The organism is Azospirillum agricola (assembly GCF_020005195.1).
GTDB classification, from domain to species: Bacteria; Pseudomonadota; Alphaproteobacteria; order Azospirillales; family Azospirillaceae; genus Azospirillum; species Azospirillum agricola.
This window is the reverse complement of record NZ_JAIFZR010000007.1, coordinates 57,672-113,932: the sequence shown is the minus strand read 5'-3', so window position 1 is coordinate 113,932 and position 56,261 is coordinate 57,672. Positions and strand designations below refer to the sequence as shown.

General features: G+C 70.1%; 50 protein-coding genes (2 of these 50 cut by a window edge). 27 read left to right on the top strand and 23 right to left on the bottom strand.

Annotation, left to right across the window (positions count from 1 at the left end; genetic code table 11):
- Positions 1-303: the beginning of a 2OG-Fe(II) oxygenase gene (locus tag JN22_RS30505; protein WP_223677989.1), read on the bottom strand. It extends 435 nt beyond the left edge of the window; 303 of the gene's 738 nt are visible here — the first part of the coding sequence; its start codon is at positions 301-303; its stop codon lies beyond the left edge, outside the window.
- Positions 300-1,454 (bottom strand): bifunctional DNA-binding transcriptional regulator/O6-methylguanine-DNA methyltransferase Ada, encoded by a 1,155-nt coding sequence (ada, locus tag JN22_RS30500; RefSeq protein ID WP_449658119.1) that lies wholly within the window; start codon positions 1,452-1,454, stop codon positions 300-302. Before ada ends, JN22_RS30505 begins: the two co-directional genes overlap by 4 nt.
- A gap of 440 nt (positions 1,455-1,894) precedes the next feature.
- Here ada and JN22_RS30495 point away from each other — a divergent pair, with 440 nt between their 5' ends.
- Positions 1,895-2,326 carry a hypothetical protein gene (locus tag JN22_RS30495; protein ID WP_143268899.1) on the top strand — a complete coding sequence of 144 codons (432 nt, stop codon included), beginning with the start codon at positions 1,895-1,897 and terminating at the stop codon, positions 2,324-2,326.
- Between the two features lie 225 nt (positions 2,327-2,551).
- On the opposite strand, the gene nirK is transcribed toward JN22_RS30495, so the two are convergent.
- The 7 genes from nirK to JN22_RS30460 all read right to left on the bottom strand — a co-directional run bounded on the left by nirK (position 2,552) and on the right by JN22_RS30460 (position 6,643).
- Complete coding sequence (gene nirK, locus JN22_RS30490) at positions 2,552-3,616, bottom strand: copper-containing nitrite reductase (RefSeq protein WP_085558003.1); 1,065 nt, start codon at positions 3,614-3,616, stop codon at positions 2,552-2,554.
- A gap of 161 nt (positions 3,617-3,777) precedes the next feature.
- Positions 3,778-4,239, bottom strand: a complete 462-nt coding sequence (locus JN22_RS30485) for a PAS domain-containing protein (protein WP_085557679.1) — start codon at positions 4,237-4,239, stop codon at positions 3,778-3,780.
- Between the two features lie 59 nt (positions 4,240-4,298).
- Complete coding sequence (locus JN22_RS30480; protein ID WP_143268897.1) at positions 4,299-4,520, bottom strand: hypothetical protein; 222 nt, start codon at positions 4,518-4,520, stop codon at positions 4,299-4,301.
- A gap of 113 nt (positions 4,521-4,633) precedes the next feature.
- On the bottom strand, positions 4,634-5,548 hold the full coding sequence (locus tag JN22_RS30475; protein WP_085557678.1) for a LysR family transcriptional regulator: 915 nt from the start codon (positions 5,546-5,548) through the stop codon (positions 4,634-4,636).
- Positions 5,549-5,602: 54 nt separating this feature from the next.
- A complete protein-coding gene (locus JN22_RS30470; RefSeq protein WP_179166311.1) occupies positions 5,603-5,758 on the bottom strand; it encodes a hypothetical protein in 156 nt (51 codons plus the stop codon).
- Positions 5,755-6,063, bottom strand: coding sequence for a cytochrome C oxidase subunit IV family protein (locus tag JN22_RS30465; RefSeq protein WP_223677988.1), 309 nt, complete (start codon positions 6,061-6,063; stop codon positions 5,755-5,757). Before JN22_RS30465 ends, JN22_RS30470 begins: the two co-directional genes overlap by 4 nt.
- Before the next feature lie 13 nt (positions 6,064-6,076).
- A complete protein-coding gene (locus tag JN22_RS30460) occupies positions 6,077-6,643 on the bottom strand; it encodes a cytochrome c oxidase subunit 3 (protein ID WP_085557677.1) in 567 nt (188 codons plus the stop codon).
- Between the two features lie 161 nt (positions 6,644-6,804).
- On the opposite strand from JN22_RS30460, the gene JN22_RS30455 reads away from it, so the two are divergent.
- The 4 genes from JN22_RS30455 (at position 6,805) to JN22_RS30440 (ending at position 11,507) form a co-directional block, all read left to right on the top strand.
- Complete coding sequence (locus JN22_RS30455; RefSeq protein WP_085557676.1) at positions 6,805-7,257, top strand: c-type cytochrome; 453 nt, start codon at positions 6,805-6,807, stop codon at positions 7,255-7,257.
- 14 nt (positions 7,258-7,271) lie between these two features.
- The gene (locus JN22_RS30450) at positions 7,272-8,621 is read left to right on the top strand and encodes a cbb3-type cytochrome c oxidase subunit I (protein WP_085557675.1); all 1,350 of its coding nucleotides are present in this window, start codon (positions 7,272-7,274) and stop codon (positions 8,619-8,621) included.
- A 123-nt stretch (positions 8,622-8,744) separates the two neighbouring features.
- Positions 8,745-9,554 (top strand): CbbQ/NirQ/NorQ/GpvN family protein, encoded by an 810-nt coding sequence (locus tag JN22_RS30445; protein ID WP_085557674.1) that lies wholly within the window; start codon positions 8,745-8,747, stop codon positions 9,552-9,554.
- A gap of 36 nt (positions 9,555-9,590) precedes the next feature.
- The gene (locus tag JN22_RS30440) at positions 9,591-11,507 is read left to right on the top strand and encodes a nitric oxide reductase activation protein NorD (protein ID WP_085557673.1); all 1,917 of its coding nucleotides are present in this window, start codon (positions 9,591-9,593) and stop codon (positions 11,505-11,507) included.
- A gap of 36 nt (positions 11,508-11,543) precedes the next feature.
- Here JN22_RS30440 and JN22_RS30435 read toward each other — a convergent pair whose 3' ends face one another.
- The 4 genes from JN22_RS30435 to JN22_RS30420 form a co-directional block, all read right to left on the bottom strand.
- Positions 11,544-12,005 carry a hypothetical protein gene (locus JN22_RS30435; RefSeq protein WP_085557672.1) on the bottom strand — a complete coding sequence of 154 codons (462 nt, stop codon included), beginning with the start codon at positions 12,003-12,005 and terminating at the stop codon, positions 11,544-11,546.
- A complete protein-coding gene (locus tag JN22_RS30430; protein WP_085557671.1) occupies positions 12,005-13,558 on the bottom strand; it encodes a GspE/PulE family protein in 1,554 nt (517 codons plus the stop codon). Before JN22_RS30430 ends, JN22_RS30435 begins: the two co-directional genes overlap by 1 nt.
- Complete coding sequence (locus tag JN22_RS30425; protein WP_085557670.1) at positions 13,546-15,213, bottom strand: hypothetical protein; 1,668 nt, start codon at positions 15,211-15,213, stop codon at positions 13,546-13,548. The genes JN22_RS30430 and JN22_RS30425 overlap by 13 nt, the downstream gene beginning before the upstream one ends.
- 156 nt (positions 15,214-15,369) lie before the next feature.
- On the bottom strand, positions 15,370-16,032 hold the full coding sequence (locus tag JN22_RS30420) for a hypothetical protein (RefSeq protein WP_085557669.1): 663 nt from the start codon (positions 16,030-16,032) through the stop codon (positions 15,370-15,372).
- Positions 16,033-16,396: 364 nt separating this feature from the next.
- Here JN22_RS30420 and JN22_RS30415 point away from each other — a divergent pair, with 364 nt between their 5' ends.
- From JN22_RS30415 to JN22_RS30385, 7 genes are all read left to right on the top strand, one after another.
- Positions 16,397-17,068, top strand: coding sequence for a GntR family transcriptional regulator (locus JN22_RS30415; protein ID WP_085557668.1), 672 nt, complete (start codon positions 16,397-16,399; stop codon positions 17,066-17,068).
- 282 nt (positions 17,069-17,350) lie between these two features.
- Positions 17,351-18,106 (top strand): enoyl-CoA hydratase/isomerase family protein, encoded by a 756-nt coding sequence (locus tag JN22_RS30410; protein ID WP_223677987.1) that lies wholly within the window; start codon positions 17,351-17,353, stop codon positions 18,104-18,106.
- 47 nt (positions 18,107-18,153) lie between these two features.
- Positions 18,154-19,653 (top strand): aldehyde dehydrogenase family protein, encoded by a 1,500-nt coding sequence (locus JN22_RS30405; RefSeq protein WP_085557666.1) that lies wholly within the window; start codon positions 18,154-18,156, stop codon positions 19,651-19,653.
- A 56-nt stretch (positions 19,654-19,709) separates the two neighbouring features.
- Positions 19,710-20,918, top strand: coding sequence for an ABC transporter substrate-binding protein (locus JN22_RS30400; protein ID WP_085557665.1), 1,209 nt, complete (start codon positions 19,710-19,712; stop codon positions 20,916-20,918).
- 213 nt (positions 20,919-21,131) lie between these two features.
- Positions 21,132-22,043 (top strand): 3-hydroxyisobutyrate dehydrogenase, encoded by a 912-nt coding sequence (gene mmsB, locus JN22_RS30395; RefSeq protein ID WP_085557664.1) that lies wholly within the window; start codon positions 21,132-21,134, stop codon positions 22,041-22,043.
- Positions 22,044-22,045: 2 nt separating this feature from the next.
- A complete protein-coding gene (locus tag JN22_RS30390) occupies positions 22,046-23,068 on the top strand; it encodes a quinone oxidoreductase family protein (RefSeq protein ID WP_085557663.1) in 1,023 nt (340 codons plus the stop codon).
- Between the two features lie 37 nt (positions 23,069-23,105).
- Positions 23,106-24,653 (top strand): AMP-binding protein, encoded by a 1,548-nt coding sequence (locus tag JN22_RS30385; protein WP_223677986.1) that lies wholly within the window; start codon positions 23,106-23,108, stop codon positions 24,651-24,653.
- A gap of 55 nt (positions 24,654-24,708) precedes the next feature.
- On the opposite strand, the gene pobA is transcribed toward JN22_RS30385, so the two are convergent.
- Positions 24,709-25,881 (bottom strand): 4-hydroxybenzoate 3-monooxygenase, encoded by a 1,173-nt coding sequence (pobA, locus tag JN22_RS30380; protein WP_085557662.1) that lies wholly within the window; start codon positions 25,879-25,881, stop codon positions 24,709-24,711.
- Positions 25,882-26,157: 276 nt separating this feature from the next.
- Here pobA and JN22_RS30375 point away from each other — a divergent pair, with 276 nt between their 5' ends.
- Positions 26,158-27,078 carry a helix-turn-helix domain-containing protein gene (locus tag JN22_RS30375; RefSeq protein ID WP_085557661.1) on the top strand — a complete coding sequence of 307 codons (921 nt, stop codon included), beginning with the start codon at positions 26,158-26,160 and terminating at the stop codon, positions 27,076-27,078.
- Between the two features lie 24 nt (positions 27,079-27,102).
- Here the strand turns inward: JN22_RS30375 and JN22_RS30370 are convergent, their stop codons facing one another.
- The 4 genes from JN22_RS30370 to JN22_RS30355 all read right to left on the bottom strand — a co-directional run bounded on the left by JN22_RS30370 (position 27,103) and on the right by JN22_RS30355 (position 32,058).
- On the bottom strand, positions 27,103-29,439 hold the full coding sequence (locus tag JN22_RS30370; protein ID WP_085557660.1) for an Orn/Lys/Arg family decarboxylase: 2,337 nt from the start codon (positions 29,437-29,439) through the stop codon (positions 27,103-27,105).
- 63 nt (positions 29,440-29,502) lie between these two features.
- Entirely contained in the window at positions 29,503-30,099 is a 597-nt protein-coding gene (locus JN22_RS30365) for a GNAT family N-acetyltransferase (protein ID WP_085557659.1), read from the bottom strand.
- A 123-nt stretch (positions 30,100-30,222) separates the two neighbouring features.
- Positions 30,223-31,299, bottom strand: coding sequence for a PA0069 family radical SAM protein (locus JN22_RS30360; RefSeq protein ID WP_085557658.1), 1,077 nt, complete (start codon positions 31,297-31,299; stop codon positions 30,223-30,225).
- A gap of 87 nt (positions 31,300-31,386) precedes the next feature.
- The gene (locus JN22_RS30355; protein ID WP_223677985.1) at positions 31,387-32,058 is read right to left on the bottom strand and encodes a TetR/AcrR family transcriptional regulator; all 672 of its coding nucleotides are present in this window, start codon (positions 32,056-32,058) and stop codon (positions 31,387-31,389) included.
- A 90-nt stretch (positions 32,059-32,148) separates the two neighbouring features.
- Here JN22_RS30355 and JN22_RS30350 point away from each other — a divergent pair, with 90 nt between their 5' ends.
- Together JN22_RS30350 and JN22_RS30345 are read left to right on the top strand one after the other, a co-directional pair.
- Entirely contained in the window at positions 32,149-33,297 is a 1,149-nt protein-coding gene (locus tag JN22_RS30350) for an efflux RND transporter periplasmic adaptor subunit (protein WP_085557656.1), read from the top strand.
- Complete coding sequence (locus tag JN22_RS30345) at positions 33,294-36,422, top strand: efflux RND transporter permease subunit (RefSeq protein WP_085557655.1); 3,129 nt, start codon at positions 33,294-33,296, stop codon at positions 36,420-36,422. Before JN22_RS30350 ends, JN22_RS30345 begins: the two co-directional genes overlap by 4 nt.
- Positions 36,423-36,488: 66 nt before the next feature.
- On the opposite strand, the gene JN22_RS30340 is transcribed toward JN22_RS30345, so the two are convergent.
- Entirely contained in the window at positions 36,489-37,859 is a 1,371-nt protein-coding gene (locus JN22_RS30340) for an esterase-like activity of phytase family protein (RefSeq protein ID WP_085557654.1), read from the bottom strand.
- 244 nt (positions 37,860-38,103) lie between these two features.
- On the opposite strand from JN22_RS30340, the gene purT reads away from it, so the two are divergent.
- Together purT and JN22_RS30330 are read left to right on the top strand one after the other, a co-directional pair.
- Positions 38,104-39,273, top strand: coding sequence for a formate-dependent phosphoribosylglycinamide formyltransferase (purT, locus tag JN22_RS30335; protein ID WP_085557653.1), 1,170 nt, complete (start codon positions 38,104-38,106; stop codon positions 39,271-39,273).
- A gap of 188 nt (positions 39,274-39,461) precedes the next feature.
- A complete protein-coding gene (locus JN22_RS30330) occupies positions 39,462-41,438 on the top strand; it encodes a sensor histidine kinase (protein ID WP_179166310.1) in 1,977 nt (658 codons plus the stop codon).
- A gap of 30 nt (positions 41,439-41,468) precedes the next feature.
- Here JN22_RS30330 and JN22_RS30325 read toward each other — a convergent pair whose 3' ends face one another.
- Positions 41,469-42,230 carry an IclR family transcriptional regulator gene (locus JN22_RS30325; protein WP_085557651.1) on the bottom strand — a complete coding sequence of 254 codons (762 nt, stop codon included), beginning with the start codon at positions 42,228-42,230 and terminating at the stop codon, positions 41,469-41,471.
- A 214-nt stretch (positions 42,231-42,444) separates the two neighbouring features.
- Here JN22_RS30325 and JN22_RS30320 point away from each other — a divergent pair, with 214 nt between their 5' ends.
- From JN22_RS30320 to JN22_RS30305, 4 genes are all read left to right on the top strand, one after another.
- On the top strand, positions 42,445-43,671 hold the full coding sequence (locus JN22_RS30320; protein ID WP_085557650.1) for an ABC transporter substrate-binding protein: 1,227 nt from the start codon (positions 42,445-42,447) through the stop codon (positions 43,669-43,671).
- 198 nt (positions 43,672-43,869) lie between these two features.
- On the top strand, positions 43,870-45,354 hold the full coding sequence (locus JN22_RS30315; protein WP_085557649.1) for an aldehyde dehydrogenase: 1,485 nt from the start codon (positions 43,870-43,872) through the stop codon (positions 45,352-45,354).
- Positions 45,355-45,385: 31 nt separating this feature from the next.
- The gene (locus tag JN22_RS30310) at positions 45,386-46,156 is read left to right on the top strand and encodes an SDR family NAD(P)-dependent oxidoreductase (protein WP_085557648.1); all 771 of its coding nucleotides are present in this window, start codon (positions 45,386-45,388) and stop codon (positions 46,154-46,156) included.
- A gap of 66 nt (positions 46,157-46,222) precedes the next feature.
- Positions 46,223-47,332 (top strand): CaiB/BaiF CoA transferase family protein, encoded by a 1,110-nt coding sequence (locus tag JN22_RS30305; protein WP_085557647.1) that lies wholly within the window; start codon positions 46,223-46,225, stop codon positions 47,330-47,332.
- A 2-nt stretch (positions 47,333-47,334) separates the two neighbouring features.
- Here the strand turns inward: JN22_RS30305 and ypfJ are convergent, their stop codons facing one another.
- Positions 47,335-48,210 (bottom strand): KPN_02809 family neutral zinc metallopeptidase, encoded by an 876-nt coding sequence (gene ypfJ, locus JN22_RS30300; protein WP_085557646.1) that lies wholly within the window; start codon positions 48,208-48,210, stop codon positions 47,335-47,337.
- Between the two features lie 211 nt (positions 48,211-48,421).
- Between ypfJ and JN22_RS30295 the strand changes: the two genes are divergently transcribed.
- Entirely contained in the window at positions 48,422-49,747 is a 1,326-nt protein-coding gene (locus JN22_RS30295; protein WP_085557645.1) for a solute carrier family 23 protein, read from the top strand.
- 40 nt (positions 49,748-49,787) lie between these two features.
- Here the strand turns inward: JN22_RS30295 and JN22_RS30290 are convergent, their stop codons facing one another.
- Positions 49,788-50,579, bottom strand: a complete 792-nt coding sequence (locus JN22_RS30290) for an HNH endonuclease family protein (protein ID WP_223677984.1) — start codon at positions 50,577-50,579, stop codon at positions 49,788-49,790.
- Between the two features lie 180 nt (positions 50,580-50,759).
- Positions 50,760-51,689 carry an NAD-dependent epimerase/dehydratase family protein gene (locus JN22_RS30285; RefSeq protein ID WP_085557643.1) on the bottom strand — a complete coding sequence of 310 codons (930 nt, stop codon included), beginning with the start codon at positions 51,687-51,689 and terminating at the stop codon, positions 50,760-50,762.
- A 333-nt stretch (positions 51,690-52,022) separates the two neighbouring features.
- On the opposite strand from JN22_RS30285, the gene JN22_RS30280 reads away from it, so the two are divergent.
- The 5 genes from JN22_RS30280 to dxs all read left to right on the top strand — a co-directional run.
- Positions 52,023-52,250 (top strand): sulfurtransferase TusA family protein, encoded by a 228-nt coding sequence (locus JN22_RS30280; RefSeq protein ID WP_085557642.1) that lies wholly within the window; start codon positions 52,023-52,025, stop codon positions 52,248-52,250.
- Positions 52,251-52,422: 172 nt separating this feature from the next.
- Positions 52,423-53,352: a histone deacetylase family protein gene (locus JN22_RS30275; protein ID WP_085557641.1), complete on the top strand. Its 930-nt coding sequence runs from the start codon at positions 52,423-52,425 to the stop codon at positions 53,350-53,352.
- 138 nt (positions 53,353-53,490) lie between these two features.
- Positions 53,491-53,763, top strand: coding sequence for an exodeoxyribonuclease VII small subunit (locus JN22_RS30270; protein WP_085557640.1), 273 nt, complete (start codon positions 53,491-53,493; stop codon positions 53,761-53,763).
- A gap of 37 nt (positions 53,764-53,800) precedes the next feature.
- Positions 53,801-54,667, top strand: coding sequence for a polyprenyl synthetase family protein (locus JN22_RS30265; protein ID WP_085558000.1), 867 nt, complete (start codon positions 53,801-53,803; stop codon positions 54,665-54,667).
- A 20-nt stretch (positions 54,668-54,687) separates the two neighbouring features.
- On the top strand, positions 54,688-56,261 hold the 5' portion of the coding sequence (gene dxs / locus JN22_RS30260) for a 1-deoxy-D-xylulose-5-phosphate synthase (RefSeq protein WP_085557639.1). It continues 340 nt past the right edge of the window; 1,574 of the gene's 1,914 nt are visible here — the first part of the coding sequence; its start codon is at positions 54,688-54,690; its stop codon lies beyond the right edge, outside the window.

Here is a 56,261-nt window from a genome sequence, read left to right as displayed (position 1 = left end):
GGCGAGCGGCGCCAGACGCGGGTAGAGCGCGTCGCGGAGATTGTCCACCAGATCGGGCAGCGGGTAGCGGAAGTAACGGTATTCGCCCCGGCCGAAACCGTGGCGGGCCATGACGACCCGGCTGCGGAACGGCTCCTCCTGCGGGTAGAGGGCGGCGATGCCCTGGCATTCCGCAACCGTCAGCACCCCCTTCAGCATGGCGCTGCCGCCGCCGTCCAGTTCGGAGGCCACGCTGTCCCAGTCGTGGGCCCCGACCCGTTCCGCCACCCGTTCCGCCGCCGGGCGCCCGGGCGGGGCGCTCACGGTTGCCCGTCCCGGACGCCGGCCAGCTCGACCCTGGCCTCCCGGTCGAGCAGGACGCGCTTGCGCTCGACGCCCCAGCGGTAGCCGGACAGAGTTCCGTCGGTCCGCACCACGCGGTGGCAGGGGATCGCCACCGCGAGCGGGTTGGCGCCGCAGGCCGAGGCGACCGCCCGCACCGACGTCGGCGCGCCGATGGCGCGGGCCAGTTCGGCGTAGCTGACGGTCTCGCCGGCGGGGATGGCGCGCAGCGCCTGCCAAACCCGCTGCTGGAAAGCCGTGCCGCGCACGTCGAGCGGCAGGTCGTGGCCGAGCGCCGGCGCCTCGACCAGACCGACCGCCGCCGCGACCAGCGCCTCGAAGCCGGCGTCGCCGCCGATCAGGTTGGCCTTGGGGAAGCGGTCCTGGAGGTCGCGGGCGAGCGCATCGGGATCCTCGCCGAGCAGAATGGCGCACACCCCCTTGCCGCTGCTGGCGACCAGGATGGCGCCGAGCGAGCAGTCGCCGATGGCGAAGCGGATGTCGGCATCGGCGCCACCGGCGCGGAAGGCGGTCGGGGTCATGCCGAGCACGGCGTTGGACGTCGCGTAGAAGCGGCTGCTGGCGTTGAAGCCGGCGTCGTAGATGGCCTCGGTCACGCTGCCCCGGCCGCTGGCGAGCTGGTCGCGGATCTTCCGGCTGCGGTGGGCGGCGCCGTAGGCGCGCGGCGTCAGGCCTGTGGTGGCCTTGAACAGGCGGTGGAAATGGTGCGGGCTCAAGCCCACCGTGGCCGCCAGCGTGTCGAGCGACGGCATTTCCTCGGCCGTCTCGATCGCCCGGCAGGCGTCGGCGACCAGGGCGGCCTGCCGGGCCGCCAGCGGCGCCTCGTTCGGGCGGCAGCGCTGGCAGGGCCGGAAGCCGGCGGCCTCCGCCTCCGCCGGGCCGGCGTGGAAGGCGACGTTCTCCGGCCGGGCCGGGCGCGAGGCGCAGGAGGGGCGGCAATAGACTCCGGTCGTCCGCACCGAATAGACAAACCGTCCGTCGAAGGCCGGGTCGCGTTCCCGCAGGGCGCGCCAGCGCGGGTCGGCCTCCATGCTTGGCGCCATCATGTCCGGCCCCATCTCCGTCCGGGTGGTCTTGCGGCGTTCCATCTGTCGTTCCATGGCGATGCTCATCGGTCGCTTCCTCGATGACGTGTCGTCCATCGGTGTAGCGGCCCGTCCGGGGCCTCGCACTCCGGCGCTTGCTTTCGAATTCCCGGCCCGATCATACGCGTGATGGGCGCGCGCCGGAAGCGGGGGCGGGCTTATCCATCGGATTGACCGATGGAAGGCATCGAACAAATTCCTTTTTCCTATTCCTGAAGCCGCCTTATCCTCGGATTCCAAACCGTTGCGCCGGCGACCGGCCAAGGTGGGTGGCGCGACAAAATGTCCCGCGCGGGGACTTGCGGTTTTTTGCGCGAGAGTTGTCGCCGTTCCGCCGGTTATCAGCGAAAGGCGTGCCGAGAAAATCATTCGCAATGGAAAGAAGGCCGGAAGCGGGTTTGTCGGATGTTCTTCTTTATTTTCCTTGGGAAACATCCTAATTCGATAGGCGAAGAGAGGGTGTGGAGATGATCGAGACTCGGGATTTGACGATCGTCACGGGATGGGGGATGGCCGGCGTCGTTGCCAGCACCCTGGCGGTGATCCTGCTGTCGCCGGGTGCCGCCTCGACCGCGGACACGGTGCTGATGGAGCGTGTCTCGCATAATCTCAGCGGCGACGCCTGCCGCCGCGTGCTGGAGGACGTCATTGCCCGGCCGGCCGACAAGCCGGTTCTCTGGCTGTGGGCCGAGGAATCGGAACCGGGCCGCACGCCGGTCGCCTCCTGGTCGCGGCGCGAGGCGCCGGTGGGGCCGCCGCGTCCCTATGCCTTCCGGCCGGGCACCGACAGCGTCCCGCAGCAGGCCTGCTCCTTCGACAGCAACTCCGTCCACATCGTGTCGTTCGAGCCGAGGAAGACCTTCTCCATCACCCCAGGCATGATCGATCCGGTCGATTGATCTTGTCGATTGTTCCGGCGGGACGGCGGAAAGAAAAAAAGACGCCCACCGTCGGGGGGACGATGGGCGCATGAAGGCAAAACGGGAGACATCATCACACCAGTGATGATGAAATCGCCGGAGCGATTGTGTGGCGATCATCGCCGCCGGGACCTGGCCCAGCCTTGACTGCGGTCAAGCTGGAGCGGAAAAAGCATTTTCCGTTCGGATGCCTCTTTTGCCCGGTCAATGGGCCATTTCTCCCATCTTCTTGCGGGAGTCGCCGGTCTTGTCGAGGATGATGCTGTCGTCCGCCTTGCCCTCGACCTCCAGGATGCCGATCAGGCCCTTGGTGGCGCGGCTCAGCGCATGGTCGACCAGGGCGTACTGGCCGGGATAATCGACCTTGAACTCGACCATGGTGGCGCCGCCCGGCGGGACGGTGACGGTCTGGATACCCTTCAGCGGCTCCGATTCAAGGCCGCCCAGGGTGTGGACGCGGTCGAAGATCTCGCCGATGACGTGGAAGGAGGAGGTCAGGTTGGGACCGCCGACGCCGAACCAGATGCGCACGGTCTCGCCGACCTTGGCCTTCAGCGGCTTGTCCTTCGACAGGGCGCCGACGGCGCCGTTGAACACCAGATAGTTGGGCCGCTCGTTCACGAGGCCGTCGTAATCGTCCTCGGCCGTCGGGATGTTCTTGGCCTTGGTGGCGTAGATCTCCTGCTGCATCACGTAGAACTCGCGATCGACCGTGGGCAGCCCGGCCTCGGGCTCGACGACGATCAGGCCGTACATGCCCTTGGAGATGTGGTGGGCGACCATCGGCGTGGCGCAGTGGTAGACGTAGACGCCCGGCGTCAGCGCCTTGAAGGAGAAGGCCTTGGTCTGGCCCGGCTCGACCTGGGTGATCTGGCCGCCGCCGAGGAAGCCGGTCGCCGCGTGGAAGTCGATGGAATGGTTCATCGTCGCTTCCTTGGCGTTGGTGATGCTGACGTCCACCGTGTCGCCGACGCGCACCCGCACCATCGGGCCGGGGATGGTGTTGTTGAAGGTCCAGTAGGTGTAGGTGGTGCCGTCGTCGAGCTTGGAATCGACCTCGGTCGTGGTCAGCGTGACCTGATGGGTCTTCGGCGCGCGCTTGCCGGGCTTCTCCGCGGCGGGAACGGCGGTCGGATCCAGGACGATGTCGACCGTGTTGCCCTTGACCTTCGGATCCGCGTAGAGCGTGGTGGCCGAGACCGCGCCGACCCCCGACAGGGTCAGGAGAGCGGCGACGCTGACGCTGGCGAGAAACATCCTGCTGTTCATGGCACGGTCCATTCGATGCGTTTCGTATGGACCGAGTGTCACCCAACAAGACGGGCGGCCAATTGACCGCCGTCAAGCCGTTCCTCTATTTGCTGTTCGGCGCCGTGACCTTGATGAGACCTGATGAATTGCTTTTGTGTCGATTGCGTTTTTCGTCGCCGTTACCGTCCGGCGATTTGTCGGCGCAGCGCCTTCAATTCCTCGAAGCGGGCGGTGACGTCGCGCAGGACCGCCGCCATGCCGAGCATCCCGCCATCCCCGTCGTGAAGCGGCACGATGGTGAACTCCACGGAGATGCGGCGCCCGTCCTTGTGCAGGGCCGGGACCGACAACAGGTCGCCCTTGCCGTAACGGCTCTCGCCCGTCGCCATCACGGCGTCGTACCCCTCCCAATGACGGGGACGCTGGCGTTCCGGGATGATCAGGTCGAGGGACTGGCCGAGCGCCTCAGCCGCGCTGAAACCGAAGAGGCGCTCCGCCCCCTCGTTCCAGAAGGCGATCCGGCCGTCCCGGCCGGAATAGACGATGGCGTCGGCGGCGCTGCGCAGCAACGCGTCGCCGAGCCGGGCCAGCGTGTCGGCGGAGAGGGTGGAGTCCGCCGGCTGCCGGGGTTGCGGGTCCATGGTCGAGGCCTTTCCTGGGTTCCTGGCCTGGGTTCCTGGCCGTTCCAGCCGTGGTCACGTCACAGGCGCGTCAGCCGGAAGATGATGATGAACATGGTGAGCGTGCCGAGTTCGGCCAGCGCCGCCAGCCAGCTCGGGTGGAAGATGATTCCGAGCGGCATGATCAGCAGAAAGATCAGGCCGGGGAAAACCACCCATGGTGATTCTGATTTGTGGGCGTGAGGGTCGTCCTGTTCGGTTCCATCAAGAACTTCGGAGCCGTCGAGCGCGTGATCCGTCATGACCTTTTCCCGTTTTCTGGCTGTCCGGCCGAGTTCCACGCGACGTCGTCTTGTGTTCTCAACCTGGATTGGTCACGCGACTTTACGGAGTTGACGATGGTTGAAAAGCGAAACTATTCGATGGATATCATCGGTGTTTCCGAAGGCTTCCCGCTGTCCGGGGCCATCTCCGGCGCCGGCTGCGGGTCGCGCGACAGGATCGCCCGCAGACCGGTGAAGGCGGCCTCCAGGACGCCGGAATCGGCTTCCACCGGGTGGACCGCGTAGATCGGCAGATTGAAGGGGTGGGTTTCCGGCAGGATCTCGGCGAGCCCCTCGTCGACCAGCGGCTGCACCAGCCCGCGCGGAAAATGGCCGGTGCCGCCGCACTGCTTCAGGTAATCGAGCCCCAGCGTGCCGACGCCGATCGACAGCGGCGTCGTCTGCGCCTCCGGGTGGCGCAGGCGGATCTTCCGCTGGAAGTCGTCGCTCCAGTCGATGTGGACGTATTCGCCGCCGCCTCCCTCCCCCTGCTCGCCGGGGATGCGCAGCAGAACCAGCTCCTCCTCCATCAGCAGGCTGATCCTCAGGCCCGGCGTGTTGCGCGGCGAGTACATGATGCCGAGGTCGAGCGTGCCCTCCCGCAGCGACTGGAGCAGACCGTCGGCCAGCCCGACCTCGCAGCGCAGCGCGATGTCGGCGGCGTTGCGGCGCATCCAGGGGATCCATCGGTGCAGCATGCGGTTCCACAGCCCGGCCTCGCTGCCGATGCGCAGCAGCGCGCGGTGGCCCGGCGGCAGCGCCGCCTCCTGCCGGGCCTGCTCCCACAGCCGCATCATGGCGACGGCGTGGCGCTGGAAGCGCACCCCGCCGGGGGTCAGCGCCGCCCCGCTCTTGGTGCGCAGGAAGAGGCGGCAGCCGAGCTGTTCCTCCAACTGGCGGATGCGCGTGCTGACCGTCGACTGGGTGACGTGCAGCCGCTCCGCCGCCGCGACGAAGCTGCCCGCCGCCGCGACCTCAAGGAAGGTGCGGGCCGTTTCCGTATCCATCTGTCCCGCCCCCGGCGGCCGTTTCTGCCCGCCCACAAGGCACACCGGAACCCGTCACTGCGTCAAGAACAGCGACGCGGTGATGGCCAGTGTCGAGGCGATCACCAGCGCCAGCCCGCCGCGCCCGAGCGCCCGCTGGCGGTGCAGGGCGAATCCCATGCCGATCACGGCGGCGGCGGTCAGCAGCAGGCCGAGCTTCATGTCGGTCATGGCGTGCCCCCCGGCGCGCCCGGCCCGATCCAGCCCCATGCCCCGGCGGCGTGGACCAGCAGGATCGCCCCGCACAGCAGGACCAGATAGCCCGACAGCAGCACCCGCCAGCCGGCTCCGGCGCGGTCCAGCTCCAGGTAATGCAGCAGGATTTCCCGCCCCTTGGCCACCGCGACCGCCAGAAGCAGCGCCGCCCCGGCGATGCCGACGCCGGACCCGGACTCCTCGTGTTGCGCGAACAGCAGCGTGACGGTCGACAGCCCGAGCAGGATCAGCCAGGACAGGGTGAGCCGGTCGATCCTCATGATCGATTTCCTTTCATCGCACGAGATAGACGAGCGGGTAGAGGATCACCCAGATCAGATCGACCATGTGCCAGAAGGCGGCACCGGTCTCCAGATTCTCCACGCTGGGCCAGCGGGCGACGATGGCCAGCACGGCGATCCCCATCACGACGTGCAGCGCGTGGAAGCCGGTGAGCAGGAAATAGAGCGCGAAGAAGGTGTCGCTGTCGATCGACAGCCCGGCCCCCAGCGTCGCCGCGTACTCCACCGCCTTGACCGCCAGGAAGACCGAGCCGACCGCCGCCGCCGCCAGCATCCGGCGGCGCGCCAGCGCCGGCCGGCCGCGCCGCCCCGCGACGACGCCGCGCGCGGCGATGAAGCCGCTGGTCACCAGCACCATGGTGTTGACGGCGCCGAGCACCCCGTCGAGATGCGCCTGCCCGGCCGCGAAGGGGACGGGATCGAGCGCGCGGGCGACGGCGAAGCCGACGAAGGCGGCGCCGAACACCGCCAGCTCGCCAAGGATCAGGATCCACATCATCAGGTTGCCGGGCAGGCCGGAAAACCCATCCGGCCGCTCGTCCAAGGCACGGCTGCCCATCGCTCTCTTCCCCTTGCTCGATGGCCGGCACCCTAGACCGTCCGCCGCCGGAGCGGCTTGACCACGGTCAAGGAATGTCCTGGCGCGGCGCTCAATTAATGGGCCGACCGGTGGTGGACCACCCGCTGACCTCACCCGCCTCTATCCTGGGATCCCGAGCGATGACCGAACGCTTCACCAAGGCGGCCGCGCGCAACATCTTCTACGGCGGATCGCTGTTCTTCTTCGCAGCCTTCGTCGGGCTGACCGCGCTCAGCCACAACTACATCGTCAACAAAGGCACCGACAGCGCCGGGCTGACCGACGCGGTCGCCCGCGGCAAGCATGTCTGGGAAAAGAACGCCTGCATCAACTGCCACACCTTGCTGGGCGAGGGCGCCTATTTCGCGCCGGAGCTGGGCAATGTCTGGAAGCGCTACGGCGGCGACAAGGACCATGAGGGCGCCGTCACCGCGCTGAAGGGCTGGATGGCCGCCCAGCCGTCCGGCATCGAGGGCCGGCGCCAGATGCCCCAGTTCAACCTGACCGACCGGGAGGTCGAGGATCTCGGCGCCTTCCTGGAATGGACCAGCCGGATCAACACCCAGAACTGGCCGCCCAAGCTGTCGGGCTGAGGAGACTAACCGTCATGAAATACGAATCGCAAAAGGTCGCCCTCTGGTACTTCGCGGCGGCGATGGGGCTGTTCGGGGTGCAGATCCTGGTCGGGCTGCTGGCCGGCGTCGTCTATGTGCTGCCCAACACGCTGTCGGAGCTGCTGCCCTTCAACCTCATCCGGATGATCCACACCAACGCGCTGATCGTCTGGCTGCTGATCGGCTTCTTCGGGGCCGCCTACTACCTGATCCCCGAGGAGTCGGAGGTCGAACTGCACAGCCCCAGGCTGGCGCTGATCCAGCTCGGCCTGTTCGTCTTCGGGGCGCTGGCCGCCGTCGTCGGCTACGTCTTCCGCATCCACGAGGGGCGCGAGTTCCTGGAACAGCCGACCTGGATCAAGGCCGCCATCGTCGTCGTCGCGCTGATGTTCCTCTACAACATCACCATGACGGTTCTGAAGGGCCGCCGCACGGTGATCACCAACATCCTGCTGGTGGGGATGTGGGGCATCGCGCTGTTCTTCCTGTTCTCCTTCTACAACCCGGCCAATCTGGCGCTGGACAAGATGTACTGGTGGTACGTCGTCCATCTCTGGGTCGAGGGCGTGTGGGAACTGGTGATGGCCTCGATCCTCGCCTTCCTGATGATCAAGATGACCGGCGTCGACCGCGAGATCGTCGAGAAGTGGCTCTACGCCATCGTCGGGCTGGCGCTGTTCAGCGGCATCCTCGGCACCGGCCACCATTACTACTGGATCGGCACGCCCGGCTATTGGCAGTGGATCGGTTCGATCTTCTCGACGCTGGAGGTGGCGCCCTTCTTCACCATGGTCGTCTTCTCCTTCATGATGGTGTGGAAGAGCGGGCGGCGTCACCCCAACAAGGCGGCGATGCTGTGGTCGCTCGGCTGCGCGGTCTTCGCCTTCTTCGGCGCCGGGCTGTGGGGCTTCCTGCACACGCTGGCCCCGATCAACTACTACACCCACGGCACCCAGGTGACGGCGGCGCACGGGCACCTCGCCTTCTACGGCGCCTACGCGATGATCAACCTCGCGATCATCACCTACGCGATGCCCTACCTGCGCGGCGTGCAGCCCTACAACCAGGTCCTCAACATGTGGAGCTTCTGGCTGATGAGCGGCGGCATGGCCTTCATGACCTTCGCGCTGACCGTGGCCGGCGTCGTGCAGACCCATCTCCAGCGCGTCATGGGCATGGACTACATGGAGGTCCAGGAGCAGCTGGCGCTGTTCTACTGGATGCGCCTCGGCGCCGGCGTCGCCGTGGGGGCGGGCGTGCTGCTCTACCTCTACGCCATCTTCGGACCGGCGCGCGAGGAACGGCCGGCCTCGATCCCGACCAGCTACCAGCCCGCGGAGTGACGGTTCTCCAGTGACGTTTCCCCCAGTGACGTTTCCCCAGTGACGTCCCCTCGGCTCCCGCGTCCCCCAATCGGACAAATTGGCGGCGCGGGGGCCGTCTTTTTCCTTCCGGAGTGTTCCGTGATGCCCGACAGTGCCGCCTTCCCCGTCCAGCCCGCCTCCCTGCCGTTCTACCAGCCGGTCGCCGACGAGTGCGCGCTGTTCGAGCACGCCTTCAACCACCGCCTGCCCCTGCTGCTGAAGGGGCCGACCGGCTGCGGCAAGACCCGCTTCGTCGCCCACATGGCGGCCCGGCTGGGGCGCCCGCTCTACACCGTCTCCTGCCACGACGACCTGACCGCCGCCGACCTGACCGGGCGCTACCTGCTGAAGGGCGGCGACACGGTGTGGACCGACGGACCGCTGACCCGCGCCGTGCGCGAGGGCGCCATCTGCTACCTCGACGAGGTGGTGGAGGCGCGCAAGGACGTCACCGTCGTGCTGCACCCGCTGACCGACGACCGCCGCATCCTGCCGCTGGAGCGCACCGGCGAGACGCTGGAGGCGCCGGACGGCTTCATGCTGGTGGCGAGCTACAACCCCGGCTACCAGAACGTCCTGAAGGCGCTGAAGCCGAGCACCCGCCAGCGCTTCCTCGCCGTCGAGTTCGACTTCCCCAAGGCCGATCAGGAAATCCCCATCGTCGCCGCCGAGAGCGGCCTGCCCGAATCCCGCGTCGCCCCGCTGGTCCGCCTCGCCAACGCGCTGCGCGCGCTCAAGGGCCAGGATCTGGAGGAGGGGGTGTCGACCCGCCTGCTGATCTACTGCGCGACGCTGATCCGCTCCGGCATGAAGCCCGAGCGCGCCATCCGCGCCGCCCTGATCGAGCCGCTGACCGACGACGCCGACGTGCGCGCGGCGCTGCTGCGCGTCGCCGACGTCACGCTCGGCTGACCCCAATCCTGTTGAAGCTGCCCTGATGGAGCGGTCATGATCGCGTTGTTCGAGCCGGAGGAAACCGTCGGCCGGCTGTGGCATCGTCTGGTCGGCAACCGGTCGAGCTACCCGCGCCACCCGGAGGCGGCGGTGACGCTGGAGTCGCTGCGCCCGCGCCTCGCTGTCTTCTTCCGCGCGCTGGGCGGCGACCGCGGCGTGCGGCTGTCCTCGGGCAGCGCCGCCGGGTCGGACCACCGGCTGTCCCTGATGGCCCGCATTGGGCTGGGGACCGAGCGGGTCGAGCGGCCGGTGCTTGACGGCGACGTGCTCCAGCTTCCGGCGGCGATCGACCTGTTTCCCGATCCCCGGATGAACGAGCGGCTCTATGAATGGCTCGCCGCCTACTTCGCCCACGCCGAGCCGGCGGTGCCGGCCGGCGACCCGTTGCAGGCCGACCTCCAGGCGCTGCGCGACGCCGCCCGCACCACGGCGCGGGTGCTGGCGCGCTGGCCGGGGCTCGCCGCCCATCACGCGGAACTGGCCGCCGCCGTCGCCGCGATCCGCCCGGTCCGCCGCCTGCCGCCGGTCGAGGCCGCCGTGGAGCGCGCGACGCTCGTTCTGCTCGGCGCGGCCGACGCCGACGCCCAGGTCGAGCGCATGCTCGATCCCGCCTTTCCCGTAAGCGCCTTCCCGGCCCCCTTCGAGTACCGCCGGTTGCTGCCGGTGCCGCTCTGGGGGCTGGCGACCGGGATGGCGGACAACGACGCGGCGACCGCCGACGACGGCCCCATCGAGAGCCCGGCGGCGCAGGAGGGCGACGGGCGCCGCCGCAAGGCGACCCGGCGGGCGACCGACCAGATCAAGCGCGACGATCCGCTGATCCTGAACCGCTTCGAGAAGATGCTGAGCCTCGCCGAGGCGCTGAACATCCCGCGCGCGGTCGACGACGACGACGCGGACAACGCCCGCAAGGCGGCCGACGATCTCGACGAGATCGCCGTCGGCACGCACCAGCGCAAGGCGTCGACCACGCTGAAGCTCGACCTCGATCTGGCGCCGCCGGCCGTCGACGTCACCCCGCTCGCCGCCACCCTGACCTATCCGGAATGGGACCATCGCCGTCACGCCCACCACCCCCACCATTGCCGGGTGATCGCCGAAACCGCCCCGGCCGAGGGCGAGGCGTGGCAGCCCGACGAGACGGCGCTGCGCCGCATCCGGCAGGTGCGCCGCCAGTTCGAGGCGCTGCGTCCGCGCCGCATCCTGTTCACCGGCCAGAGCGACGGCGAGGAGCTGGATCTGGCGGCGCTGGTGCGCAGCCGCGCCGACCTGCGCGCCGGCGGGGCCGGCAGCGACCGCGTGCATTGCCAGGCCCGCAGCGCGGCGCGCGATCTGGCGGTGGCGGTGCTGGTCGACGCCTCGCTGTCCACCGACGGCTGGATCGACGGGCGCCGCGTGCTCGACGTGGAGAAGGAGGCGCTGCTGGCGCTGACCCACGGGCTGACCGCCTGCGGCGACGACCACGCGCTCTACGCCTTCACCTCGAAACGGCGCGACTGGGTGCGGGTGCAGACGCTGAAGGGTTTCGGCGAGCCGCTGGGACCCACGGTGACCCGCCGCATCGGCGCGCTGAAGCCCGGCTGGTACACCCGCATGGGTGCCGCCATCCGCCACGCCGCCGCCCGGCTCGCCGAACGGCCGAACCGCCACCGGCTGCTGGTGGTCCTGTCGGACGGCAAGCCGAACGACATCGACCATTACGAGGGCCGCTACGGCATCGAGGACACCCGGCAGGCGATCCGCGAGGCCCGCAAGGACGGGCTGGCGGTGTTCGGCATCACCATCGACGCCGAGGCGCGCGACTATGTGCCCTATCTGTTCGGGCGCGGCGCCTACGCGATCTTCCCGCAGGCCGCCCACCTGACCAAGGCGTTGCCGGCGCTCTACCGGCAGGTCGCCGGCAACCCGTGACCCGGCGCGCACGGCCCCGGACGAAACCGGCGCGCTTCAGGGTCTCTGCATCCACAAGGTGGCGGCGATCGTGCCGTCCGGCGTGCCGCCGTCGCCGCCGCACTCCCGTGTGACGTCGTAGAGCCCCTGCGGGCGCCGCGTCGACAGGGCGTTCAGCGCGTTGCGGACCGGGGCCTTGGCCGGATCGCCGGACAGCGTCCCGGACAGGCAGAACCAGATCCCCTCCGCCTGGACGCCGTAGGACCAGGACAGCCCCGCCACGGCCGCCGGCAGGCTGCCGTGGGCGGGAAACAGCGCCGTCCGCCACGCGTCGGCGGCGGGGGCGGCCGCTCCCGTGGCCTGCCGGCTGCGGAAGGCGCTTTCGAGCGACGAGAAGCCGGCGTCGGCCTGGGAGGCGAGACGGTTGGCGGTCGCAGCACCAGGGTTGACGTACTGGATGCCGCCCGCCACCGCCATGGCCATCAGGGCGATGGCGAACACCGCCTGGACGATCGGCATCAGCGGGGCGTCCGTGGCCGGCGCTTGGCGGGGGGGGAGGGGATCGGCGCGCGCGGCTCCATCCCCGCCGCCTCGCTGCCGAAGACCCGGCGCAGTTCGGCGGCCGTGGTCAGGCCGGCGTGGAACTTGGCGACGGCGTCGTCGAACAGGGTCGGCCAGCTCCGCCCGCCCTTGGCGGCGGCGACCACGGCGGCGGGATCCTCGAAGACCGCGCATTCGCTGATGGCGGTGCGCCCGGCGTAGCCGCTCTCGCCGCAGGCGGCGCAGCCGGCGCCGTTGCAGTCCTGGCAGGTGGCGCGGATCAGCGACTGCACCATGACGCCGCGCAGCAAGCCCTTGATGTCGTGGGCCGGCACGCCGAGATGGCGCAGCCGGTCGATGGCGCCGTTGACCGAGCCGGTGTGCAGCGTGGTCAGCACCATGTGGCCGGTGTCGGCGGCGCGCACGGCCATCTGCGCCGTCTCCTCGTCGCGCACCTCGCCCAGCACGATGACGTCGGGGTCGGCGCGCATGAAGGTGCGGACGACGCGGGCGAAGTCGAGCTTCACCGCCGGGTTGACGTTGACCTGCCCGGTGTAGGCCATGCGGTACTCCACCGGATCCTCGATGCTGTAGATCGCCCGGCCCAGCCGGTCCATCTCGCGCACCGTGGCGGTCAGGGTGGTGGATTTGCCCGAGCCGGTCGGGCCGCAGACCAGGCACAGCCCATGGCGGCGGTCCACCGCGCGCCGCCAGTCGGCGACCCGGCTCAGCCCCAGCGTGTCGAGGTTGGGCTGCACCCGCTCGGCGTCGAGGATGCGCATCACGATGATCTCGCCGTCCACCGAGGGCACGGTGGTGACGCGCAGATCGACCGGCCGCCCCTGGTGCTCGACCTCGAAGCGGCCCTCCTGCGGCAGCCGCCGTTCGGCCAGATCCATGCCGGAGCGGTCCTTGATGCGGGCAGCGAGCGTGGCGGCGGGGGCGGCGGCCGTCTCGTCCATCAGCCGGCGGATGCCGTCGACGCGCAGGAAGACGCTGCATGTCTTGCGGCGCGGCACGATGTGGATGTCGGACGCCCCGGCCTCCACCGCGCGGGCGACGAGCTGGCCGACCGGGTCGCCGTCCTCTCCACCGTCCTGGCTGCGGCGGACTCGGTCGAGGAACTCGTCGTACTGGTCGGGGACGAAGGCGCTGAAGCGGATCGTCTTGCCGGGGTAGTAGGCGGCGACCACCCGCTCGGCCACCGATTCCTCGTGCAGGGTGGCGACCTGCACCGTCTCGGCGTTCAGGCCGGTGACGATGATCGCGTGGCGCTCCAGCAGCGGCAGCGGGATCGGCGTGCCGCCGAGCGCGGTCGGCGTCTCCAGCGCCGTCTCGTGGCTGACCTGCGCCTCGTTCAGGTCGGCGCGGGCGAGGAAGCCGTTGCGCACCAGGATGGCGCCCAGCGGCTCGCCGGTCACCCGCTGCTCGGCGAGTGCGGCGTCGAGGATGCCGCGCGTCACCAGCCCCTTGCGCAGCAGATAGCCGGCCAGCTCCTCGCGGAAGGCGGCGGATGGCTTCAGGACCGGCATGTCCAGCTCGCGCGGTTGGCAACGGCGGCGGCGGCCACGTTCGGCTGGGCCAGCGCGGCCATGGCACCGCCGGCGGCGAGGCGCCCGACGTCGCCTGCGGCCACCGCCGGCTGGGCGAACAGGGCGCCCTGGGCGCAGCGCCCGCCGGGCGCCGACCAGATCTGGGTGTTGGGGTCGGCGATGACGTGCGAGCCGCCGAGGTCGAGGACGGCGGCGCTGCCCGGCCGCGCCGACGGGCCGCCGACGACCGAGGCCTTCATTTCCAACTGGCCGTTCTCCACCACCACGCCGAAGGGCATCCCGTTGTCCATCGCCACGTCGGTGCGGTCGAGGATCGCCCGCCCGCCGCCGCTGCGCAAGGCCGCCATCGGCAGCCCGCGCCCGCGCACCTGGAGAAGCGGGCGACGGTTCTCCGCCGTGAAGGTGACGGCCGCACCCAGCGTGGAGACCAGCGCGCTGCGCCCGGCGCCGACCGTGGCGTCGACCACCGCGTCGCGGAACAGCGCGCTGCCGCCGTCGACCAGCACCCCGTCGCCGCCGGGGGCCGACAGCGCCAGCCGCCCGCCGGCGACGTCGAGCCGGGCATGCGCCACCCGCAGGGCGGCGACCCGGCCGGTGGCGATGGCGTTGCTGCCGGCGAAGGTGAGCTGGGTGCCGGGCAGCGCCTCGACCGGCATCTCGAAATTGATGTTCTCGACCCGCGCGTCGGTCGGCAGGCGCAGGGCCTGGTCGGGCGGGCTGGTCGCCAGCACCACGCCGGCGCCGTCCCCCTTCAGCACAAGCCGCAGCGCGCGGCCGCCGCCGCCCGGCGGATCGGTGGCCAGCGCCTGGACGAGCGCCGCCGGGATCTCGTGGCGGCCGGGCGCCAGCCGCAGCACCATGGTCGCCGGCCGGGTCGCCTGCCAGTGGCCGAGCGCGGCCGGCAGCGCCATCGCGTCGGCCGGCGTGGTGCCGCTGGCGTCGCCGAGCGCCGCCGGGGCCACGTAGCGGGTGACCGTCGCCGAGGCGGCGAGCGCCGCCAGATCGGCCGACGCGCCGCGGGTGACGGCGACGGCGCTGCCCTCGGCGGCGGCGATCTGGCCGTCCTTGAAGGTCAGGGCGGCGCAGTCGGGCAGGGCGGTCGAGCCGATCGGCGGCGCCACGATGGCGGCGACGACCCCGGCGCGCGCCAACTCCGCCGGGGCGGCGGGGGCGGCGGCAACGTAGCTCCGGCCGCCCGCCGCCGTTCCCGGCGGCCAAGCGGCGGTCTGCACCTGCGACGCCGCGCGGTCGGCGGCGGGGGCGAAGACGCAATAGCCGTAGACCGCGCCCCAGGGTGTCCGCGTGCCGGGCAGCAGCCAGCGCGGCAGGGTGCCCGCCGGCTGGACGGCGGCGGCCTTGGCGGCGGCTTTCCTATCGCTGGTGTTCTGCGCCTTCGCGGCCTGGGTTCCGGCCGGTTGCGGTGGCGGAGCCTCGGGGGCCGGCGGGCTGGCGACGCCGTCGTTGTCGAGCGTGCGCAGGTTGGCCTCGACCAGGGCGGCGAGGCGGTGCATCTCGGCGGCGCTGCGCTGGGCCTGGCTGATGCGGTTGGAGGCGTCCACCATGGTGTAGGCGGTGTAGCCGGTCGTCGCCACCAGCGAGATGGCCATGATCGTCATCAGGATCAGCGAGGTCACGGCACGAATCCCCGGGGCAACGGCCTGTCGGCGCGCACTCTACCCCGCCGCGCCGTGTGGAACCAATCCCGGCGGCGGTGGTGCGCCCGCATCAAAAAAACGATCGCCCCGGCCGAAAGGGACCGGGGCGACAGCGTCAGGCGTTACGGAGGGTGCTTAGAACTTGTAGTAGGCCACGAACTTGTTGTCGTCGGCCGGCGACGCGCCGGCGACGTTGTTCAGCGTCAGGGCGGAGGCGGTGGTGACCTGGACGCAACCGAACTTGTAGCCGGTGAAGGCGGCAACGAAGGCGGCCTGGGTTCCCACCGAGAGCACCAGACCGGTGCCGGGCGCCGCCAGCGTGCCGGTGGCGCTGATCTGGCCGCCGGCGCGGGCGATTTCCGTGCATTGCGACAGGGCGGTGCTGGTCAGCACCAGGAAGACGCCGCCGTTGGCGAAATTGGAGTTGATGGTCAGGCCGGACGCCGTTGCGGGGTTCGTCAGGTCGAGCGCGATGCGGGATGCGCCGCCGCCCCAACTGGCGGCGATGGTGGGCGCCGTCGGCACGGCGGCGAGATAGCCGGTGCCGATCAGGTCCGTCTGCGTCGCCGCTCCGGTCATGGTGGGGAAGGTCGCGCCGGCCGCGGCCAGGGTGGTGGTGTTGCCGTTGGAGGCGTAGAGCACCCAGGCGGCGTCGACCTGCGACAGCGACTGGATGATGCCGACGGCGGCGGCCTTCGGGCCTGCGCTCGTGAAGGCGGTGCCGACATAGAACACGCCCGCGGCGCCCATCACGGCGGTGAGGGCGACGGAAATGATGACCGTCAGAATATTGAACATGGGGGTCCCTTGAAAATGCCGGCACGTTGTTCTTCAGCGGGACGCGGAAAGTCGCGCTTCCGAATCGCTCCGGAAACTATTTCGAGTCCAACCATCCTGATTCCCACTGTTGAGGATTTCAGTGCAAAACTGTTTATGACTCGTTAATCTCGCGGCCTCGTTGATTTGAGTACGGATGATAAAACCGACGTGGGCACCGGGGGCGACCTTCGGCGATGCGTCACGCGGCACCCTCCGGTCTGGAGGCGAGGCATTCTGGATGGTGCACCAAATCACATTTTTGGTATCCCAATCCGCTTGACCGCCGTGTCGGCGACCGCCACATTGCGCCTGTGTGCGGCCCCACTTTTGCTCGGAATCGGTGATGCAGCCTGAGAAACCAAGCCGGGTCTCGGAAATGCGCCAGATCCTCGAACAGGAAATCCTGGACGGGGCGATCCGGCCCGGAGAGCGCCTCGACGAGCGGGCGCTGGCCGACCGCTTCGGCGTGTCGCGCACGCCGGTGCGCGAGGTTTTGTCGCAGCTCGGCTCGACCGGACTGGTGGCCATCCGGCCGGGAGCCGGGGCATCGGTGGTCCGCATGTCGGCCAAGCAACTCGTCAACATGATGGAGGTGCTGATCGAGCTGGAGGCCCTGGCCGCCGGCCTCGCGGCGCGGCGCATGGGAATGGCAGAGCGCGGCCGGCTCGCCGCCGTGCACGAGGAGAGCCGCGCCGCCGCACAGGCCGGCGACATCCAGGATTACGACCGGCTGAATCGCGAGCTTCACGAGCTGATCTACGCCGGCAGCCGCAACGAGCACCTGGAGCAGCAGGCGAAGTTCATCCGTGGCCGGATGCGCATCTACCGCCAGTATCCATTCCAGCACACCGCCCGCCCGCTGAAGTCCTACAACGAGCATGACCTCGTGGTGAAGGCGGTCCTCGAAGGCGACAGCGACGCCGCCCGGACGCACATGCACGGCCACATGACCGTCGGCGGCAGCATCTTCGTCGACATGGTCGTCGGCATGCCGGCAATCGGCGACACCGAATAGCGCTTGGCGTCTTCGTTCCGATCGCAGCGGCCCGCCGGCTCTCCGGGCGGGCCGCTTTGCATTTGCGGGCATCCCGGTCCACCATACGGCGGCCACGGATTGTTCGCGCCCCCATCTTTTTCAGATTGCATTCCATAAATCGCGTTTGGTATACCATTCGGCGTGAACGGAACGGTCCAGACCGAAATTGGTATCCTTTCACCACGAGCGGAAAACATGACACCGGGAGACAGGATGAGCGGTTCTCCAGAAACCGGAGCGGACGCGGCGGGGACGACGCCCGTGCTTACGACGGACGGCGCGGTCGCGACGATCCGCTTCAACCGCCCCCGGCAGCACAACCGGCTTGATTCGGCGGACATCGCCGCCCTGCATGAGCGGATCGAGTCGGCCGAGGCGGATCCCGCTCTGCGCGTCCTCGTGCTGACCGGCAGCGGGCCGAGCTTCTCGTCGGGCTACGACCTGGGCGCCGCGCAAAACTCGGAGCGCGCCGCTCCGGACGCGGAGTCCTGCGACGACGGCGAGGTCGCCTTCTCCCGCCTGTGCGACCGGGTCGAGGCGATCCGCATGCCGACGGTCTGCGCCCTGAACGGCGGCGTCTATGGCGGTTCCACCGACCTGGCGCTCGCCTGCGACTTCCGCATCGGCGTGACCGGCATGCGGATGCGCATGCCCGCCGCCCAGCTCGGCATCCATTTCTACCCGGGCGGCCTGCGCCGCTACGTGTCGCGGCTCGGCCTCGCCACCACCAAGCGGCTGTTCCTCACCGCCGAGACGATCGGGGCGGAGGAGATGCTGAGGGTTGGTTTTCTCGACCAACTGGTCGAGCCCGACGGGCTGGACGCCGCGGTGGCGGAGCTGGCCGGGCGCATCGCCGCCTGCGCGCCGCAGGCGACCGCCGGCATCAAGCGCTCGCTCAACGAGCTGGCGCGCGGCACGCTGGACGACCGGGCGGGTGAGGCGGCCTTCCGCGCCAGCCTGCATTCCGACGAGTTCGCCGACGCCCTGAAGGCCTGGTCGCAGCGCCGACCGTCCTGAACTGCTCCTCCAGGCCGGCAACCGACAACAGAGAACCGAGACGACCCATGGCCGATCAGACCCTCGTCCCCACCCTGGATCCCCACGCCCTCGCGCGGGATCTGTCCGGTCTTCTCCTGATCGACGGCGCGCTGCGCCCGGCGCTGTCGGGAGCGACCTTCGACGTCGTCAACCCGGCGACCGGCGACGTTGTCGCCACCGCCGCCGAGGGCGGCGAGCGCGACGTCGACGTGGCGGTGACGGCCGCCGCCAAGGCCCAGCGGGAGTGGGCAGGCCGTTCGGCCCGCGAGCGCGGCAAGCTGGTCGCCGAGGCCGGCCGCCGCCTGACCGCCCACGCCGAGGAGATCGGCCGGCTGCTCGCCCTGGAGACCGGCAAGGCGATCCGCACCGAAAGCCGGGTCGAGGCGACGCTGGTCTCCGACACGCTGGCCTTCTACGGCGGCCTCGCCTCGGAGCTGAAGGGCGAGACGGTGCCCTTCAGCCCCACCATGCTGACCTTCACCCAGCGCGAGCCGATCGGCGTCGTCGGCGCCATCATCCCGTGGAACGTGCCGCTCTATCTGATGGCGCTGAAGATCGCCCCGGCGCTGGTCGCCGGCAACGCGGTCGTCGTCAAGTCGGCCGAGGAAGCGCCGCTCGCCGCCCTGCGGGTCATCCAGGTGATGAACCAGGTGCTGCCGGCCGGCGTGCTGAACATCCTGTCGGGCGACGGCCCCGGCTGCGGCGCGCCGCTGGTCGCGCATCCGGGGGTGGGCAAGGTCACCTTCACCGGTTCGGTCGAGACCGGCAAGATCATCTCGCATCTGGCCGCCGACAAGCTGATCCCGGTCACGCTGGAGCTGGGCGGCAAGAGCCCGATGATCGTGATGGGCGACGCCGACCTCGACCGCGCCATCGACGGCGCCGTCGCCGGCATGCGCTTCACCCGCCAGGGCCAGAGCTGCACCGCCGCCTCGCGCATCCTCGTGCACGAGAGCCTGCACGATTCCTTCGTGAGCCGGCTGAAGGCGAAGGTCGACGCCATGACCATGGGCGACCCGCTGGACGAGGCGACCGACATCGGCACCATCATCTCGCCCCAGCAGTTCGAGCGGGTGCGGCGCTACATCGCGCTCGGCGAGGCGACGGCCGGCGCCACCGCGCACCGCTGCGCCGCCCTGCCGACCGACGAGCGGCTGACGCGTGGCCTGTTCGTGCAGCCGGTGATCTTCACCGGCATCCCCAACGACCACGCTCTGGCGCGCGAGGAGATCTTCGGGCCGGTGACCTGCGTGATCGCGTTCCGCGACTACGAGGAGGCGCTGGCGATGGCCAACGACAGCGACTTCGGCCTCGCCGCCACCATCTGGACGCGCGACCTGCGCACGGCGATGGACGCGACCCGGCGGCTCCAGGCCGGCTTCGTGCAGGTGAACCAGAATCTGGTCGTGCAGCCGGGCCTGTCCTACGGCGGCGTCAAGCAGTCGGGGCTGGGCAAGGAGGCGTCCTTCGAAGCGATGCTCGACCACTTCACCCACAAGAAGACGGTCATCATCAACATGACATGACCCTGACCTGAACCAGGAGCCGGCGCGGCAAGCCGGCCAAACGGGAGGAAAGCACCATGAAGACCCCCATTCTCGCCGCCGCCCTGGCGACGGCGTCGCTGGCGGCCGCCGGAACCGCGCAGGCCGGCCCGGACGCCATCCGCATCGGCGTGCTCAACGACCAGACCGGCCTCTACGCCGACTTCGGCGGCGTCGGCTCGGTCGAGGCCGCCAGGCTGGCGGTGGAGGAGTTCGGCGGCACCGTTCTCGGCAAGAAGATCGAGATCATCACCGCCGACCACCAGAACAAGCCCGACATCGGCCTGACCATCGCCCGCGAATGGTTCGACGTGCAGAAGGTCGACGCCATCGCCGAGATGACCAATTCGGCCATCGCCATCGGCGTGCAGAATCTGGCGAAGGAACGCGGCCGGATCACGCTCGCCACCGCCGCCGGCACCACCCGCCTGACCAACGAGGACTGCTCCCCCACCAGCTTCCACTGGATGTGGGACACCTACTCGCAGGCGACCGGCACGGCGCGCGCCGTGCTCCAGGGCGGCGACAAGAGCTGGTTCATGCTGTCGGCCGACTACGCCTTCGGCCACCAGATGGCGGCGGAGCTGTCGAAGACCGTGCTCGAGGGTGGCGGTACGGTGGCCGGGCAGGTGAAGCACCCGATCGGCAGCGCCGACTTCTCCTCCTTCCTGCTCCAGGCGCAGGCGTCGAAGGCCCAGGTCATCGGGCTGGCCAACGGTGGCACCGACACCTCGAACGCGATCAAGCAGGCGGCGGAGTTCGGCATCACCGACAGCGGACAGAAGCTGGTCGGGCTGGCCGTCATGATCAGCGACGTGCACGCGCTCGGCCTCGCCAGCGCCAAGGGGCTGATCGCCACCGACGGCTATTACTGGGACCGCGACGAGGGCAGCCGCGAACTGGCCCGCCGCTTCGAGGCGCGCATGAAGCGCAAGCCCAACATGGTGCAGGCCGGCGTCTATTCCGCCGTGCTCCATTACCTGAAGGCGATGCAGGCCGCCGGCACCGACGACGGCAAGGTGGTCGCCGAGAAGATGCGCGAGATGCCGGTCGACGACCTGATCACCAAGGGCGCCAAGGTCCGCGCCGACGGCCGCGTCGCCCGCGACATGTACCTGATCCAGGTGAAGACCCCGGCCGAATCCAAGGGCCCGTGGGACTATTACAAGATCCTCCGCACCATCCCGGCGGAACAGGCGACGATGCCGCTCAGCGAGAGCAAGTGCTATCTGGTCAAGAAGAGCTGAGGCCCGCGACCGTCTCCCAAGGCAGCTTTGCCCTCTCCCCCCGGGGAGGGTGAGGGGGCCGGCGTGCGGAACGCGCGCCGTGAAGGGGCATGCTGCCCCTTCGCCCATCCTCTTTCGCAAACCTCTCGCCACGCATCGCCCTCACCCAACCCTCTCCCCAGGGGGAGAGGGCTTTGCAGGCCGTACCGATCGACTCCCAGAAGGACTGAAACCATGGCACGGATTGCCTTCATCGGGCTCGGCAACATGGGTCGCCCCATGTGCGAGAATCTCGTCAAGGCCGGCAACGACGTCGTCGGCTACGACATCGCCCCGGCGATGCGCGACGCCTACGCCGCCGCCGGTGGCCGCGTGGCGGCGACGCTGGCCGAGGCGCTGGCCGAGGCCGACACCGTCATCAGCATGATCCCGACCGGCAAGCACGTCCGCGCCGCCTACGAGGGAGAGGGCGGCATCCTCGCGCTCGCCCGCTCCGGCACGCTGATGATCGACTGCTCGACCATCGACGTCGACAGCGCGCAGGCGGTCAGCAAGGCGGCGTCGGCCGCCGGCTTCGTGATGGTCGACGCCCCGGTGTCCGGCGCGGTGCCGGCGGCGCAGGCCGGCGCCCTGACCTTCATGGTCGGCGGCACCGCCGAGGGCTACGAGCGCGCCAAGCCGATCCTGACTGGCATGGGGAAGAACCTGTTCCATGTCGGCGCGTCGGGCAGCGGCAACGCCATGAAGATCTGCAACAACATGATGGCCGGCATGAGCATGGTCGCCATCAGCGAGGTCTTCACCCTGGCGGAGAAGCTCGGCCTCGACAACCAGGCGGTCTACGACGTCGTTACCCGCTCGTCGGGCAACTGCTGGGCGTTGCAGGCCTACTGCCCGGTGCCGGGGCCGGTGCCGACCTCGCCGGCCAACCGCGACTACCAGCCCGGCTTCACGGCGGCGATGATGCTGAAGGACATGCGGTTGTCCCAGCAGGCGGCCAGCGCCAGCGGCGCCGCGACCCCGCTCGCCGGCAGTTCCGCCGCCTTCTACCAGATGCTGGTCGAGAGCGGCCACGGCGCCAAGGATTTCAGCGCCGTCTTCGAGCTGATTTCCGGCCGCCTCGGCCGTTCGCCGGCGGAGGGCTGAGCATGACCGGCACCACGCCCCGGGGAGGCACGGTCCAGGCGATCCGCGTCCACCAGCCCGGCGGCCCCGAGGCGCTGGTGCTGGAGGATGTCGAACTGCCGCCTCCCGGTCCGGGGCAGGCGCTGGTCCGCCACACGGCGATCGGCGTCAACCTGATCGACACCTACCACCGCTCCGCCCTGACCGGGCAGTACGCGATCCCGCGCCCGGCCGTGCTGGGCGTGGAGGCGGCGGGGGTCGTCGAGGCGGTCGGCCCCGGCGTCGGGACGGTCCGGCCGGGCGACCGCGTCGCCTACTGGATGCTGCTCGGCGCCTACGCGCAGGCGCGCCTCGTCCCCGCCGAGCGTCTTGTCCGGCTGCCGGACGGTGTATCCGACGAGGTGGCGGCGGCAGCCATGGTCAAGGGCACGACGGCCCAGTATCTGCTGCACCGCGTGCACCCGGTGAAGGCCGGCGACGCGCTGCTCGTCCACGCCGCCGCCGGCGGGGTCGGGCAGTTCCTCTGCCAGTGGGCGTCCAGCCTGGGCGCAACGGTGATCGGCACCGTCGGCTCGCCCGAGAAGCTGGCGGTCGCCCGCGCCGCCGGCTGCGAGCATGTGATCCTGTCCCGTGGCGAGGATCGGGACGGGGAGGATTTCGTCGCCCGCGTCCGCGACGTCACCGGCGGACGCGGCGTCGACGTGGTCTATGATTCCGTGGGGCAGGATACCTTCCTGCGCTCGCTCGACTGCCTGCGGCCCTTCGGCCTGATGGTGAATTACGGGCAGGCCAGCGGTCCGGTGCCGCCCTTCGACATCGGCGTGCTGGCGCAGAAGGGCTCGCTCTTCCTCGCCAAGCCGACGCTGGCGACCGTCACCCGGACCCGTGCCGACATCGAGGCGCTGGCCGACGGCCTGTTCGCGGCGCTGGAGGAGGGACGCGTCCGCGTCGCGATCTCCCGCCGGGCGCCGCTGGTCGAGGCGGCGGCGGTGCACCGCGACCTGGAAGCCCGCCGCACCACCGGGTCGATCGTGCTGCTGCCCTGAAAGAACGATCAAGCGCCAGACGGCGACTGGAACCCCAATGATGACCGAGAACCTCTACAGCCTGCTCCTGCCGTCCGACCCGCGGGACGACGCGCGCCCCGCCCTCCAGACCGGGACGGGGGCGGCGTGGAGCTACGGCGACCTGCGGCGGACGGCGGGGCGGATCGCCCGGCTGCTCCATGAATCCGGCGTCGGCCGTGGCGACCGGGTGGCGGCGCAGGTGGAGAAATCGCCGGAGGCCCTGTGCCTCTATCTGGCGACCTTGCAGATCGGCGCCGTCTATCTGCCGCTGAACACCGCCTACACCCTGACCGAGCTGCGCTATTTCCTCGGCGACGCCGAGCCGGCGGTCTTCGTCGGCCCGCCGCAGTCGGCGGCCGAGGTCGCGGCGCTCGACCCGGCCCCGGCCGGATGCCTGTTCACGCTCGACGGGGACGGCGGCGGCAGCCTGACGGCAGCCTGCCGCGACCTCGACCCGTGGGACGGCGCCGCCGACATGGCGGCCGACGATGTGGCGGCGATCCTCTACACCTCGGGCACCACCGGGCGGCCCAAGGGCGCCATGATCACCCACGGCAACCTCGGCTACACCACGCGCACGCTGGCAGGGCTGTGGGGGATCGCCGACACCGACGTGCTGCTGCACGCGCTGCCCGTCTTCCACGCGCACGGCCTGTTCATCGCCGCCAACCCGGTGCTGTTCGCCCGCGGTTCCATGCTGTTCCTCTCCAGGTTCAGCGCCGACCGCGTGATCGAACTGCTGCCGCGCGCGACGCTGTTCATGGGGGTGCCGACGCTCTACACGCGGCTGCTCGCCGACCCACGCCTGACCCCGGATCTGTGCCGGGGGATGCGGCTGTTCACCTGCGGCTCGGCGCCGCTGTCGGCGGAGACCTTTGCGCGCTTCGAGGAATGCAGCGGCCATCGCATCCTCGAACGCTACGGCATGACGGAAACCGCGATCATCACCACCAACCCGCTGGACGGCGAACGGGTGCCCGGCACCGTCGGTTTCCCGCTGCCGGGGCTGGAGGTCCGCGTCGCCGACGAGGGCGGACGGCCGCTGCCGCCGGGCGGAGAGATCGGCGGGCTGGAGCTGCGCGGTCCCAACGTCTTCAAGGGCTATTGGCGGATGCCGGAGAAGACGGCGGCGGAGTTCCGCCCGGACGGATTCTTCATCACCGGCGATCTGGCGCGCCGCGCGGCGGACGGGCGCATCAGCATCGTCAGCCGCGCCAAGGACCTGATCATCTCGGGCGGCTACAACGTCTACCCGCGCGAGGTGGAAAGCGTGCTGGGCCGCATCGAAGGCGTACGCGACGCCGCCGTCATCGGCGTGCCGCACCCCGATTTCGGCGAGGGCGTGGTGGCGGTGATCGAACGCCAGCCGGACGCTCCCCCTCCCGATCCCGCCGTGGTCATCGCCCAGGCGGCGCGCGAGCTGGCCGGCTACAAGCTGCCGAAGATCGTGGTGGTCCAGGAGGCGCTCCCCCGCAACGCCATGGGCAAGGTGCAGAAGAACGAGCTGCGCGCGCAGCACAAGGACGTCTTCACGCTCCCCGCTCCGGCCGCGCCGCGGGGCTGACGCGGAATGGCGGCCGGACCGGCCGGCCGCCATCCTCCCATCCCGGCAAGCCGGATCAGAACGGCAGCCCCACGTAATTCTCCGCCAGGGAGCCGAGCGCCTTTTCCGACGAGAACAGATACTCCAGTTCCGTCTCTTGCAGCTTCGCCTCGTAGGAGCCGCTGTCCGGAAAACGGTGCAGCATCGTCGTCATCCACCAGGAGAAGCGCTGCGCCTTCCAGACCCGGGCCAGCGCCTTGCGGGAATAGTCGTCCAGCCCCGAATCGTCCCCCTTCTCGTAGTGATCGACCATGGCGTGATAGAGGTAGTAAATGTCCGACGCCGCGCTGTTCAGGCCGCGCGCGCCGGTCGGCGGCACGATGTGGGCGGCGTCGCCGGCCAGGAACAGGCGGCCGTAGCGCATCGGCTCGGCGACGAAGCTGCGCAGGGGGGCGATGCTCTTCTCGATCGACGGGCCGGTGATCAGGGAGGCGGCGACGTCGGCGGGCAGGCGGCGCTTCAGCTCGTCCCAGAACGCCTCGTCCGACCAGTCCTCCACCTTGTCGGTCAAGGGGACCTGGATGTAGTAGCGGCTGAGCACCTGGGAACGCAGGGAGCAGAGCGCGAAGCCGCGCTCGTGCCTGGAATAGATCAGTTCCGGCGAAACCGGCTTGGTGCGGGACAGCACGCCGAGCCAGCCGAACGGATAGACCCGTTCATGCTCGCGCAGGATCTCCTTGGGGATCGACTTGCGGCTCACCCCATGGAAGCCGTCGGCGCCGATGACGAAGTCGCAATCGACGCGGACGATCCGGTCGCCGTCGCGGTAGGTGACGTAGGGGGCGTCGCTCTTCAGGTCGTGCGGCGTGACGTCGGCGGCGTCGTGGACGACCTTGCCGTCCATCCGGTCGCGCGCCTCGTAGAGGTCGCGGGTCAGCTCGGTCTGGCCATAGACGACCACCGAACTGCCGCCGGAATGCTTGTGCAGGTCGACACGGTCCATCACCCCGTCATGGGCGATGAAGAAGCCCTCGTGGATTTCCCCCTCGCGGTCCATCCGCTCGCCGCACCGCGCCTCGCGCATCAGCGCGGCGAAGCCGTGCTCCAGCACGCCCGCCCGGATGCGGGCCAGGACATGCTCGCGGCTGTGCTTCTCCAGAACGATCGTGTCGATGCCCTTGAGGTGCAGGAGCTGGGACAGGAGCAGGCCGGAGGGCCCGCCGCCGATGATGCAGACTTGGACTTTCATAACGTCTCCGATGGGTTGCCCGAGGTTGGGCCGTGTGAAATCCCCGACCATCCGCGACCGCGCCGCCGGCTGGGCCGTCCTTTGAACGGTGCCGGGGAAGCGTCCCCGCGCCGGGTGGTTCGAAAGGCGCGGCCGGGAAAGCCGCCGTTGATTGCCTCAGCGGATTGTCTGCGCTCCAGACCGTTGAAGGATAGCCGCATGCCGCATGCGGTTGAATGGACGATGCGGCGGAAAAATTGTACTATTCGGACAAATTGACGGCCGGGGAGCGGGGACGTGGAGGCGAGGCGGGCGGGGAGGGCGGACACCGCCGGCCGGGTGGCGGCGTTCGGGCTGTATGGCGAGGACGCGTCGGCCCCCGACACCGAGTTCCTGCACATCGAGGACATCCACAGCCGCAGCTCGCTCCACGCGTGGGAGATCGGGGCGCACACCCACCGTGGCCTGTTCCAGGTCGTGGTGCTGCTGGAGGGCGGGGCGCGGGTCCGGCTCGACGACCGGACCCTGGAGCTGGCGCCGCAGGGCGCGGTGGTGGTGCCGCCGGCTGTGGTGCACGGTTTCCAGTTCCAGCCGGGCAGCCACGGCTATGTGCTGACCGTGGCCGAGGCGGTGCTGTTCGACGGCGCGCGGGCGCACAACCGCCCGCTGGTCGAGGGGCTGTTCCTGGCGGCGTGCGTCGTCGATCTCGCCGCGGACGCGCCGCTTCTCGGGCGGGTCGCGGCGCTGCTCGAACAGCTGATGGCGGAGTTCCGCCAGCCGCAGCTCGGCCAGACGATGATGTGCGTGTGGCTGTCGCGCAGCGTGCTGCTGCTGCTGGAGCGGCGGCGGGCGGCGGTGTCCGGGGCCACCGGGCCGGAGCGGGTGCGCACCGAACTCTTCGCCCGCTTCCGCACGCTGGTCGAGGAACACCACACGGAGCACTGGCCGGTGCCGCGCTACGCCGCCGCGCTGGGGATCACGGAATCACGGCTCAACCGTCTGTGCCGCCGTCTGGCCGACCGCTCCGCCTTCGAGGTGGTGCAGGACCGGCTGCTTCTGGAGGCGCGGCGGCGGCTGATCTACATCGCCGCCCCGGTGTCGGTGATCGCGTACGAGCTGGGGTTCCAGGATCCCGGCTATTTCAACCGTTTCTTCAAAAAGCTGACCGGCACCACCCCGGCGGCCTTCCGCCGCCAGGCGCGCGGCGCGGAGGAATAGAGGCTCCCCGCGCCCGTCCGCCTCCTACTCCCGCGCCACATAGGTGAAGTAGCGGATGACGCCGCTGGCGTCGGTTTCGCGGTAGAGCCCTTGGATCTCGTTGTCGAAGCCGGGGAAGCGGTTGGCGCTGTCCTGGAAGACCTTCAGATAGTCGATCATCGGCCGAGCCCGTTCGCACAGCCGCTCGCCGGGGACGATGGTGGCGATGCCCGGCGGGTAGACGACCCACAGGGTGGTGGCGACGCGGCCAGCGATCTCGTCGATCGGCAGGTAATCGACCGTGTTGCGCACCAGATGCCGCGTCGCCTCGCGCGGCGGCATCGCCATCTCCGGCAGATGCCGGGGCTGGAAGATGGCGCGTTGCAGGGCGCTGGTGTCGCGCTCGCGGTAGAAGGCGTGCATCTCCGCGCACAGGTCGCGCAGGCGCCGGCCGAGATAATGGGCGCGGCGCTTGGCGACGAATTCGGGGATGACCTCCTCCAGCGGCGCGTTGTCGTCGTGCAGCCGCTTGAAGGCGACCAGCCCGCTCAGCAGCGTCCCGGCCTTGCTCGATTCGACGCCCGGCGTCAGCAGGAACAGCAGGGAGTTGAGGTCGTTCTTTTCCGGGACGATGCGGTTCTCGCGCAGGAACTGCGCCACCACCGGTGCGGGGATGCCGTGGTCGCCGTAGGCGCCGCCGCGACGGTCGAAGCCGGGGGGCAGCAGCGTCAGCTTGTTCGGGTCGGTCATCGCGTAGCCCGGTTCGACATGCCGGAAGCCGTGCCAGTCGGCGCCGGGGGCGAACTCCCAATGGCGGACCTGGGTCGCCAGTTCGTCGGTCGGCACGTCCTCCCAGGCCGTGTCGATTCCGTCGCGGGTGACGCGGTCGGGCACGAAGGGGTCGAAGAACCAGCGGCGCGCCGGGTCGCTCTCGCGCTCCGCGAACTCGCGGCCGATGGCGCGGATCTTCTTGCGCAGCTCGATGCCCAGCCGGATGGTGTCGTCCCACAGCACCTCGCCCGACCGCCCCTTCATCATCTGCGCGCCGACGTCCAGCGAGGCGAACAGCGGGTAGAAGGGCGAGGTCGAGGCGTGCAGCAGGAAGGTCTCGTTGAAGCGGCGGTGCTCGACCCGGCGGCGCTGGCCCTTGATGTGGCTGTCGCGCACATGGATCTGCGAGGCCTGGGAGAAGCTGGCGAGCTGCTTGTGAGTCGACTGGGTGGCGATGATGCCGGGATGGCCCTCGTCCAGCCCCTCCAGCCCCATGGCGAAATGGCCCTTGAACAGCGGGTGGAACTTGAGGAAGCCGGCCCAAGCCTCGTCGAAGAGGATGTAGTCGCAGAGCTTGCCGATCCGCTCCAGCATCATCTGTGCGTTGTAGATGGTGCCGTCGTAGCTGCATTGCTGGATCACCGCGGCGCGGAACGGCCGTTCGCGCTTCCAGGCGTCGGGATCCTTGACCAGGGGGTTGCGGCGGATGCGTTCGCGGATCACCTCCTCATCCAGCGCGCGCGGGTCGATCGGGCCGATCAGCCCGTGGGCGTTGCGCTCGGTCTCCAGGAAGATCGGGATGCCGCCGCCCAGGAACAGGCCGCCATGGTGGGCCGCCTTGTGGTTGTTGCGGTCGAACAGCACGAGGTCATCCTCGGCCACCAGCGCCGACAGCACGATCTTGTTCGAGGCCGAGGTGCCGTTCAGCACGAAATAGGTGCGCTCCGCCCCGAAGATCCGCGCCGCCTCCTTCTGCGCCTGGAGCGCCGGCCCCTCGTGGATCAGCAGGTCGCCCATCTCCAGCACGGAGTTGTCGATGTCGTCGCGGAACACCGCCTCGCCGAGATGCTCGACGAAGATGCGGCCGATCGGGCTGCGGTTGTAGAAGATGCCGCCGTTGTGGCCGGGGCAGGTCCACAGCTGGTTGCCCTCCTCGGCGTAATCGACCAGCGCGCCGAAGAAGGGGGTCTTCAGCGTGTCGGCGTACTGCTTCAGCCGGCTGACCAGATTCTTGGCGATGAATTCCGGCGTCTCCTCCGCCAGGAAGATGTAGCCGTCGACCTGGTTCAGCACGTCGACCGGGATGTTCTCCAGCCGCTGGCGGCGCACCAGCAGGATGATCGGCATCTCCAGCCCGCGCTGGCGGGCGAAGGCGATCAGCGAGGCCTGCTTGCCGTCGGCCCCGCGCTTGCCCCAGTCGACGATCATGCAGCCGATGGCGGCGTCGGTGCGGATGGCAAGCTCGGCGTCCTCGACCCGGCGGGCGCGCACCACCTCGAAGCCCATCCGCTCCACTTCCGACAGGATCTGCTGAAGCCGCAGGCCCTCCAGCTCGTCCACCTCGAAGGCGGGGGCGCAGACCAGGAAGTTGAAGCGGCGGAAGAAATCCATGCGAGGGGTCTCCGGGGAACGGGATGACGGAAAGGGTCGAGGGGAAGCCAGGGCGGCGGATACTCAGCCAGCGCCTCGCAAGGTGGCGGGGCGGCGGTCCTGCGGCGGCTCGCGGTCGGCCGCCCCCAGCGGGCGCTGTAGGAACACGCTGTCGGTCCAGCGCCCGAACTTGAAGCCGACCGCCCGCAGGATTCCCGCCTGCTGGAAACCGAAGGAGTCATGCAGGCGCAGCGACGGCTGGTTGGCGCTGTCGACCACGGCGATCATCTGGCGGCAGCCGGCGCGGGTGCAGGCGTCGATCAGCGCCGGCAGCAGCAGCCGGCCGATGCCGCGGCCCAGATGGTCCTTGTGGACGTAGATCGAGTGCTCGACCGTGTAGCGGTAGGCCGGCCGCTTGCGGAAGGGCGCGGCGTAGGCGTAGCCGACCACCACCCCGCCCAGCTCGGCGACGAGATGCGGCAGCCGTCGCTTCAGCATCGCCTTGCGGCGGCGCTTCAGTTCCTCCGGATGCGGCGGTTCGACGTCGAAGGGGCCGAGCCCGTGCTGGATGTGGTGGGTGTAGATGTCCAGCATCGCCGGGACATCCTCCTCCACCGAGGCGCGGACACGCGCGGCCGGCGCGGAGAAGGCGGCGGACGGCAGATCCGGGGGGGTGGCCATCGGTGAGGACGGGTCGTACACGAGCGGGCATTCCCTGGACGGACGGCGTCGGCACGGCGCCGTGCCCGCGCGCACGCTACCGCAGCTCCATGACAGGCGTATGACACCGGGAGCGAGCAGGGTTCACAGCAGCGTCAGTTGATCGCCGGGCGCCGGAGGGGGCCGGAAGTCGGCGCAGTTCAGGCCGGCGTCGCGTCCGTTGAGGCCGAGGCGCCGGCACGCCATCCTGAAGCGTTGCGCCAGCAGTTCCGCGACCGGGCCGGTTCCCTTCATCCGGCTGCCGAACTGCGGCCGGTACAGCTCGCCCTCGCGGCATTGGCGGATCAGGCTGAGCACGCGGTCGGCGCGGTTCGGCGCATGCTCGCGCAGCCACTCCTCGAACAGGTCCTTGATCTCCAGCGGCAGGCGCAGCAGGATCGTGTTGGCCTGGACCGCCCCGGCCGCCGCCGCCGCCGCCAGGATCGCCTCCAGCTCATGGTCGTTCAGACCGGGGATCATCGGGCTGGCGAGCACCGCCACCGGGATACCGGCCGCCGTCAGCTCCCGCATCGCGGCGAGGCGCCGGGACGGCGCGCTGGCCCGCGGCTCCAGCCGGCGGGCGAGGTCGCGGTCGAGCGTTGTGAGGGAGAGGGCGACGTTGACCAGCCGCCTTTCCGCCATCGGCGCCAGGATGTCGAGGTCGCGTAGGACCAGGGCCGACTTGGTGATCACCATCACCGGCTGGTTGAAGTCGCGGCAGACCTCCAGGATGGCGCGGGTGATGCGCTGTTCCCGCTCGACCGGCTGGTAGGGGTCGGTGTTGGCGCCGAGCGCCAGCGGCTTGCAGACGTAGGATTTGGCCCGCAGCTCCGTGGCCAGCAGCTCGGCCGCCCTGGCCTTGCGGAAGATCCGCGTTTCGAAATCCAGCCCCGGCGACAGGCCGAGATAGGCGTGGGTCGGCCGGGCGAAGCAGTAGACGCAGGCGTGCTCGCAGCCCCGGTATGGATTGACGGATTGTTCGAAGACGATGTCCGGCGAGCGGTTCCGGCTGATGACGGTCCGGGCGGAATCGTCGAACAGCAGGGTCCGGGCCGCTTCCCCCAGGATTTCGTTGTCGCCCCAACCGTCGTCGCCGAGCACGCGCACCTCGCGCTCGTAGCGCGAGGTCGTGTTGCTGATCGCTCCGCGCCCCTTCTGGGCCTGTCGCCGGCTCTCGTCCATGAGCGCGAGCGTAGGCGAGAGGGATCGGAACGTAAAGGGAACATTTGCCCGGATCGGGCGTCGCTCCCCCTCGGATCGGGCGTCGCCCTAGGATGAGGGCGCGATCCCTCGCAGGAACAGGTCCACCACCCTGGCGACGAAGGCGCCCCGTTCCTCCTCGGGTGGCAGCGGGCACTGGCCCATGACCAGCGCGCAGTAGGGCCCCCCCTGCATCGCCGCCATGAATTGCAGCGCGACGAAGGACGGATCCTCGGTCCGGATCAGGCCGCGCTCGGCCAGACGCTGGAACAGGGCGACGAAGGCCGCCATGCCCTTTTCCGGCCCGGCCTGGAAGAACAGCCGGGCGATTTCCGGCTGTCGCGCCGCCTCGCCAAGCACCGACTGGTGGACACGGATCGCCGCGTCGGACCAGAGCAGGTCGACGAAGCGCCGGCCGATCACCAGCAGGATGTCGCGCAGTGGCAGCGCGTCGAACTCGTCGGGCTGGAAGCGCATCCCCCGCCGGTCGCATTCGTCGGTGATGGTCGCGGAGAACAGCTCCTCCTTCGAGGGGAAGCGCGTGTAGAGCGTCGTCTTCGACACCCGAGCCCGCTGCGCCACAAGGTCCATCGACAGGGCGGCGTAGCCCATCTCCAGGATGATCTCGCGCGAGGCGGCCAATATCTGCTCGGCCTTGGCGTCTGGCTTGGAATCAGCCGGCCTGGAATCGGGCGGCTCGAACTCGGAAGGCGGTGTCAGGGCGTTGGCGGTTGGCTGCACTGAACTGTACCGTTCACTCTTGACGAAGGGGCGACTGGAGAGTACCACGCTAGCAGTACGATACAGTCCAGTCCAGCGGGGAGACGTGGTATGACCGGGATGCGCTTGGCGCGCGGCGGCGTGGCGGCGATCGGGCTTCTGGCCCTGGCCGCCGGCCTGAGCGGCTGCAAGGAGACCCATTCCGCCGCCGCCCCGCCGGAAGCGGAGGCGCGGCCGGTCCGCGTCGCCACCGTGGCGCTGGAACCGGCGACCGACAGCGTCCGCTACCCGGCCGTCATCCGCCCGCGCGTCGAGGCCGACGTCGGCTTCCGCGTCGGCGGCAAGGTGATCGCCCGGCTGGTCGAGGTGGGAGCCCGCGTCGAGCCCGGCATGGCGCTGGCGAAGCTCGACCCCACCGACCTGCAATTGCAGATCAAGGCGTCGCAGGCGCAGCTCGCCTCCGCCCAGTCCGACGCCGCCAACGCCCGCAACGACTTCGCCCGCTACTCCAGCCTGCGCCAGGGCGAATGGACGACCCGCCAGGAGTACGACCGCCGCAAGACCGCGCTCGACAAGGCCGAGGCCCGCGTCCGCGAGGTCGAGGCGCAGCTCCGCGTGCTGACCAACTCGATGCAGTACGCCACGCTGGTCGCCGACGAGGCCGGGGTCGTCACCGCCGCGCTGGTCGAGCCGGGGCAGGTGGTGGCGCAGGGCCAGACCGCGCTGCGCGTCGCGCGGCTGGGCGCCGTCGAGGCCGTCGCCAACATCCCGGAGCAGCAGCTCGGCGACCTGCCCAAGCGCCGCCTGTCGGTGGAGCTGTGGTCGCAGCCCGGCAGCGCCGTCCCCGGAACCTTGCGCGAGCTGTCGCCCAGCGCCGACCCCGGCACCCGCACCTATCAGGCGAAGATCACGCTCGACAATCCGCCGCCCGGACTCCAGCTCGGCATGACCGCGACGGTCACGGCGGCGCTGGACCATGGCGGGCTGGTCGCGCGGCTGCCGATCAGCGCGCTGACCCAGCGCGAGCAGAAGCCGGCCGTCTGGGTGCTCTCGCAGGCGGCGGGCTCCCAGGCGGGCTCCCAGGGCGATGCGCATGCGGCCGGCACGCTGGAGCTGCGGCCGGTCGCCGTCGCCGCCTACGCCGGCGACCTCGCCATCGTCGCCGGCGGGCTGAAGGACGGCGAGCGCGTCGTCACCGCCGGAGTCCACAAGCTCGACGCCGGCCAGAAGGTCCGCGTCTGGACGGAGCCGGCGCGATGAACCACCAGCGGGGCAACCTGTCGGCCTGGGCGCTGTCGCACCGCACGCTCGTGCTGTTCATGATGCTGGCCAGCGTGCTGGCCGGCGCGCTCGCCTACAAGAACCTCGGCCGCGCCGAGGATCCCTCCTTCACCTTCAAGGTGATGATCGTCCAGACCCAGTGGCCGGGCGCCACCGCCCGCGAGGTCGAGCAGTTCGTCACCGACCGCATCGAGAAGAAGCTGGAGGAGGTGCCCTACTACGACGTCTCGCGCAGCTACTCCAAGCCCGGCGAGTCGGTGGTCTTCGTCCAGCTCAAGGACTACACCCCGCCGAAGATGGTGCCCGACCTGTGGTACCAGGTGCGCAAGAAGGTCGGCGACATCCGCGCCACCCTGCCCGACGGGGTGATCGGGCCCTTCTTCAACGACGAGTTCGGCGACGTCTATTCCGCCATCTACGCCTTCAGCGGCGCCGACTTCACGCCGGCCCAGCTCAAGAAGGTCGCCGAGCAGACCCGCGCCCGCCTGCTGAAGCTGCCCGGCGTCGAGAAGGTCGAGCTGATCGCCCCGCAGGAGGAACGCGTCTACGTCGAGATCTCCAGCCAGCGGCTCGCCAGCTTCGGCCTGCCGGTGGAATCGGTGATCCAGGCGCTCCAGCGCGAGAACGCCATCGCGGCGGCGGGCGACGTCGACACCGGGTCGCAGCGCGTCTATGTCCGCGTCGATCTCGGGCTCGACACCGCCGGCGCGGTGCGCGCCATCCCGGTCGAGGTCAACGGCCGCATGCTGACCATCGGCGACGTCGCCGAGGTCAAGCGCGGCTACGTCGAGCCGCGCCGCTACACCCTGCGCCACAACGGCCAGGACGCCATCGGGCTGGGCGTGGTGATGGCCAAGGGCGGCAACGTGCTGCAACTGGGCGAGAAGCTCCACGCCGCCATGGAGAAGGCGCGGGCCGAGATGCCGGTCGGGCTGGAGGTGGCGCAGATCGCCGACCAGTCGCAGGTCGTGGAGCATTCGGTCGGCGAGTTCATGGAATCGCTGGCCGAGGCGCTGGCCATCGTCATCCTGGTCAGCCTCGTCAGCCTGGGCTGGCGCACCGGCATCGTCGTGGCGCTGGCGGTGCCGCTGGTGCTGGCGATGACGCTGGTGGCGATGCAGATCCTGCACATCGATTTGCAGCGCATCTCGCTGGGCGCGCTGATCATCGCGCTCGGGCTGCTGGTGGACGACGCCATCATCGCGGTGGAGATGATGGTGGTGAAGATGGAGCAGGGCTGGGACCGGCTGCGCGCCGGCGCCTTCGCCTACACCTCCACCGCCTTCCCGATGCTGAGCGGCACGGTGGTGACGGCGGCCGGTTTCGTGCCGGTCGGTTTCGCCGCCTCGGCGGCCGGCGAATACACCAACTCGATCTTCTGGGTGGTGGCGCTGTCGCTGATGCTGTCCTGGGTCGTCGCGGTGATCTTCACCCCCTATCTCGGCTACCTGCTGCTGCCCAAGCCCAAGCATGTGGTGGCCGAGGGGCACGAGCTGGAAATCTACGACACGCGCGGTTACCGCGTCCTGCGCCGGCTGATCACGGCCTGCGTGCGGGCGCGCTGGCTGACCATCGGCGCCACCGTGGCCGCCTTCGCCGCCGCGCTGGTCGGTTTCGGCCATGTCCAGCAGCAATTCTTTCCCAGCGCCAGCCGCCCGGAGCTGCTGATCGACATCCGGCTCGCCGAGGGCTCCTCCTTCGAGGCGACCTCGGCCGAGGTCAAGAAGCTGGAATCGGTGCTCGCCAAGGATCCCGACGTCGATTACTGGGTGGCCTACACCGGCGGCGGCTCGCCGCGCTTCTACCTGCCGCTCGACCAGCAGTTGCAAACCGCCAACTTCGCCCAGTTCATGGTGATGACCAAGGGGCTGAAGGAGCGCGAGACCTTCATGCAGCGCCTGGAGCCGACGCTGGAGGCCGACTACCCGGCCGCCCGCATGCGCATCGGCCGGCTGGAGAACGGCCCGCCGGTCGGCTACCCGGTGCAGTTCCGCGTCACCGGCGACGACCCGGCGACGATCCGCCGGATCGCCTACCAGGTGCGCGACACCATGCGCGCCCACCCCAACACCGCCAACGTCCATCTGGATTGGGACGAGCTGTCCAAGCGCGTCCGGCTGGAGGTCGACACCGCCAAGGCCCGCGCGCTCGGCGTGAGCAAGCAGGATCTCTCCAACGCCCTGCAACTGCTGCTGAACGGCATGGCCGTCACCCAGTACCGCGAGGGCACGGAGCTGATCGGCGTCCTGCTGCGCACCACGCCCGACGAGCGGATGGACCTGTCGCGGCTGGGCGAGCTGAACGTCCGCACTGCCAAGGGCACCGCCGTGCCGCTGAGCCAGATCGCCAGCGTCCGCTACGAGCTGGAGGAGCCGGTGCTGTGGCGCCGGGCGCGCGAGACGACGATGACGATCAAGGCCGACGTCACCGGCGGGCTCCAGGCCCCCGTGGTCAGCACGCAGTTGAACGCGACGCTGGACACGCTGCGCGCCAGCCTGCCCGACGGCTACGCCATCGCCATGGGCGGCGCCATCGAGGAGAGCGCCAAGGGCCAGGATTCGATCAACGCCATGATGCCGGTGATGCTGCTGATCATGGTCACCACGCTGATGCTGCAATTGCAGAGCTTCTCGCGGGTGTTCCTGGTGCTGCTGACGGCACCGCTCGGGCTGATCGGGGTCACGGCGTCGCTGCTGCTGTTCAACCTGCCCTTCGGCTTCGTGGCGATGCTCGGCGTCATCGCGCTGGCCGGGATCATCATGCGCAACTCGGTCATCCTGGTCGACCAGATCGAGCAGGACATCCGCTCCGGCCGTTCGCGCTGGGACAGCATCGTCGAGGCGACGGTGCGCCGCGCGCGGCCCATCGCGCTGACGGCGGCGGCGGCGATCCTCGCGATGATCCCGCTGACCCAGAGCGTCTTCTGGGGCCCGATGGCGGTCGCCATCATGGGCGGTCTGGCCGGGGCCACGGTGCTGACGATCTTCTTCCTGCCGGCGCTCTACGCCGCCTGGTTCCGCGTGCCGCGCCCGCAGGCGGAAGAGGCGGAGGACGAACGGGATGGGATGGGCCACGCCCTGCCCAGCGGGGCGATGGGGGACTGAGAGGGGTATAGCTGCTGAAAGAGTCCTTCTCCCTGAGGGAGAAGGACTTTTTTACCTGGTCTCGTCTCACTTCGCCTTCAGGAAAGCCTCGACGTTCAGCAGGACCAGTTCGTTGTCGTCCGCCGCGTTGGGCTCGCGGCTGCTGGAGAAGGGCAGGTTGTTGTCGTTGCCGACGACGATGCGCTGGCCGTCCACCACATCGACGTTCTCGATGGTGAAGAAGGGGAAGGTCAGGACGCCGTCGTTCAGCGGCTTGCGCGCCTTCCTGTTGGGGTCGGCGATGCGCATCAGGTCGATGTAGCCGATCTTGCGCAGCGGGCCGCCGGCGTTGGCGTCGGTCAGTTCCACCTTGTAGACGCGCTTGAACTGGGCGACGCTGGAGAAGCAGTTCATCGTCGGCTGGCCCTGGGCGCAGGCCTTGTCGGCGGTGCCCTCGCCGTTGTCGCGCTCGATGATCAGGCCGGTGGTGGCGTCGATCATGTTGAAGTCGCCGATGGCGTTGCCGTTCTTCTCGAGCACATACTGCCAGGAACGGCCGGTCCAGGACTCCTTGGCGACATCGAACTCCAGGACGCGCAGATACTCCTTGCCGTCGGCGGTCTTCTCGAACGCCTTGCCGTCGGCGTTCCACACCGGGCCTTCCAGCAGCGGGTAGAGGAACTTGCCGTCCGGCGAGGAGGCCATGCCCTCGAAGCCCTTGGAGCGGCGGATCTGGAAGGCGACGCTGTCGGCCGGGCTGGCCGGGGTGGTCACCGCCGGGTGATCGGGCGAGCGCACCACCTTGCCGTCGACCTGGGTCTCGTACACCGCCTGGACGCGGCCCTTCAGGTCGGCCTTGACCAGGAAGGGGCCGAACTCGTCACCGATCCACAGGGAATCGCCGACGATCTGGACGCTCTCGGTGTCGAAGTCCGACCCGGTCAGATAGCGCGTCCCGGTCCCCTCCTGGACGATGCGGAAGGGCACCTTCCTGTCGGGGTCGTGCAGGAAGACCGTCTCCTTGCGGTCGAAGGCGCCGGTCGCGAAATCGACCGTGTAGCGGTTCAGATACAGCATGCTGTCGGGCGAGTTCGCCTTGGAGCCGAAGCCGTTGTCGGTCAGGATCCAGAAGCTGCCGTCGGCCATCCGCTTGATGCCCGAATGGCCCTGGAGCGGTTGGCCGGCGAAGGGAAGCGAGACGCCGGTCGGGCGGTCGGCCGACTTGCCCTCCACGGTGCCGAGCGCCTCGACGCGGCGGCCGTTGGTGAACTTGCCGGAGACCTTCAGGTCGGCCGGGGCGTCGGCCGGGGCCTCGACGAAGCTCTTGGCTGGCAGGAGTGCATGGCCTTCGAGCGTGGCCGGGAATTCGATGGGGGCGGAGGTTTGCGCGGCGGCGACGGCGGGGGCCAGGGACAGGGCGATCAGGGCCGCTCCCATGAGGGAGACGTTGCGGACCATGACGAAAGCTCCACGAAGGGTTGGGGGCAGGGGGACGGGGTGGGGAAAGGCCCCCTTATCCCCTCGGCGTGTGTCGGCGGCGTGGTGGTTTCGCTATGGATTTGTGAAGCTTGAGCGGCGGCGGAATCGGCGTGGGCAAGCGTCGCCATCGCGGCGGCGGCGGTGTATGTAAGGGCTCATCCCAACCGCGGGCGCCCCGGCGAGACACCCGCACCCCATCCGCACCCCTCAGGGAGCCCCTCGCATGTTCACCGCCAAGATCCTCCTCCTCGGTTCCGGCGAGCTCGGCAAGGAGTTCGTCATCGCCGCCAAGCGGCTCGGCTGCGAGGTCGTCGCCTGCGACAGCTACGCCAACGCCCCGGCCATGCAGGTGGCCGACGCGGCGGAGGTCTTCCCGATGCTCGACGCCGACGCGCTGCGCGCCGCCATCGCCAGGCACGCGCCCGACTTCATCGTCCCGGAGGTCGAGGCGATCCGCACCGAGGTGCTGCACGAGTTCGAGGAGGCCGGGACGACCGTCGTTCCCTCGGCCCGCGCCACCACCATGACGATGAACCGCGACCGCATCCGCGAGGTGGCGGCGACCGAACTCGGCCTGCGCACCTCCAGGTACCGCTACGCCGAGAGCCTGGAGGAGGTGCGGGCGGGTGCGGCCCACACCGGGCTGCCCTGCGTCATCAAGCCGGTGATGTCCTCGTCGGGCAAGGGCCAGAGCACCGTCCGCACGGAGGCGGAGCTGGAGGCGGCCTGGGACTACGCGGTCGCCAACATGCGCGGCGACCGCCGCAAGGTCATCGTCGAGGAGTTCGTCGCCTTCGAGTACGAAATCACCCTGCTGACCGTGCGCACCCGCGAGGGCGTGCTGTTCTGCGAGCCGATCGGCCACCGGCAGGAGCGCGGCGACTACCAGGAATCCTGGCAGCCGGTCGCCATGCCCCAGCGGCTGCTCGACGACGCCAAGGCAATGGCGACGCGGGTGGTCGACAATCTCGGCGGCTACGGCATCTTCGGCGTCGAGTTCTTCGTCACCGCCGACGAGGTGGTCTTCTCCGAACTGTCGCCGCGCCCGCACGACACCGGCATGGTGACGCTGATCTCGCAGAACCTGTCGGAGTTCGACCTGCACGCCCGCGCCATCCTCGGTCTGCCGATCCCGCGCGTCGCCGTGCATGCCCCGGCGGCCTCCGCCGTGATTCTCGCCGACCGCGAGGCCGAGCGCTTCGCCATCGGGGGGCTGGCCGAGGCGCTGCGGGTCGGGACGGACGGGCACGACGCCGACGTCCGCCTGTTCGGCAAGCCGACGACGCGCAGGAACCGCCGCATGGGCGTGGCGCTGGCGCTCGGCACCTCGACCGACGACGCCCGCGAGCGCGCGCGCCGCGCTGCCGACGCGGTCACCATCCGCTATTCCTGAAGTTGATTCTCCTGCCCGGCCGGTGCGGGCAGGAGATCATGCACGGAAGTGAAGAACAACCCTCGTCGATTTCGTCATATCGTTGTTTTCCTCTTTGATTTCGAAGGGTCTGGTTTACGCGGAATGCCGGCCGGTGTATGGGAAGGATGGCTGGCCGCCGGACGCAACTGGACGAAAGACAACGGGCCTTGTTCGCTTCCCGCATGGTTCGCCGTCCGGTCCGTCCGCTGGCTCTGGCCGCCGTCCTGGTCGGTCTGGCCTGGCCGGGCGTGGCCGCCGCGGCGACCAGCGGCGGCGTGCTGTTCGTCTCTTCCTTCAGCCCGACCGTCCGCTGGACGGAGGCGATGCTCGCCACCGTCAACGCCGAACTGGCGGGGCGCGACCGGCCAATCAACCTCTATGCCGAGTTCCTCGACCGCTCGCGGCTGCCCGACCAGCCCGATGCGGCGGAATGGGCGGCCTTCCTCGCCAGCAAGTACCGCGACGTCCGGCCCGGCGCCATCATCGCCGATGGGGCGCCCGCCATCACGCTGATGGCCGATCTCGGCCCGCGCCTGTTCGGCGGCGCGCCACTGATCGGCATCTTCCCCGATTTCAACGACCTGCCGGAGGCGGCCGCCCGGGCCACGACGATGCGGGTGACGACCGGGCCGCATGTCGACCGCACCGTCGATATGGCTCTCGATCAGTGGCCCGAGGCGAGCCGGCTGGTCATCGTGTCGGACGACAGCGGCCCTTCCCACCATCTGGCGGGGATCATCCGCGCCGCCGTGGCGCAGCGGGCCGCGCGCCAGCCTGACCGGGGGCCTGACCGGGGGCCCGGCCGGGCGATCGAGGTCCGGCATCTTCACGATCACCGGATCGAGGATCTGGAAAGCGCGCTGGCCGCACTGCCGTCCGACAGCGTCGTCCTCTACACACACCTGTCGGTGGACGCCCTCGACCGGCATTTCCAGCCCGAGCAGGCCGCCGCCCGCATGGCCAAGGCGTCGGCGGTGCCGGTCTATGCCCTGTTCGAGCCCGACATCGGCAGCGGGGTCGTCGGCGGGGCGGTCAACGACCCGCGCGCCGCCGGCCGGCTGGCCATCCAGGCCGCCCTGGAACTGCTCGATGGAACCTGGCGCCCGCCGGCGGCGGACGAAGCGCCCTATTCCTCCGGCCCGATGGTCGACTGGCGGGCGCTGGAGCGTTGGGGCATCCGTGAAACGGCGCTGCCGCCCGGCACGGAGATCCGCCACCGTCCGCCCTCGCTGTTCGAGGCGCATTTCGCCGAGGCGTTGGCCGGGCTGGTCTTCATCGGCATGCTCAGCGCGGCGCTGGCCCTGATCTCCGTGCTGTTCGTGCAGCGCGGGCGGCTCGCCAGAGCCTTGCGGGACGCCAACAGCCGGTTGGAGGAGCGGGTCGCCGCCCGCACCCGCGACATCGAACGCGCCCTGACCGGCGAGCGGGAGGCGCGCCAGCGCCTGCGCACCTTCCTCGACATGGCGACGCATGAGTTCAAGACCCCGCTGGCGGTCATCGACAGCGCGGCCCAGATGCTGGAGATGCTGGTCGACACGGCGAAGGAGGGGGTCGGTCGGCGCCTGACCCTGATCCGCAGTTCGGCAAGGCGCGTCAGCGATCTGGTCGAGACCTGCCTCGCCGGGGAGCGTATCGACGAGGAGCTTCCCGTCCGCTTCGCCCCCTTCGACCCGGCGGCGCTGATCGGGCGGGTGGCCGAGCGGCAGCGCGGCCACGGCGCCATCGTCCGGGTCGCCGACAGCGCCGGCTTGCCGGCGCTCTGGACGGCGGACGCGGATCTGCTCGGCATCGCGCTGGACGCGCTGCTCGACAACGCGCGCCGCTACGGCGGGGAAGGGGAGGCGATCGGGCTGGAGGCGGGACGCGACGGCGGGGCCCTGGTCTTCGCGGTCGCCGATCGCGGGCCGGGCATCCCCGAGGAGGAGCGCGAGCGCGTCTTCGAGAAATATTACCGCGGCTCCGCCACCCGCGACAAACCCGGCACCGGCATCGGGCTCAATCTGGTGAGGACCATCGCCGAACTGCACGGCGGCAGCGTGTTTCACCGTCCACGCGACGGTGGCGGCAGCCTGTTCATCCTCGTCCTGCCCCCGGCCGACGCCGTGCCCCCGGAGCGAAGGGCGGGCCGACCGTCGGGGGCGTGACACTGGACAACGGGCCGATCCGGCCCCGGCTCAGCGCGTGTCCGCGGGGATGCCGGCCTGGAGGTCCGCGTCATAGGCGGCGATGACGCGCCGGATCGTCTCCGCGGTCTCGGGCCGGCGGTCGAGGCAGCGGGAGACCGGACCGGCCACCACGACCGACAGCCGGCGGTCGCCGATCCGCAACGGCAGCGACACGCCGGCGAGGTCGGGGATGTATTCCGAACAGCTCTGGTGGTAGCCGCGCTCCTGCGCCTGGCGCAGTTCGCCCTCGATGGCCTGCGCGTCCACCGGGGTCGTGTCCGAATAGAGCTGGAACGAGAATTTGCGGTAGATGGCCCGCCGTTCCTCCGGAGAGAGCTGGGCGAGGATCGCCCGGCCCACCGAGCTGGCGTAGGCCGGCACCCGGTCCCCCACCTCGGCGTGGTAGCGGACCGAATGGTTCGACTTCACCACATGCATGAACATCGCGAATTCGCCGCTGAGCGCGGCGATCGCCGTCGTCTCCCCGGTTTCGCGGGCGATGTCGGCGACCAGCCGGTGCGCCGCCTCCGGAAGCGGTTCGGCGTCCGACACGCGCTGCACCAGATTGAGCCAGCGCGGGGTCGGGTAATAGCCCGCCCGCGGGCGCGGCTCGTACAGATACCCCTTCTCGACGATGGTGCCGACGAGGTTGAAGGTGCTCGACCGTGGCCACCCCAGATCGTCCGAGATTTCGGCGAGCGTGGCGGGGCGCAGGCGCTGTGAGAAATATTCCAGCAAATCCAGGACGTTGGCAGCCTGCTTCACACTCATGGGTCGCATTGTCCGGTCAGTGGCACGCCTTGTTTTTGTACCCGAGCGCGGGCCGTCGACGCAAGCCGAATGCGGCGATAAATTCCTTTACAGGATTTTTAAATTCACATACAAGAATTGCATGCTGACGAAGCAATCGGGATCGCCCCATATTCCAGCGTTTGCCGTCCGCGTGAAACCACCGGAACCAACATCATAAATAGGGAGGACAACCATGTCGTCACTTCGGCGTGGAACCGCGATGGCCCTGGCTCTCTCCGCCGTCCTGGGCGCCAGCCCCGCCGCCATGGCGCAGGTGCCGGTCAAGCTCGGCGTGCTGGCGGACATGTCCGGCATCTTCTCCGACATCGGCGGCAAGGGCGCCATGGAAGCGACCCTGATGGCGGTGGAGGATTTCCGCAAGCTGCCGGGCGCCGACGCCCTCAAGATCGACGTGGTGTCCGCCGACGCGCTGAACAAGCCGGACATCTCCAGCGGCATCGCCCGCCAATGGTTCGATTCCGAGGGGGTCGACGCGTTGGTCGACCTGCCGACCAGCGCCGTGTCGCTCGCCGTGGCGCCGCTGGTGAAGGAGAAGAACAAGGTCGCGCTGTTCACCGCGTCGGGCACCTCGGAACTCACCGGCAAGGCCTGCACGCCGAACTCCGTGCACTGGACCTACGACACCTGGGCGCTCGCCCACGGCACCGCCGACGCCATCGTCAAGGGCGGCGGGAAGTCCTGGTATTTCCTGACCGTCGATTTCGCGCTCGGCCATTCGCTGGAGCGCGACGCGACCTCGGTCATCAACGCCAGCGGCGGCAAGGTCGCCGGTTCCGTCCGCCACCCGACCCACACCAAGGACTTCTCCTCCTACCTGCTCCAGGCGCAGGCGTCGAAGGCGCAGGTCGTGGCGCTGGCCAACGCCGGCGGCGACACCATCACCGCCATCAAGCAGGCGTCGGAGTTCGGCATGGTCGAGAGCGGCCAGACGCTGGCCGGCATGCTGCTGTTCATCTCCGACATCCATTCGCTGGGGCTGGAGACGGCGCAGGGGCTGCAACTGACCACCGGCTTCTACTGGGACCAGAACGAGAAGACCCGCGCCTTCGGCAAGCGCTTCGCCGAGCGCATGAACGGCCGCTACCCGACGATGAACCAGGCCGGCGCCTATTCGGCCTCGCTCGCCTATCTGAAGGCGGTGGCGAAGGTCGGCTCGGCGAAGGACGGGGCCGCCGTGGTCAAGGCGATGCGCGAGGCCGGGCCCTTCGAGGATCCGCTGTTCGGCACGACCCAGCTCCGCGAGGACGGCCGGGTGACGCACCCGATGATGCTGGTCCAGGTGAAGAAGCCGGCGGAATCCAAGGGACCGTGGGATTACTACAAGGTGCTCGCCACCGTCCCCGCCGACCAGGCCTTCCGCCCGCTGAAGGACAGCGAGTGCCCGCTGGTCGGGAAGTAGGCCGGTCCGGCCTCCCCGAAAGCGTCATGCCCGTGCTTGGCACGGGCATCCACAGGCAAGCCCGAGGTTTCCGCGTGGATGACCGGGACAAGCCCGGTCATGACGGAAGGGCCTGCGCGCCAACCGTTTCCGCGCAGGTTCCGACAGGCCTCCGCACGCCCGCTCCCAACGACACACCATAAAAACCGAGAGGGACGCATGGACAGCATCGCCCGCTACGAGCATCTCTACATCGGCGGCGCCTGGGTCGCGCCGGAGGACGGGGGGCTCATGGAGAGCGTCGACCCGTCGGTCGGCCGTCCCTGGGCCGTCGTGGCCTATGGCGGCAAGCGCGACGTCGACAAGGCGGTCGCCGCCGCCCGCGCCGCGCTGGACGGCCCCTGGGGCCGCATGCCCGGCCACGAGCGCGCCGCCCTGATCCGCCGCTTCGCCGACCTCTACAAGGAGCACGCCCGCGCGCTGGCCGTGCTGGAAACCCGCGATTCCGGCCGGGCCCTGCGCGAATCCCTGGCCGACATCTCGGGCCATTCCAACGCCTACCATTGGTGGGCGTCGCTGGCCGACAAGAACGCCGGCCGCACCATTCCCTTCGACGACAGCGTCCACGCCTTCACGTCCCGCGTGCCGGTCGGCGTCGTCGGCGCCATCACGCCGTGGAACGTGCCGCTGATGGCCGCCCTGTGGAAGCTCGGCCCGGCGCTCGCCGCCGGCTGCACCGTGGTCCTCAAGCCGGCCGAGCACACCCCGGTCACCTCGCTGGAGCTGGCCAAGCTGTTCGACGAGGCCGGCTTCCCGCCCGGAGTCCTCAACGTCGTGCCGGGCTACGGCAAGGACGGAGCGGGCGAGCATCTCGTCGCCCATCCCGGAATCGACAAGATCGCCTTCACCGGCGAGGGCACCACCGCCAAGTCGATCCTGCGCGCCGGCGCCGAGACGATGAAGCGCTTCACCTTCGAGCTGGGCGGCAAGTCCCCCCACATCCTGTTCGCCGACGCCGACCTGGAGCAGGCGCTCAACGCCGCGACCAACTCCGCCTGGACGCTGTGCGGGCAGAGCTGCGCGCTGGGATCGCGCGTGCTGGTGCAGCGCCCCGTCTACGACCGCGTCGTCGAGGCGTTCGTCGAGCGCGCCGGCCGCGTGCGGGTCGGGCTGCCGCTCGACGAGGCGACCCACATGGGGCCGCAGGCGCACGAGGAGCAGCTCGCCAAGACGCTGTCCTACATCGACATCGGCCGGAACGAGGGCGCCGAGCTGGTGACCGGCGGCCGCCGTCTGACCGGGCCGGACCACGCCGCCGGCTATTTCGTCGAACCGACCGTCTTCGCCAACGTCTCCAACGACATGCGGATCGCGCGCGAGGAGATCTTCGGCCCGGTCGCCTCGCTGATCCCGTTCGACGACGAGGACGAGGCGGTGGCGCTCGCCAACGACACCGCCTACGGCCTGACCGCCGGGCTGTGGACCGGCGACGTCGGCCGCGCCCACCGGGTGTCGAGCCGCATCCGCGCCGGCATGGTCTGGGTCAACACCTACCGCTTCATCCGCTGGTCGACCCCCTACGGCGGCTTCAAGGCGAGCGGCTGGGGCCGCGAGAACGGGATCGAGGCGCTCGATTCCTACCTGGAGACGCGCACCACGGTGATCAGCACCACCGGCCGCTTCCCCGACGCCTACGCCCGCTGACCCTTCAAATTCAAAACAGAGAGTTCCGATCATGCGTCTTGCCAACAAGCTCGTCGTGGTGACGGCCGCCGCCTCCGGAATGGGCCGGGCGGGCGTCGAGCTGTTCCTGAAGGAAGGCGCCCGCGTGGCGGCCATCGACATCAACGCCGACGCGCTGGCCGGCCTGAAGGCCGACATGCAGGCCCTTGGCCACGAGGTCGCAACCATCCAGGCCGACCTGTCCCGCCCCGAGGCGATGCGCGGCTCGATCAACGAGGCGGCCGACCGGCTCGGCGGCGTCGACGTGCTGTGGGCGCACGCCGGCATCCCCGGCCCCGGCGGCGTCGAGAATCTCGACCTCGCCGCCTACGACCAGGCGATCGCGCTGAACATCACCTCGGCCACGCTGGCGGCCGGCGAGGTCATCGGCCACATGCGCAAGCGCGGCGGCGGTTCGCTGGTGTTCACGTCCTCGGTGTCGGGCCTTGTCGGCTCGATGTTCAGCCCGGTCTATTCGGCCGCGAAGTTCGCGGTGGTCGGGCTGACCAAGTCGCTGGCCCAGCGCTTCGCCGCCGACGGGGTGCGGGTGAACGTGGTGTGTCCGGGGCTGGCCGACACGCCGATGAAGCTCGGCTTCACCGGCCGTTCCGGCATCGCCGCCGAGGCCGCCGCCAACCAGGAGCGCATGCTCGCTGCCGTGCCGATGGGCCGCCTGTGCAAGGCCGAGGAGGTCGCCCACGCGGTGCTGTGGCTGGCGTCGGACGACGCGTCCTTCGTCACCGGCGTGGCGCTGCCGGTGGACGGCGGCTTCACGGCGCGCTGAAGGGAGGGGGGCGTGTCTTCGCCCCCTCGCCCCCGCCTTCCCGATACCCAGGACGGAGACCACGCCATGGCCGGGCCGCTCGACGGCATCACGGTGATCGACCTCAGCACCGTGATCGCCGGACCCTACGCCAGCCAGATGCTCGGCGATTTCGGCGCGCGGGTGATCAAGATCGAGCCGCCCGGCGGCGACATCATGCGCGCCCCCGGCCCCGCCCGCTCGCCCGGCATGGGCGCCGCCTTCCTCAACTGCAACCGCAACAAGGAGAGCCGCGTCCTCGACCTCAAGGACGCCGGCCAGCGGGCGGAGCTCCTCGACCTGCTCGACGGGGCGGACGTGCTGCTCCACAACATGCGGGCGTCGGCGATCGGGCGGCTCGGGCTCGGCTACGAGGCGCTGCGCGGGCGGTTCCCCCGGCTGGTCTATTGCGCGATCGTCGGCTACGGCCAGGACGGCCCCTACCGCGACCGGCCGGCCTACGACGACGTCATCCAGGCGGAGGCCGGCTGGGCGGAACTCTACGCCCGCACCGGCGGCGAGCCGCGCTACGCCCCGACCATCGTCGCCGACAAGACCACCGGCCTGCACGCGGTGGCGGCGATCAACGCGGCGCTGCTGGCCCGTTCGGTCTCCGGCGCCGGTCAGGCCGTCGAGGTGCCGATGTTCGAGGTGATGGCCTCCTTCCTCGCCGTCGAGCATCTCGCCGGACGCACCTTCCGGCCGCCGCTGGGGGACAGCGGCTACAGCCGCGTCCTGTCGGCGCACCGGCGGCCCTACCGGACGCGGGACGGCCATGTCTGCGTGATGCCCTACACGGCGACCCACTGGCGGGCCTTCTTCACGGCGGCGGGGCGGGAGGACTGGGCGGCGGACGCGGCGCTCGGATCGGACTCCGCGCGGGCGGCGATGATCGGCGCGCTGTACGAGCGGCTCGCCGGCTGCCTGCCGGCGGAAACCACCGGCCACTGGCTGGCGCTGCTGCGCCGTCTCGACATCCCCTGCGCGCCGGTCAACTCCATCGAGGATCTGATGGAGGACGAGCACCTGAGGGCCGTCGGCTTCTTCCAGGAGGTCGAGCACCCGAGCGAGGGCGCCGTGGTGAACGCCCGCGCGCCGGTCCGCTTCTCCGGGCCCCCCTGCGCTCCGGCCCGCCCGGCGCCGCCGCTCGAACGCTGAGCCTACAGGCGGTCGGCGGCGAAGGTGTCGCACTGCCGCAGTTCGCCGCCTTGCAGGCCGGTGCGGAACCAGCGGACCCGCTGCTCGGAGCTGCCGTGGGTGAAGCTGTCGGGCGAGACGGTGCCGCGCGCCTGCCGTTGCAGCCGGTCGTCGCCGATGGCGCTGGCGGCGGTCAGCGCCTCCTCGACGTCGCCGGGCTCCAGGATGCGGCGGTCGCGGTTGGCGTGGTTGGCCCACAGCCCGGCGAAGCAGTCGGCCTGCAACTCCAGCCGGACCGAGAGCGCGTTCGCCTCCCGGCGGTCGCCGGAGCGCCGCTGCGCCGCCTCCACCTTGTCGGAGATGCCGAGCAGGTTCTGCACATGGTGGCCGACCTCGTGGGCGATGACGTAGGCCTGGGCGAAGTCGCCGGGTGCCTGGAAACGGTCGCGCAGCTCCCGGTAGAAGCCGAGGTCGATGTAGACCTTGCGGTCGGCCGGGCAATAGAAGGGGCCCATCGCCGCCTGGGCGCTGCCGCAGCCGGAGGCGACGGCGCCGGTGAACAGCACCAGCGTCGGATCCTGGTACTGCCGGCCCATCTGCTGGAACAGCCCGCGCCAGGTGTCTTCCGTGTCGGCCAGCACGACGGAGACGAAGCGGCCCAATTCGTCGTCGGGCGCGCTGCCGGGCGGGGCGTTGCGGACGTCGGCCGTCCGCGTTTCCGGCTCGCCGCCGTTCAGCAGGACCGTCGGATCGACGCCGAGGAACAGCGACACGACGACGAGCACCAGCACCCCGCCGACCCCGAGTCCGCCCACCCCGATGGGGAGACCGCCGCCCCCGCCGAATCCGCCGCGCCGGTCCTCGACATTCCCGCTCTCCCGTCCGCCTTGCCAGCGCATGACCGTGCCTCCGCCGCGTGTTCGTGCAGACGAAACCCGGCCGGCGGGCCGGCGTTCCACGCCCCACCCGTTTGAACCCCCGCCTTCCTTGCGCCGCCGTTCGGCCGTCGCAGCCAGAACGTTGACGGTGCCTGGGCTTCCCGGCAATTTCCCCGGCCAGCGCGCCTCGATCCCCACGGCGCGGCATCCTACAGCCCCGAACAGGACCTCCATGGCAGATTTCTTCCCGCGCTGGCCGCTTGCGGCCGGCCCCGTCGTCCAGCCGGACGAACGCCTTCCCTGGGGCTCGACGGCCACGCTCGGCGTCCAGCATCTCGTCGCCATGTCCGGCTCGACCATCCTCGGGCCGCTGCTGATGGGGTTCGATCCGAATCTGGCGATCCTGTTCTCCGGCATCGGCACGCTGATCTTCCTCGTGCTGACCGCCGGGCGGGTGCCGAGCTATCTCGGCTCCTCCTTCTCCTTCATCGCCGTGGTCATCGCGGTGACGGGGTACGGCGGCCAGGGGCCCAACCCGAACATCGGGCCGGCGCTGGGCGGCATCATCGCGGCCGGCGTGCTCTATGTCCTGATCGGCCTGCTGGTGACCTGGACCAGCACCGGCTGGATCGAGCGTCTGATGCCGCCCGCCGTGACCGGGGCGGTGGGGGCCGCGATCGGCCTCAACCTCTCGCCGGTCGCCGTCAAGGGCATCGAGGGGACCGGCCCCCACACCCTCGTGGCCCTGTTCACGCTGGCCGCCACCGCCCTTGTCGCGGTCTACGCGCCGCTCGCCATCCGGCGGCTGTCGATCCTGACCGGCATCGCGTCCGGCTACGTCTTCTACCTTGTCCTGGCGAACGGATTCGGCCTGCTGCCGCCGGTGAGCTTCGCGGAGCTTGCCGCCGCCCCATGGTTCGGCATGCCGGCCTTCCGCACGCCGACCTTCGACGCCGGGGCGATGGCGCTCGTCGCTCCCATCGCCTTCATCCTGGTCGCCGAGAATCTCGGCCACATCAAGGCAATCGGCGCGATGACCGGGCGCAACCTGGACCGCTTCATCGGCCGCGGCTTCATCGGCGACGGCATCGCCACCATCGTCTCGGGCAGCGGCGGCGGCACCGGCGTCACGACCTATGTCGAGAACATGGGCGTGATGGCGGTGACGCGCGTCTTCTCGACGCTGATCTTCGTCGTCGCCGCCGTCGCGGCGATCCTGCTCGGCTTCTCGCCGAAGTTCGGCGCCCTGCTGCGGACCATCCCGGCGCCGGTGCTGGGCGGGCTGGCGACCGTCGTCTTCGGCCTGATCGCCGCGGCGATGGTGCGGCTGTGGGTCGACAACCGGGTCGACTTCTCCGACCCGCGCAACCTGATCACGGTCGGCGTGACACTGGTGCTCGGCGCCGGCGACTTCACCATCTCCGCCAGCGGCTTCTCCATCGGCGGGATCGGCACCGCGACCATCGCGGCGCTCGGCCTCTACCAGCTTCTCGGGATCGGGCGCCCGCGCGAGGTGCCGCATGTGGACGCCCAGGCGGCGTCCACCACGCTCCACTGACGCGCACGCCCCGCTGGCCGGCCCGGTCCGGGCCGGCGTCTCAGCGCGCGGAGCGGCGGCAGTCGGCCAGGATGTTGCCGACCGTCACCCGCTCCCGCTCGTCCATCGCCAGCTCCCAGCGCGCCTTCACGGCGATCCAGTCGGCGACGTACAGGCAGATGCCGTCGCGCTTGGGCGGCAGCCAGTCCTCCGGCCCCTTGGAGCCCTTGGCCCGGTTGGCCTCGCGGCTGGAGGCCAGCAGGGTCAGCGGGTCGGTCAGGTCGTTGGCGTAGGCCGTCCGCCGCTCGCGGGGCCAGCCATAGCCGCCGCTGGCGTAGGCCTCCTCCAGCGGCACCCGGTGGTCGATGTCGACCTGTCCCGGATCGGTGAAGCGCTCGCCGGTGTAGGGGTCGAGCCAATCGCCCGACAGCACCGAGCAGCCGTTCCGCGACAGGGTGGCCGGGCGGCGGGAATCGCGGATCAGCACCTGCTCGCGGGCGTTCAGGCAACCACGGTCGGGGGCGATCCAGTGCGGCCATTCCTCCCGGACATAGCCGCGCCGCCGCTCCTCCTCGACCCGGATGCCGTCGAGCAGCGCCTGCGTCCGGTCGAAGTCGATGCGGTCGGACGAGCGCGCCACGACCGGCGGCGGAGCCGGCGTGTGCCCCCGGCCGCCGCGCGGCTTCTTCTCCTCCTGACCGAGCAGGCTTTCCAGCGTCCCGGCGGGCAGCAGGTGCAGCCGCTCCGCCAGGGCCAGCGTGGCCAGGATCGCCAGCACGGTGAACAGACCGCGCAGCGTCAGCGACCGCCCCCGGCGCGGCATCCCACCCGACTTGTTCCATCGCACCGCCATGCGCCGTCCCGTCCTTTTGCATATCGGGCGATGTTATGACGCCCGGACGGCCGAAGCACAAACTCTCTGGGACAGGATCCCTAAGGTTTCGTGCGTTTAATAAGAAACGCACGAAACCTCAGCCTTTTGATGACGAGCGGATTCACGCTCCAATCCGATTCCGGTTTTCCGCGATCCGCTCTAGGGCATCCGGCCGGTCAGGGTGGCGCTCAGCCCCTGGAGCAGACCGACCTGGCAGACCGTGTCGAAGGTCGCCCGCATCAGAGACGGGTCGCCGATCGACACCCGGATGTCGCCGGCCCGTGCCGGGCTGTGTCGGCGCGGCACGCGGGCACCGCACAACTCCTGCAACACCTCCAGCAGCATGACCAGCGAGGTCGCCCGCCCGGTGCACAAATTGTAGACCGGAGCGCCCAGGCCGCGCCGCTCCATCGCCAGCGCCAGGATGCGCACCACGTCGCCGACGAAGACGAAGTCGCGCACCTGCTGGCCGTCGCCGTGGATCTCGATCTCCTCGCCGCGCGCCACCCGGCGGGCGAAGATCGAGATCACCCCGGAATAGGGCGACAGCGGATCCTGGCGCGGGCCGTAGACGTTGAAGAAGCGGAAGCCCACCGTCGGCACGCCCTGGATGGTCCAGGCGATCTTCGCGTGCATCTCGCAGCCCAGCTTGTCCACCCCGTAGGCCGACAGCGGGCGGGGCAGCTCGTCCTCGTTCAGCGGGGTGGCCGGGTTGTTGCCGTAGACGGCGGCCGACGATGCGTAGACCACCGGCACCGGCCCGCCGTTCCGGGCGTCGCGTGCCGCCTCGAACACGGTGACGGTGCCGAGCAGGTTGGTGCGGTGGGTTTCCGCCCACAGCTCGCGCGAGCGTTGCACCGAGGCGACGGCGGCGAGGTGGAAGATGCCGTCAACCCCCTCGGCGGCGTGGCGCACCGCGTCGGGGTCGGCCACGTCGCCGACGACCAGCCGGGCGGCGGCGGGCTTGTTCTCCAGCCGGCCGCTGGACAGGTTGTCGAGGATCGTCACCCGGTGCCCGTCGGCGAGCAGCCGGTCGGCCAGATGCGACCCGATGAAGCCGCAGCCGCCGGTGATGAGGTGATGCGCCATGGTTTCCGCCTTCCGTGGATGCCTGACTCATGGTCGGCATGCGGACCGCTCAGGACCAGAGCATCTTCGGGGTGAGCCGGCGGCCCAGCCGGGACAGCGGGCGCGCCGTTCGGGCACCCCTTTCGACGAATCGGCCGGGCCGCCCCGTGTGACGGATTTCGGACAGGCGTTGCCGCTGGTTCAACAGGCTTATCCACGGTTTTGTCCACCGTTCTGTGGATAAAATCGGTCAAGCGCGGCGCTGTCGCGGGCGCGGCTGACCATGCGCCGTTGCCCGCGCGCCGCCGCCCTTGCGCGTGGACAGCGGGCGGCCTGCCGGTTAGCATCCCCTGCATGACCGATCATCCATTGAACACCAAGGGCTTGCAGTGCCCCCTGCCGGTCTTGCGCGCGCGCAAGATGATGAAGGCCATCGCCGTCGGCGACACGCTGACCGTCGAGGCCACGGACCCCGGAGCGCTGAAGGATTTTCCCGCCTTCTGCGAGGCCACCGGCCATCGCCTGCGGTCGAGCGGCGAGGAGGGCGGGGTCTACCGTTTCGTCATCGAACGGATGGCCTGAAGGACGGTCCGCGGGACGGTTCGGAGGGACCCTGCATACGTGAAGATGCGGATGGTTGGCTGTGACGAATCGTCCTGGAATCGGCCTGTACTTTGGGGGGCGATCCGGGAAGAATGGTCGGTGGAAACGTCCCGACCGTCCCGAACGCCAACAAAAAACGACCGAAACCGCCATGTTCACCACGCTGTTCACCCACGCGGCCTGCCTGGACCACGACACGGGCCTGGGGCATCCGGAATGCGCCGACCGCCTGCGCGCCGTGCTCGCCGCGCTGGAGACCGAAGAGTTCCACATGCTCGAACGGCAGGAGGCGCCGCGCGCCACGGTCGAACAGCTTCTGCGCGCCCACCCGCAGGCCCACATCGACCGGGTGATGGCGTCGATCCCCGCCGCCGAGCACGCCGGCATCGACGGCGACACCGTGGTTTCGCCCGGCTCGGGGGAGGCGGCCCTGCGCGCCGCGGGCGCGGTGGTGGCGGCGGTGGATTCGGTGGCGACCGGCCAGTCGCGCAACGCCTTCTGCGCCGTGCGCCCGCCGGGGCACCACGCCGAGCGGGAGAAGGCGATGGGCTTCTGCCTGTTCAACAACGCCGCGGTCGGCGCCTACCACGCGCGCGCCGCCCACGGGCTGCAACGGGTCGCGGTGATGGATTTCGACGTCCACCACGGCAACGGCACCCAGGACATCTTCCAGTTCGACGCGGACATGCTCTACTGCTCGACCCACCAGTCGCCGCTCTACCCCGGCACCGGCGACGCGGGCGAGAAGGGCGAGTACGGCAACTGCGTGAACGCGCCGCTGCCGGCCATGGCGGGATCGCCGGAGTTCCGCCACGCGATGACCCACACGGTCCTGCCGGCGATCGACCATTTCAAACCGGACCTGCTGATCATCTCCGCCGGCTTCGACGCCCATTCGCGCGATCCGATGGCGGCGCTGCACCTGATCGACGACGATTTCGTCTGGGCCACCCGCAAGCTGGGCGAGTTGGCCCGCACCCATTGCGGCGCCCGCATCGTCTCGGTGCTGGAGGGCGGCTACAACCTGCGCGCCCTCGCCTCGGCCAGCGCCGCCCATGTGCGCGAGCTGATGTATTGCTGAGGGGAAGGGGGGAGGGGTCCCGCCGGCCCTTCCTGACCGCATAGACCGCAAGGGCAAGGCGTCCACCCGCCACGGCCCTTGCACACGGCGAGGGGCGGGCCTAACTTCGCGAACGAAGGTCCACCACGGTTTCGCCCCATGCCCCCCTCCGCCGTCCCGTCCGCCACCGCTCCCATTCCGCCCGACATCGCCGCCCTCAGCTTCGAGGATGCCCTGGCCGAGCTGGAGCGGATCGTCCGCCAGCTCGAAGAGGGGCGCGGCAAGCTGGACGACGCGATCTCCTCCTACGAGCGCGGCACCGCCCTGAAGCGCCATTGCGAGGCCAAGCTGCGCGAGGCGCAGGCCAAGATCGACCGCATCACCGTAAGCGCCGACGGTTCCATCGGCAGCGAACCCGCCCGGATCGACTGACGTGCAGACAACATCGAAGGCCGCCCTGAAGGCGGCGATGAGCGAGATCGCCCGCGCCGTGGAGGACACCATCGGCCGGCTGCTGCCCTCCACCGATCTGGCCGAGGCCCGGCTGTTCGACGCCATGCGCTACGGCAGCCTGAACGGCGGCAAGCGGCTGCGCCCCTTCCTGGTCATGCAGTCGTCGGCGCTGTTCGGGGTCAACCCCGACTGCGCCATCCGCGCCGCCGCGGCGGTCGAGATGGTCCACAGCTATTCGCTGGTCCACGACGACCTGCCGGCGATGGACGACGGCGAGCTGCGGCGCGGCCGCCCGACCTGCCACCGCCAGTTCGACGAGGCGACCGCCATCCTGGCCGGCGACGGGCTGCTCACCTTCGCCTTCGAGGTGCTGGCCGATCCCGCCACCCACGAGGATCCGAACATCCGCTGCCAGCTCGTCACCGCGCTGGCCAAGGCTGCGGGCGGCCACGGCATGGTCGGCGGCCAGATGCTCGACCTGATCGCCGAGCACGAGAGCTTCGACCTCGGCACCACCACCCGGCTCCAGCGCATGAAGACCGGCGAGATGATCGCCTTCTCCTGCGAGGCCGGCGGCATCCTCGGCAAGGCCAACCCGCCGCAGCGCACGGCGCTGCGCGCCTACGCCCACGACCTCGGCCTCGCCTTCCAGATCGTCGACGACCTGCTCGACGTCGAGGGCACGGCGGAGGAGACCGGCAAGACGGTCGGGCGCGACGCCCAGGCCGGCAAGGCCACCTTCGTGTCCATCCTCGGCCGCGAGCGCGCCCGCGCCCAGGCCGAGATGCTGGCCGCCCAGGCCGCCGCGCACTTGGACATCTTCGAGGGGCGTGCCGACATGCTGAAGGCCGTCGCCGATTTCGTCGTCGACCGGCGCGCCTGAGCCGAAAGGACCGTGAACTCGTGACCGCCACCAAGACCCCGCTGCTCGACCTCTGCCCGACGCCCGCCAAGCTGAGGGGCCTCAAGCCCGAACAGCTCCGCCAGTTCGCCGACGAGCTGCGCACCGAGACCGTGGACGCCGTGTCGGTGACCGGCGGCCATCTCGGCGCCGGGCTGGGGGTGGTCGAGCTGACGGTGGCGCTGCATTACGTGTTCAACACGCCCTACGACCGGCTGATCTGGGACGTCGGGCACCAGTGCTACCCGCACAAGATCCTGACCGGCCGGCGCGACCGCATCCGCACGCTCCGCATGGGCGGCGGCCTCAGCGGCTTCACCAAGCGGTCGGAGAGCGAGTACGACCCGTTCGGCGCCGGCCACAGCTCGACCTCCATCTCCGCCGGGCTCGGCATGGCGGTGGCGAGCCGGCTGAAGGGCGAGCGCCGCAACGTCGTCGCGGTGATCGGCGACGGCGCGATGAGCGCCGGCATGGCCTACGAGGCGATGAACAACGCCGCCCCGACCAAGTCGCGGCTGGTGGTGGTGCTGAACGACAACGACATGTCGATCGCCCCGCCGGTCGGCGCCATGAGCGCCTACCTGTCGCGTCTGATCTCCTCCAAGCCCTATCTCAGCCTGCGCCACCTCGCCAAGGAGATCGCCGACCAACTGCCGCGCCCGCTGCGCACCGCCGCCCGCCGGGCGGAGGAGTACGCGCGCGGCATGGTCACCGGCGGCACCCTGTTCGAGGAGCTGGGCTTCTACTACATCGGGCCGATCGACGGGCACAACCTCGACCATCTGCTGCCGGTGTTGCAGAACGTGCGCGACGCCGACGACGACAAGCCGGTGCTGATCCACGTCGTCACCAAGAAGGGCAAGGGCTACGCCCCGGCGGAGGCCTCGGCCGACAAGCTGCACGCGGTCGCCAAGTTCGACGTGGTGACCGGCGCCCAGGCCAAGCCGAAATCCAACGCGCCGACCTACACCCGCGTCTTCGCCCAGTCCCTCATCACCGAGGCGGCGGCCGACCCGGCCATCGTCGCCATCAACGCGGCGATGCCGTCGGGCACCGGGCTGGATCTGTTCGCCGAGCGCTTTCCCGACCGCTGCTTCGACGTCGGCATCGCCGAACAGCACGCGGTGACCTTCGCCGCCGGCATGGCGACCGAGGGCTTCAAGCCCTTCTGCGCCATCTACTCGACCTTCCTCCAGCGCGCCTACGATCAGGTGATCCACGACGTGGTGCTGCAACACCTGCCGGTGCGCTTCGCGCTCGACCGCGCCGGGCTGGTCGGGGCCGACGGGGCGACCCACGCCGGCTCCTTCGACGTTGCCTTCCTCGGCTGCCTGCCCGACATCGTGCTGATGGCCGCGGCGGACGAGGTGGAACTGATGCACATGGTCGCCACCCAGGCCGCCATCGACGACCGCGCCTCGGCGCTGCGCTACCCGCGCGGCGAGGGGGTGGGGCTGGAGATGCCGGATCGCGGGTCCGTCCTGCCGCTCGGCAAGGGGCGCATCTTGCAGGAGGGCAGCAAGGTCGCCATCCTCAGCTACGGCGGCCGTCTCGCCGAGGCCCGCAAGGCGGCGGC

What these genes read in the sequence shown, in the direction of transcription:
- ada (WP_449658119.1), bottom strand. Translation starts at nt 1,454, where the DNA reads ATGAGCATCGCCATGGAACGACAGATGGAACGCCGCAAGACCACCCGG.
- JN22_RS30455 (WP_085557676.1), top strand. Translation starts at nt 6,805, where the DNA reads ATGACCGAACGCTTCACCAAGGCGGCCGCGCGCAACATCTTCTACGGC.
- JN22_RS30385 (WP_223677986.1), top strand. Translation starts at nt 23,106, where the DNA reads ATGATGACCGAGAACCTCTACAGCCTGCTCCTGCCGTCCGACCCGCGG.
- JN22_RS30485 (WP_085557679.1), bottom strand. Translation starts at nt 4,239, where the DNA reads ATGGACCCGCAACCCCGGCAGCCGGCGGACTCCACCCTCTCCGCCGAC.
- JN22_RS30305 (WP_085557647.1), top strand. Translation starts at nt 46,223, where the DNA reads ATGGCCGGGCCGCTCGACGGCATCACGGTGATCGACCTCAGCACCGTG.
- JN22_RS30310 (WP_085557648.1), top strand. Translation starts at nt 45,386, where the DNA reads ATGCGTCTTGCCAACAAGCTCGTCGTGGTGACGGCCGCCGCCTCCGGA.
- JN22_RS30360 (WP_085557658.1), bottom strand. Translation starts at nt 31,299, where the DNA reads ATGGACGAGAGCCGGCGACAGGCCCAGAAGGGGCGCGGAGCGATCAGC.
- JN22_RS30460 (WP_085557677.1), bottom strand. Translation starts at nt 6,643, where the DNA reads ATGGGCAGCCGTGCCTTGGACGAGCGGCCGGATGGGTTTTCCGGCCTG.
- JN22_RS30390 (WP_085557663.1), top strand. Translation starts at nt 22,046, where the DNA reads ATGACCGGCACCACGCCCCGGGGAGGCACGGTCCAGGCGATCCGCGTC.
- purT (WP_085557653.1), top strand. Translation starts at nt 38,104, where the DNA reads ATGTTCACCGCCAAGATCCTCCTCCTCGGTTCCGGCGAGCTCGGCAAG.
- JN22_RS30275 (WP_085557641.1), top strand. Translation starts at nt 52,423, where the DNA reads ATGTTCACCACGCTGTTCACCCACGCGGCCTGCCTGGACCACGACACG.
- JN22_RS30405 (WP_085557666.1), top strand. Translation starts at nt 18,154, where the DNA reads ATGGCCGATCAGACCCTCGTCCCCACCCTGGATCCCCACGCCCTCGCG.
- JN22_RS30270 (WP_085557640.1), top strand. Translation starts at nt 53,491, where the DNA reads ATGCCCCCCTCCGCCGTCCCGTCCGCCACCGCTCCCATTCCGCCCGAC.
- JN22_RS30370 (WP_085557660.1), bottom strand. Translation starts at nt 29,439, where the DNA reads ATGGATTTCTTCCGCCGCTTCAACTTCCTGGTCTGCGCCCCCGCCTTC.
- JN22_RS30350 (WP_085557656.1), top strand. Translation starts at nt 32,149, where the DNA reads ATGACCGGGATGCGCTTGGCGCGCGGCGGCGTGGCGGCGATCGGGCTT.
- JN22_RS30440 (WP_085557673.1), top strand. Translation starts at nt 9,591, where the DNA reads ATGATCGCGTTGTTCGAGCCGGAGGAAACCGTCGGCCGGCTGTGGCAT.
- JN22_RS30325 (WP_085557651.1), bottom strand. Translation starts at nt 42,230, where the DNA reads ATGAGTGTGAAGCAGGCTGCCAACGTCCTGGATTTGCTGGAATATTTC.
- JN22_RS30420 (WP_085557669.1), bottom strand. Translation starts at nt 16,032, where the DNA reads ATGTTCAATATTCTGACGGTCATCATTTCCGTCGCCCTCACCGCCGTG.
- JN22_RS30475 (WP_085557678.1), bottom strand. Translation starts at nt 5,548, where the DNA reads ATGGATACGGAAACGGCCCGCACCTTCCTTGAGGTCGCGGCGGCGGGC.
- JN22_RS30285 (WP_085557643.1), bottom strand. Translation starts at nt 51,689, where the DNA reads ATGGCGCATCACCTCATCACCGGCGGCTGCGGCTTCATCGGGTCGCAT.
- JN22_RS30295 (WP_085557645.1), top strand. Translation starts at nt 48,422, where the DNA reads ATGGCAGATTTCTTCCCGCGCTGGCCGCTTGCGGCCGGCCCCGTCGTC.
- JN22_RS30365 (WP_085557659.1), bottom strand. Translation starts at nt 30,099, where the DNA reads ATGGCCACCCCCCCGGATCTGCCGTCCGCCGCCTTCTCCGCGCCGGCC.
- JN22_RS30480 (WP_143268897.1), bottom strand. Translation starts at nt 4,520, where the DNA reads ATGACGGATCACGCGCTCGACGGCTCCGAAGTTCTTGATGGAACCGAA.
- JN22_RS30495 (WP_143268899.1), top strand. Translation starts at nt 1,895, where the DNA reads ATGATCGAGACTCGGGATTTGACGATCGTCACGGGATGGGGGATGGCC.
- JN22_RS30415 (WP_085557668.1), top strand. Translation starts at nt 16,397, where the DNA reads ATGCAGCCTGAGAAACCAAGCCGGGTCTCGGAAATGCGCCAGATCCTC.
- JN22_RS30445 (WP_085557674.1), top strand. Translation starts at nt 8,745, where the DNA reads ATGCCCGACAGTGCCGCCTTCCCCGTCCAGCCCGCCTCCCTGCCGTTC.
- JN22_RS30430 (WP_085557671.1), bottom strand. Translation starts at nt 13,558, where the DNA reads ATGCCGGTCCTGAAGCCATCCGCCGCCTTCCGCGAGGAGCTGGCCGGC.
- JN22_RS30470 (WP_179166311.1), bottom strand. Translation starts at nt 5,758, where the DNA reads ATGACCGACATGAAGCTCGGCCTGCTGCTGACCGCCGCCGCCGTGATC.
- JN22_RS30400 (WP_085557665.1), top strand. Translation starts at nt 19,710, where the DNA reads ATGAAGACCCCCATTCTCGCCGCCGCCCTGGCGACGGCGTCGCTGGCG.
- JN22_RS30465 (WP_223677988.1), bottom strand. Translation starts at nt 6,063, where the DNA reads ATGAGGATCGACCGGCTCACCCTGTCCTGGCTGATCCTGCTCGGGCTG.
- nirK (WP_085558003.1), bottom strand. Translation starts at nt 3,616, where the DNA reads ATGAACAGCAGGATGTTTCTCGCCAGCGTCAGCGTCGCCGCTCTCCTG.
- JN22_RS30340 (WP_085557654.1), bottom strand. Translation starts at nt 37,859, where the DNA reads ATGGTCCGCAACGTCTCCCTCATGGGAGCGGCCCTGATCGCCCTGTCC.
- JN22_RS30280 (WP_085557642.1), top strand. Translation starts at nt 52,023, where the DNA reads ATGACCGATCATCCATTGAACACCAAGGGCTTGCAGTGCCCCCTGCCG.
- mmsB (WP_085557664.1), top strand. Translation starts at nt 21,132, where the DNA reads ATGGCACGGATTGCCTTCATCGGGCTCGGCAACATGGGTCGCCCCATG.
- JN22_RS30435 (WP_085557672.1), bottom strand. Translation starts at nt 12,005, where the DNA reads ATGCCGATCGTCCAGGCGGTGTTCGCCATCGCCCTGATGGCCATGGCG.
- pobA (WP_085557662.1), bottom strand. Translation starts at nt 25,881, where the DNA reads ATGAAAGTCCAAGTCTGCATCATCGGCGGCGGGCCCTCCGGCCTGCTC.
- ypfJ (WP_085557646.1), bottom strand. Translation starts at nt 48,210, where the DNA reads ATGCGCTGGCAAGGCGGACGGGAGAGCGGGAATGTCGAGGACCGGCGC.
- JN22_RS30320 (WP_085557650.1), top strand. Translation starts at nt 42,445, where the DNA reads ATGTCGTCACTTCGGCGTGGAACCGCGATGGCCCTGGCTCTCTCCGCC.
- JN22_RS30345 (WP_085557655.1), top strand. Translation starts at nt 33,294, where the DNA reads ATGAACCACCAGCGGGGCAACCTGTCGGCCTGGGCGCTGTCGCACCGC.
- JN22_RS30290 (WP_223677984.1), bottom strand. Translation starts at nt 50,579, where the DNA reads ATGGCGGTGCGATGGAACAAGTCGGGTGGGATGCCGCGCCGGGGGCGG.
- JN22_RS30315 (WP_085557649.1), top strand. Translation starts at nt 43,870, where the DNA reads ATGGACAGCATCGCCCGCTACGAGCATCTCTACATCGGCGGCGCCTGG.
- JN22_RS30265 (WP_085558000.1), top strand. Translation starts at nt 53,801, where the DNA reads ATGAGCGAGATCGCCCGCGCCGTGGAGGACACCATCGGCCGGCTGCTG.
- JN22_RS30450 (WP_085557675.1), top strand. Translation starts at nt 7,272, where the DNA reads ATGAAATACGAATCGCAAAAGGTCGCCCTCTGGTACTTCGCGGCGGCG.